52 protein-coding genes (1 of these 52 only partly in view) are annotated in these 57,333 nt (G+C 59.5%); 13 read left to right on the forward strand and 39 right to left on the reverse strand.

What is annotated here, in order from left to right:
* Positions 1–153 precede the first annotated feature (153 nt).
* Positions 154–1,611, reverse strand: coding sequence for an NADP-dependent phosphogluconate dehydrogenase (gndA, locus tag HMPREF2822_RS02360; RefSeq protein WP_070520417.1), 1,458 nt, complete (start codon positions 1,609–1,611; stop codon positions 154–156).
* Positions 1,612–1,654: 43 nt separating this feature from the next.
* Here gndA and HMPREF2822_RS02365 point away from each other — a divergent pair, with 43 nt between their 5' ends.
* A complete protein-coding gene (locus HMPREF2822_RS02365; RefSeq protein ID WP_070520420.1) occupies positions 1,655–2,101 on the forward strand; it encodes a PaaI family thioesterase in 447 nt (148 codons plus the stop codon).
* A gap of 4 nt (positions 2,102–2,105) precedes the next feature.
* Here HMPREF2822_RS02365 and corA read toward each other — a convergent pair whose 3' ends face one another.
* The gene (corA, locus tag HMPREF2822_RS02370; RefSeq protein ID WP_070520423.1) at positions 2,106–3,179 is read right to left on the reverse strand and encodes a magnesium/cobalt transporter CorA; all 1,074 of its coding nucleotides are present in this window, start codon (positions 3,177–3,179) and stop codon (positions 2,106–2,108) included.
* A gap of 83 nt (positions 3,180–3,262) precedes the next feature.
* Here corA and HMPREF2822_RS02375 point away from each other — a divergent pair, with 83 nt between their 5' ends.
* On the forward strand, positions 3,263–3,865 hold the full coding sequence (locus HMPREF2822_RS02375) for a class I SAM-dependent methyltransferase (protein WP_070520425.1): 603 nt from the start codon (positions 3,263–3,265) through the stop codon (positions 3,863–3,865).
* Here HMPREF2822_RS02375 and thiD read toward each other — a convergent pair.
* Both thiD and HMPREF2822_RS02385 read right to left on the reverse strand, forming a co-directional pair.
* Positions 3,862–4,698, reverse strand: coding sequence for a bifunctional hydroxymethylpyrimidine kinase/phosphomethylpyrimidine kinase (gene thiD, locus HMPREF2822_RS02380; RefSeq protein ID WP_070520428.1), 837 nt, complete (start codon positions 4,696–4,698; stop codon positions 3,862–3,864). The two genes, HMPREF2822_RS02375 and thiD, sit on opposite strands and share 4 nt — an antisense overlap.
* A gap of 99 nt (positions 4,699–4,797) precedes the next feature.
* Complete coding sequence (locus HMPREF2822_RS02385) at positions 4,798–6,141, reverse strand: NAD(P)/FAD-dependent oxidoreductase (RefSeq protein ID WP_070520431.1); 1,344 nt, start codon at positions 6,139–6,141, stop codon at positions 4,798–4,800.
* A gap of 186 nt (positions 6,142–6,327) precedes the next feature.
* Between HMPREF2822_RS02385 and HMPREF2822_RS02390 the strand changes: the two genes are divergently transcribed.
* The 6 genes from HMPREF2822_RS02390 (at position 6,328) to HMPREF2822_RS02415 (ending at position 13,129) form a co-directional block, all read left to right on the forward strand.
* On the forward strand, positions 6,328–7,620 hold the full coding sequence (locus HMPREF2822_RS02390; RefSeq protein ID WP_070520434.1) for an SAM-dependent methyltransferase: 1,293 nt from the start codon (positions 6,328–6,330) through the stop codon (positions 7,618–7,620).
* Between the two features lie 60 nt (positions 7,621–7,680).
* Positions 7,681–8,400, forward strand: a complete 720-nt coding sequence (locus HMPREF2822_RS02395; RefSeq protein ID WP_070520437.1) for a glycerophosphodiester phosphodiesterase — start codon at positions 7,681–7,683, stop codon at positions 8,398–8,400.
* A 238-nt stretch (positions 8,401–8,638) separates the two neighbouring features.
* Positions 8,639–9,613: a carbohydrate ABC transporter permease gene (locus HMPREF2822_RS02400; protein WP_070520440.1), complete on the forward strand. Its 975-nt coding sequence runs from the start codon at positions 8,639–8,641 to the stop codon at positions 9,611–9,613.
* Complete coding sequence (locus tag HMPREF2822_RS02405) at positions 9,614–10,585, forward strand: carbohydrate ABC transporter permease (protein ID WP_070520443.1); 972 nt, start codon at positions 9,614–9,616, stop codon at positions 10,583–10,585.
* Between the two features lie 76 nt (positions 10,586–10,661).
* Positions 10,662–11,972 (forward strand): ABC transporter substrate-binding protein, encoded by a 1,311-nt coding sequence (locus HMPREF2822_RS02410; protein WP_070520445.1) that lies wholly within the window; start codon positions 10,662–10,664, stop codon positions 11,970–11,972.
* 26 nt (positions 11,973–11,998) lie between these two features.
* A complete protein-coding gene (locus tag HMPREF2822_RS02415) occupies positions 11,999–13,129 on the forward strand; it encodes an ABC transporter ATP-binding protein (RefSeq protein ID WP_070520449.1) in 1,131 nt (376 codons plus the stop codon).
* 68 nt (positions 13,130–13,197) lie between these two features.
* On the opposite strand, the gene HMPREF2822_RS02420 is transcribed toward HMPREF2822_RS02415, so the two are convergent.
* On the reverse strand, positions 13,198–16,119 hold the full coding sequence (locus HMPREF2822_RS02420; protein ID WP_070520452.1) for an FAD-binding and (Fe-S)-binding domain-containing protein: 2,922 nt from the start codon (positions 16,117–16,119) through the stop codon (positions 13,198–13,200).
* 109 nt (positions 16,120–16,228) lie between these two features.
* On the opposite strand from HMPREF2822_RS02420, the gene HMPREF2822_RS02425 reads away from it, so the two are divergent.
* Positions 16,229–17,206 carry a bile acid:sodium symporter family protein gene (locus HMPREF2822_RS02425; RefSeq protein ID WP_070520455.1) on the forward strand — a complete coding sequence of 326 codons (978 nt, stop codon included), beginning with the start codon at positions 16,229–16,231 and terminating at the stop codon, positions 17,204–17,206.
* Positions 17,207–17,544: 338 nt separating this feature from the next.
* Here HMPREF2822_RS02425 and HMPREF2822_RS02430 read toward each other — a convergent pair whose 3' ends face one another.
* The 4 genes from HMPREF2822_RS02430 to HMPREF2822_RS12880 form a co-directional block, all read right to left on the reverse strand.
* Positions 17,545–18,915, reverse strand: coding sequence for an MFS transporter (locus HMPREF2822_RS02430; RefSeq protein WP_070520459.1), 1,371 nt, complete (start codon positions 18,913–18,915; stop codon positions 17,545–17,547).
* Positions 18,916–19,500: 585 nt separating this feature from the next.
* Positions 19,501–19,665 (reverse strand): hypothetical protein, encoded by a 165-nt coding sequence (locus HMPREF2822_RS13455; protein ID WP_167595735.1) that lies wholly within the window; start codon positions 19,663–19,665, stop codon positions 19,501–19,503.
* A gap of 12 nt (positions 19,666–19,677) precedes the next feature.
* Complete coding sequence (locus HMPREF2822_RS02435; RefSeq protein WP_070520462.1) at positions 19,678–20,379, reverse strand: YceI family protein; 702 nt, start codon at positions 20,377–20,379, stop codon at positions 19,678–19,680.
* Positions 20,380–20,382: 3 nt separating this feature from the next.
* The gene (locus HMPREF2822_RS12880; RefSeq protein WP_083304474.1) at positions 20,383–20,742 is read right to left on the reverse strand and encodes a hypothetical protein; all 360 of its coding nucleotides are present in this window, start codon (positions 20,740–20,742) and stop codon (positions 20,383–20,385) included.
* 135 nt (positions 20,743–20,877) lie between these two features.
* On the opposite strand from HMPREF2822_RS12880, the gene HMPREF2822_RS02440 reads away from it, so the two are divergent.
* Entirely contained in the window at positions 20,878–21,261 is a 384-nt protein-coding gene (locus tag HMPREF2822_RS02440; protein ID WP_010186588.1) for an RNA polymerase-binding protein RbpA, read from the forward strand.
* Positions 21,262–21,364: 103 nt separating this feature from the next.
* On the opposite strand, the gene musI is transcribed toward HMPREF2822_RS02440, so the two are convergent.
* The 9 genes from musI to HMPREF2822_RS02485 all read right to left on the reverse strand — a co-directional run bounded on the left by musI (position 21,365) and on the right by HMPREF2822_RS02485 (position 31,322).
* Entirely contained in the window at positions 21,365–22,006 is a 642-nt protein-coding gene (musI, locus tag HMPREF2822_RS02445; RefSeq protein ID WP_070520465.1) for an ABC transport system MusEFGK2I component MusI, read from the reverse strand.
* Positions 22,007–22,032: 26 nt separating this feature from the next.
* Complete coding sequence (locus HMPREF2822_RS02450; protein WP_070520468.1) at positions 22,033–22,947, reverse strand: carbohydrate ABC transporter permease; 915 nt, start codon at positions 22,945–22,947, stop codon at positions 22,033–22,035.
* A gap of 3 nt (positions 22,948–22,950) precedes the next feature.
* A complete protein-coding gene (locus tag HMPREF2822_RS02455; protein ID WP_070520471.1) occupies positions 22,951–23,796 on the reverse strand; it encodes a carbohydrate ABC transporter permease in 846 nt (281 codons plus the stop codon).
* A 172-nt stretch (positions 23,797–23,968) separates the two neighbouring features.
* Positions 23,969–25,300, reverse strand: a complete 1,332-nt coding sequence (locus HMPREF2822_RS02460) for an ABC transporter substrate-binding protein (RefSeq protein WP_070520595.1) — start codon at positions 25,298–25,300, stop codon at positions 23,969–23,971.
* Positions 25,301–25,665: 365 nt separating this feature from the next.
* Positions 25,666–26,910: a DUF4032 domain-containing protein gene (locus HMPREF2822_RS02465; RefSeq protein ID WP_070520475.1), complete on the reverse strand. Its 1,245-nt coding sequence runs from the start codon at positions 26,908–26,910 to the stop codon at positions 25,666–25,668.
* Between the two features lie 99 nt (positions 26,911–27,009).
* Positions 27,010–28,140, reverse strand: a complete 1,131-nt coding sequence (locus HMPREF2822_RS02470) for an ABC transporter ATP-binding protein (protein ID WP_070520478.1) — start codon at positions 28,138–28,140, stop codon at positions 27,010–27,012.
* 218 nt (positions 28,141–28,358) lie between these two features.
* Positions 28,359–29,234 carry a polyprenol monophosphomannose synthase gene (locus HMPREF2822_RS02475; RefSeq protein ID WP_070520481.1) on the reverse strand — a complete coding sequence of 292 codons (876 nt, stop codon included), beginning with the start codon at positions 29,232–29,234 and terminating at the stop codon, positions 28,359–28,361.
* Positions 29,235–29,262: 28 nt separating this feature from the next.
* Positions 29,263–30,750 carry an apolipoprotein N-acyltransferase gene (gene lnt / locus HMPREF2822_RS02480; protein WP_070520484.1) on the reverse strand — a complete coding sequence of 496 codons (1,488 nt, stop codon included), beginning with the start codon at positions 30,748–30,750 and terminating at the stop codon, positions 29,263–29,265.
* A complete protein-coding gene (locus tag HMPREF2822_RS02485; protein WP_070520487.1) occupies positions 30,750–31,322 on the reverse strand; it encodes an FxsA family protein in 573 nt (190 codons plus the stop codon). Before HMPREF2822_RS02485 ends, lnt begins: the two co-directional genes overlap by 1 nt.
* Before the next feature lie 70 nt (positions 31,323–31,392).
* On the opposite strand from HMPREF2822_RS02485, the gene HMPREF2822_RS02490 reads away from it, so the two are divergent.
* Positions 31,393–32,232, forward strand: a complete 840-nt coding sequence (locus tag HMPREF2822_RS02490) for a cobalamin biosynthesis protein (protein WP_070520490.1) — start codon at positions 31,393–31,395, stop codon at positions 32,230–32,232.
* On the opposite strand, the gene HMPREF2822_RS02495 is transcribed toward HMPREF2822_RS02490, so the two are convergent.
* Both HMPREF2822_RS02495 and HMPREF2822_RS02500 read right to left on the reverse strand, forming a co-directional pair.
* Positions 32,229–32,975: an SDR family oxidoreductase gene (locus HMPREF2822_RS02495; protein WP_070520492.1), complete on the reverse strand. Its 747-nt coding sequence runs from the start codon at positions 32,973–32,975 to the stop codon at positions 32,229–32,231. The two genes, HMPREF2822_RS02490 and HMPREF2822_RS02495, sit on opposite strands and share 4 nt — an antisense overlap.
* Positions 32,975–34,099 (reverse strand): M24 family metallopeptidase, encoded by a 1,125-nt coding sequence (locus HMPREF2822_RS02500; RefSeq protein WP_070520494.1) that lies wholly within the window; start codon positions 34,097–34,099, stop codon positions 32,975–32,977. The genes HMPREF2822_RS02495 and HMPREF2822_RS02500 overlap by 1 nt, the downstream gene beginning before the upstream one ends.
* 45 nt (positions 34,100–34,144) lie before the next feature.
* Between HMPREF2822_RS02500 and HMPREF2822_RS02505 the strand changes: the two genes are divergently transcribed.
* Positions 34,145–34,774 (forward strand): serine protease, encoded by a 630-nt coding sequence (locus HMPREF2822_RS02505; protein ID WP_232755548.1) that lies wholly within the window; start codon positions 34,145–34,147, stop codon positions 34,772–34,774.
* Here HMPREF2822_RS02505 and HMPREF2822_RS02510 read toward each other — a convergent pair.
* From HMPREF2822_RS02510 to HMPREF2822_RS02560, 11 genes are all read right to left on the reverse strand, one after another.
* Positions 34,771–37,584, reverse strand: a complete 2,814-nt coding sequence (locus tag HMPREF2822_RS02510) for a DEAD/DEAH box helicase (protein WP_070520497.1) — start codon at positions 37,582–37,584, stop codon at positions 34,771–34,773. The genes HMPREF2822_RS02505 and HMPREF2822_RS02510 overlap by 4 nt on opposite strands.
* 98 nt (positions 37,585–37,682) lie before the next feature.
* On the reverse strand, positions 37,683–38,672 hold the full coding sequence (gene tatC / locus HMPREF2822_RS02515; RefSeq protein WP_070520500.1) for a twin-arginine translocase subunit TatC: 990 nt from the start codon (positions 38,670–38,672) through the stop codon (positions 37,683–37,685).
* A 188-nt stretch (positions 38,673–38,860) separates the two neighbouring features.
* Positions 38,861–39,124, reverse strand: coding sequence for a Sec-independent protein translocase subunit TatA (tatA, locus tag HMPREF2822_RS02520; protein ID WP_070520503.1), 264 nt, complete (start codon positions 39,122–39,124; stop codon positions 38,861–38,863).
* A gap of 83 nt (positions 39,125–39,207) precedes the next feature.
* Positions 39,208–40,173 carry a helix-turn-helix transcriptional regulator gene (locus tag HMPREF2822_RS02525; RefSeq protein WP_070520506.1) on the reverse strand — a complete coding sequence of 322 codons (966 nt, stop codon included), beginning with the start codon at positions 40,171–40,173 and terminating at the stop codon, positions 39,208–39,210.
* The gene (locus HMPREF2822_RS02530; protein WP_070520509.1) at positions 40,166–41,155 is read right to left on the reverse strand and encodes a helix-turn-helix transcriptional regulator; all 990 of its coding nucleotides are present in this window, start codon (positions 41,153–41,155) and stop codon (positions 40,166–40,168) included. Before HMPREF2822_RS02530 ends, HMPREF2822_RS02525 begins: the two co-directional genes overlap by 8 nt.
* A gap of 31 nt (positions 41,156–41,186) precedes the next feature.
* Positions 41,187–42,569, reverse strand: coding sequence for a Pup--protein ligase (gene pafA / locus HMPREF2822_RS02535; RefSeq protein ID WP_070520512.1), 1,383 nt, complete (start codon positions 42,567–42,569; stop codon positions 41,187–41,189).
* Between the two features lie 47 nt (positions 42,570–42,616).
* Positions 42,617–42,808: a ubiquitin-like protein Pup gene (locus HMPREF2822_RS02540; protein ID WP_070520514.1), complete on the reverse strand. Its 192-nt coding sequence runs from the start codon at positions 42,806–42,808 to the stop codon at positions 42,617–42,619.
* Positions 42,809–42,844: 36 nt separating this feature from the next.
* A complete protein-coding gene (gene dop, locus HMPREF2822_RS02545; protein ID WP_070520517.1) occupies positions 42,845–44,389 on the reverse strand; it encodes a depupylase/deamidase Dop in 1,545 nt (514 codons plus the stop codon).
* Entirely contained in the window at positions 44,386–45,960 is a 1,575-nt protein-coding gene (gene arc, locus HMPREF2822_RS02550; protein WP_070520520.1) for a proteasome ATPase, read from the reverse strand. Before arc ends, dop begins: the two co-directional genes overlap by 4 nt.
* Before the next feature lie 44 nt (positions 45,961–46,004).
* Positions 46,005–46,841: a tRNA (adenine-N1)-methyltransferase gene (locus tag HMPREF2822_RS02555; RefSeq protein ID WP_070520523.1), complete on the reverse strand. Its 837-nt coding sequence runs from the start codon at positions 46,839–46,841 to the stop codon at positions 46,005–46,007.
* Between the two features lie 39 nt (positions 46,842–46,880).
* A complete protein-coding gene (locus HMPREF2822_RS02560; protein WP_070520601.1) occupies positions 46,881–48,143 on the reverse strand; it encodes a M18 family aminopeptidase in 1,263 nt (420 codons plus the stop codon).
* A 76-nt stretch (positions 48,144–48,219) separates the two neighbouring features.
* On the opposite strand from HMPREF2822_RS02560, the gene HMPREF2822_RS02565 reads away from it, so the two are divergent.
* Entirely contained in the window at positions 48,220–49,023 is an 804-nt protein-coding gene (locus HMPREF2822_RS02565; protein ID WP_070520526.1) for a RecB family exonuclease, read from the forward strand.
* A gap of 27 nt (positions 49,024–49,050) precedes the next feature.
* Here the strand turns inward: HMPREF2822_RS02565 and HMPREF2822_RS02570 are convergent, their stop codons facing one another.
* From HMPREF2822_RS02570 to mshC, 8 genes are all read right to left on the reverse strand, one after another.
* Entirely contained in the window at positions 49,051–50,718 is a 1,668-nt protein-coding gene (locus HMPREF2822_RS02570; RefSeq protein ID WP_070520529.1) for a formate--tetrahydrofolate ligase, read from the reverse strand.
* A 72-nt stretch (positions 50,719–50,790) separates the two neighbouring features.
* Positions 50,791–52,098 carry an anaerobic C4-dicarboxylate transporter gene (locus HMPREF2822_RS02575; protein ID WP_070520532.1) on the reverse strand — a complete coding sequence of 436 codons (1,308 nt, stop codon included), beginning with the start codon at positions 52,096–52,098 and terminating at the stop codon, positions 50,791–50,793.
* A gap of 309 nt (positions 52,099–52,407) precedes the next feature.
* Positions 52,408–53,940, reverse strand: coding sequence for an aspartate ammonia-lyase (gene aspA / locus HMPREF2822_RS02580; RefSeq protein ID WP_070520535.1), 1,533 nt, complete (start codon positions 53,938–53,940; stop codon positions 52,408–52,410).
* A gap of 91 nt (positions 53,941–54,031) precedes the next feature.
* Positions 54,032–54,877 (reverse strand): ATP phosphoribosyltransferase, encoded by an 846-nt coding sequence (hisG, locus tag HMPREF2822_RS02585; RefSeq protein WP_070520538.1) that lies wholly within the window; start codon positions 54,875–54,877, stop codon positions 54,032–54,034.
* A 58-nt stretch (positions 54,878–54,935) separates the two neighbouring features.
* Positions 54,936–55,199 (reverse strand): phosphoribosyl-ATP diphosphatase, encoded by a 264-nt coding sequence (locus tag HMPREF2822_RS02590; protein ID WP_070520541.1) that lies wholly within the window; start codon positions 55,197–55,199, stop codon positions 54,936–54,938.
* A 103-nt stretch (positions 55,200–55,302) separates the two neighbouring features.
* Positions 55,303–56,028 (reverse strand): HAD family hydrolase, encoded by a 726-nt coding sequence (locus HMPREF2822_RS02595; RefSeq protein WP_070520544.1) that lies wholly within the window; start codon positions 56,026–56,028, stop codon positions 55,303–55,305.
* Complete coding sequence (locus HMPREF2822_RS02600) at positions 56,029–56,412, reverse strand: hypothetical protein (protein WP_070520547.1); 384 nt, start codon at positions 56,410–56,412, stop codon at positions 56,029–56,031.
* Positions 56,413–56,436: 24 nt separating this feature from the next.
* Positions 56,437–57,333 carry the 3' portion of a cysteine--1-D-myo-inosityl 2-amino-2-deoxy-alpha-D-glucopyranoside ligase gene (mshC, locus tag HMPREF2822_RS02605; protein WP_070520550.1) on the reverse strand. The gene runs 348 nt beyond the window's last position, so 897 of the gene's 1,245 nt are visible here — the last part of the coding sequence; the start codon falls outside the window, past its right edge; it ends in the stop codon at positions 56,437–56,439.

Genomic DNA, 57,333 nt, shown 5'->3' on the forward strand with positions numbered 1-57,333 from the left:
ATCCCCGAATTGCGAAGGCGGATGTAGGTTTCAATATCCCCCATGAGCACAGAGACTAAAACAGGACTCTACACCCCGCAACCGGAAGAAGAAAAATTCTGGTCGCGGGTAGCGGAGGGATAAGAAAAGCCCCTCAGGGGAGGGGCTTAGCAGCTACATCTCGGTAAGCGAGCGGTCACCTGACCATTCGATATGGAACGTGCCCTCGCGGTCCACACGCTTGAAGGTGTGGGCGCCGAAGAAATCGCGCTGGCCCTGAATCAGAGCAGCTGGGAGGCGCTCGGCGCGCAAGCTGTCGTAGTAGGACAGGGAAGAGGCAAACACCGGAACCGGCAGGCCCAGCTGCGTTGCAGTAACCACGACGCGACGCCAGGGGTCGATGAGGTTCTCCAGCTCGCCCTTGAAGTACGGGTCCAGAATCAAGGCAGGCAGGTCGGCATTGTTGTCGTAGGCCTCACGGATGCGATCGAGGAACTTCGCGCGAATGATGCATCCACCGCGCCAGATGGTGGCCAAATCGCGTGGGTCCACGTTCCAGCCGAACTCCTCGGAGCCAGCCTTGATCTCATCGAAGCCCTGGGAGTAGGCAATGAGCTTCGCGGCATACAGTGCACGGCGAACGTCTTCGACGAACTCAGCCTTGTCCACATTGAGCTCGGCAATGGTTCCGGAAGGCAGCTGGCCTTCCTGGGCAGCTGCACGTTGAGCAGTGGCAGAAGAGAGCGCACGCGCGAAAACGGATTCCGCAATGCCGGTGATCGGCACGCCCAGCTCGAGACCATTAATGGCGGTCCAGCGGCCGGTGCCCTTCTGACCGGCGGCGTCCACGATGACGTCGACAAGCGGGGCACCTGTCTCCGGATCTTTCTGTGCTAGTACTTCGGCGGTGATCTCAATGAGGTAGGAGTCTAGGTCTCCGGCGTTCCATTCGCGGAAGACTTCGGCGATTTCAGCCGGTTCCATGCCCGCACCATAACGAAGCAACTGGTAAGCCTCACCGATAACCTGCATGTCGGCGTATTCGATGCCGTTATGCACCATCTTGACGAAGTGGCCAGCGCCATCGGGTCCGATGTGGGTCACGCACGGAGTACCGTCGACATTAGCGGCGATGGACTCGAGGATTGGTCCCAAGGTCTCCCAAGACTCAGCTGGGCCACCAGGCATGATGGACGGGCCATTGAGCGCGCCTTCCTCACCACCGGAAATGCCTGCGCCGACGAAGTGACGGCCCTTAGCGGCCACCTCCTTCTCGCGGCGAATGGTGTCCGTGAACAGTGCATTGCCGCCATCGATGATGATGTCACCCTCATCCATGGCTTCGGTGAGTTGCTCGATGACGGCGTCAGTAGCCGCGCCAGCCTTAACCATGATGATCGCCTTACGCGGGCGCTCGAGGGAGGCAACGAAGTCCTCGACGTTCTCGGAGGCAATGAACGCTCCTTCATCGCCGTGCTCGCTGATGAGCGCGCGAGTCTTTTCCGGGCTGCGGTTGTACACCGCGACCGTGTTGCCGTTGCGAGCAAAGTTTCGCGCAAGGTTGGAGCCCATCACAGCAAGCCCCACAACGCCAATCTGAGCGAGATCTGTCTTTTCAGCACTTTGAGTCATGTTCACCATCCTACGTCACCGAATTCCACTAACCTGTTGTGGCATGAACCACTCTGAAATCTTTGAAAAGCTCTTGGCCGTTTCCCAGTCGCGTCCGCTCAACGCGGAAGAACTCGAGTTGATCAACTCCAACCCGCAGGGGCTCGCAGGGCTTATTGGCCTGCGCTACACGCACATTTCTGCAGACGAGGTTCGATCTGAGGTGGAAGTCGTCCCAGATCACCACCAGCCTTGGGGCGTTGCAAATGGGGGTCTGTACTGCACAATTACGGAATCGACTGCATCCGTCGGCAGCCTAATCCTCGCAGGCAAGCCCGTTGTCGGTGTCAACAACAACACGGATTTCCTCAAGCCGGTGGCTTCGGGCACGGTGACCGCCGTTGCTACACCGCTGTACAAGGGGCGCCGCACGCAGCTGTGGGAGGTTAAGATCAGCCAGGGGGATGTGCTCCTCGCCGCGTCCACGCTGCGCACGATGGTGGTGCAGTAGCCTCTTACAACCAGTTGTTGCGGCGGAACCACCACCACATTCCGGCCACGACTAACACCATGAGGCCGATTGCGCCGTAATAGCCCCAAGGAAAATGCAGCTCCGGCATGACATCGAAGTTCATTCCGTAGATACCCGCGACAAGCGTTGGTGCGGCCCACATACCAACCACCGCGGAAATCGTGCGCATGTCGGAGTTTTGCTGCATGCTGATCTTGGCCACGGAGGCGTCGATAAGCGAGGTCAAGCGTTCATCGAACCCCGACACGTGGTCCTGGACCACCAGCTGGTGATCGTTGACGTCCCTGATGTAGGAGCGAATCGCCTTCGGAATGAGGTCCTTGTGGTCAGAGACCATCGAGCGCAAAGCAGGCGAAAGCGGCACGATGGCGTGCTTCATCTCCAGAATCTCGCGCTTGAACATATAGATGCGATCGATGTTCGGCAGCGAATTCGGAGTGAAGATTTCTTCCTCGAGCTCGTCGACCTCGATGGCGATGAGGCGGCAGATCTCCGAATAGCGGTCCACCATCATGTCTAGGATCTTCCACGCTAGGGACACGGGGCCCTGTTCGACGAGGTCCTGCTCATCATCGATCACGTAGGCCAAGTTGGGTAGCTTCGCCGAGTGACGCACCGTGATGATGAATGTGTCACCGATGATCATCTGCATCTCACCAGTGGAAATAATTTGGCGCTTATCGGCTACCTCGTCGTGATCCCGGTAGTTCACCGACCGCGCCACCACGAACAGCTGGTCATCGTAGCGTTCCAGCTTCGGGCGCTGGTGAGCTTGGACGACGTCCTCGACGATGAGCTCGTGGATACGAAACTCAGCCGCCACCTTCGTCATCTGTGATTCGAGCGGCTCGTAGAGGCCTACCCACACGAAGCCGCGTCCGTACTCTTCCACGGTTTGCAGCGCGCTGTGCGGCGAAAACTCGCCGGGAAGAGCCTCGCCATCGACGAACACGCGGCAGTGCTCAATGGCACGTTCGACGGGAACGGAAAAACTCGGAGCACTGTCGTCAGAAGTGTTTTTCTTGCGTGGCTTGAATGGTGACGGTACAGATGGCATCGTGTCTCAGCCTCCTTCGTTTCGTATAGGCGTTTTGTAATGGCGGCTAAAGCTTACACCTGTAAGGGCATATAATCGTTGTCATGCCTACCTGGAAAGAAGTTACTGCAGCGAATCCCGCCCATTCCCATAACTTTGCGCGGAAGTGGAAGACACTTCGGGCCCAGGGCAAGGACATCGATGGGGAAGCCCGGCTTATCGACGCCATGAGTGAACGCCACTCCCGCGTCCTCGACGCCGGCTGCGGTTCCGGGCGCCTCGGCGGTGAGTTGGCAAAGCGCGGCCACACGGTGTTGGGCGTGGACGTCGATCCCATCCTGATCGAGCATGCGGTCAATGATTATCCGGAGGCCCGTTGGGAAGTGGGGGACCTTTCGGAAGAGGAAATCCCGGAGGGTAACTTTGATATCGCTGTGGCTGCGGGCAACGTGATGACCTTCATTGCCATCGAAGGACGTGAGGCCGCTCTGCGCAACGTCTTCAACGCTTTGCGCCCGGGTGGTCGGTTCGTCGTTGGTTTTGGCGAAGGTCGTGGTTGGGGCTTCGATGAATTCCTCGACCTCGCCCGCGCGGTGGGCTACCGAGTCGACTTCATCTTCGCATCCTGGGACATGAAGGTCTTTAAGGAGAACTCCACCTTCATGGTGGCCGTGCTTACCCGCCCCGGCGCAGACCTATTGGGTTAGCGCTGCGCGCCTGCGGCGAGGCGCCGCAGCCGGTGACCATGGTCAACGGGGCCGCGCCCGCGACCGACGTGAAGCGCATCAGCATTCTCTATCGCTTCGTGGAGCCATTCGGTGGCCCATACCAATGCCTCGTCGAGTGTTTCCCCCGCTCCTAAACGTGCTGCGAGCGCGGAGGAGAGCGAGCAGCCGGTGCCGTGCGTGTTCTTCGTGTTAATCCGCGGGCAGGGCACGCGGGTTACCGCGCCGGACGGGCTTACCGTTGCATTATCGGCTTGGGCGCCGTCGAGGTGTCCGCCCTTGACCACGACCCAGGTCCCATTGTCGTGAGCCCACTGAATGGCGATATCGATTGCTTCCTCGAGGATGCGCGGCTGTGCGACGTCCGCGAGGACAGCGAGCTCCGGCAAGTTCGGCGTGACCACGGTGGAGCGGCGGGCGAGTTCGCGCACAGCGCGCTCCGCCTCCCGTTCGAGTAGGCGGTCGCCGCTGGAGGCGACCATGACCGGATCGCAGACTATGGGAACCCCCTCGGGCAGGGTAGAGACGAACTTGCTCACCGTTTCGGTGATGGACACCGAGCCGAGCATGCCGATCTTGAGGGCGTCGATAGTCACGTCCTCCTTCACACTTGTCAGTTGTTCGCGCAGGAATTCCACCGGAGGGGTGTGGATGGCGCGCACCCCTTGCGTGTTTTGCGCGACGAGGGCCGTCACCACTGCCATGCCATAGGCGCCGGCCGCCTCAAAGGATTTGAGGTCAGCGTGAATTCCCGCCCCTCCCGTGGGATCGGTGCCAGCAATGCTGAGGACGCGAGGCAGGGCAGGACGGTTCACGGTTTTCTCCTTTACGCTAGGGACTTCTTCCGTTCTACCGTATGTGGCCAAAGAAAAGGGAGAGAGGATGATTCCTCTCTCCCTTAAAGCGCGTAGAACTTAGTGAAGGTCGCGGTCAATGACGTTGCGAGCGACGCGCTGCTGCTGGGTGATTTCCAGGTTGCCGCGGTCGCGCGAGAAGGCGTTGAGGATCCAGTGCAGCGCCACGAGGGTACGGCTGCGGAAGCCAACGATGTAGAAGATGTGCAGGCCGAGCCAGGAGATCCACGCCGGGAAGCCAGCAAACTCGGTCTTGCCCAGCTTGACGACGGCGTTGAAGCGGGAAATAACGGCCATGGAGCCCTTGTCAAAGTACTCGAACGGCTCGGCTTCGTTCGCGGTGGACTCTTCATCGATCTTGGCTTCGATGAGCTTGCCCACGTGGTTGCCGCCCTGGATGGCCACCTGGGCCACGCCCGGAAGGCGGTTGAGGGAAATCATGTCGCCGACGATGTAGACGTTCTTGTACTCGCCAACCGTGAGGTCCTCGTTAACGGAGACGCGGCCGGCACGGTCGGATTCCACGCCAGCCTGGTCAGCGATGACCTTGCCCAACGGGGAAGCGGCGACACCTGCGGACCAGATCTTGGTCGCGGCCTCGATGGTGACCTCTTCCTCGGTCTTCATGTTCTTGTAGGTGACGGCGTCAGCGGTGACGTCGGTAACCATGGCGTTGAGGCGCACGTCAACACCCAGCTTCTCCAGCGTGCGTTGAGCCTTGCGGCCGAGGCGCTTGCCAAACGGCGGAAGGACCTGCGGAGCGCCGTCCAAGAGGTAAATCTTGGCGGAGGAGGAACCGAAATTGGAGTATTCGCCAGCAAAGGTGCGCTGTGCCAGCTCGGCAATCTGGCCGGTCAGCTCAACGCCGGTCGGGCCAGCGCCCACGATGACGAAGGTCAGCAGCTTCTCGCGCTTTGCAGGATCCTCTTCCAGCTCCGCCTTCTCAAAAGCGGAGATAATGCGGGAGCGGATCTCTAGGGCATCATCCAGCGTCTTCATACCTGGGGCATACTCGGCGAAGTGGTCGTTGCCGAAGTAAGACTGGCCAGCGCCGGCTGCCACAATGAGGGAGTCGTAGCCGTAGGTACGAACAGCGCCATCGAGTTCCGCGGTGACGGTCTGATCCTTGATATTGACGTCGGTGACCTCACCGTTGACAAAGTTAACGTTGTCCTGGTGACGCAAGATCTGACGCGTAGACGGGGCGATTTCGCCGGCGGAAATGACGCCGGTGGCTACCTGGTAGAGCATCGGCTGGAAGAGGTGGTGGTTCTTCTTGTCGATGAGGGTGATCTCAACATCCGCGTCCTTGAGCTTCTTGACGGCGTTGATACCGCCGAAGCCGGCACCGATAACAACGACGTGGTGGCGGCCGTTACTAGGACGGTGGGGAGTTTGCGCCATGGTGTTTGATTACCTTCCTTAAGAAAGCTAGATTATTTTACCCGAGTTAGTCTAAACCCTTCTAGCGGTACATGCATACTTTATGGGTTATTAACTGGCTTTTTAGGCCGCGCCTCCACCCGTGCGGACCCAGTTGGCTTTAGTCTGGGAAGACACGTCCGTGCGATGAGGAAGGCTGACTAGAGCGTGTATCCCCACTTGGCTTCGATCGATGCTGCGGTGTGGCCCGGCGTGGCTACCGTCCCTTCACCGCGCTTGCTGCGTTTGAAGAGCGGACGGGCGGAAGCGGAGTTTGCGCAGGCCTGTTCCAAGGCTGGGGTAGAGCTGGAAGGCGAAGACCCAGATGTAGCCGTGCTTCACGACGCCCTCTTTTCCCGCATCGCCGATTCGGGCTGGCTGGGGCTAGCCGAGTCTTATATGGCAGGCGAGTGGACAACTCCCGATTCTGAGCGCCTTGTCAAAGTCCTCACGCGGCTGGTGGGGGTGGGTTATCGGCCGAAGGCCAAGGAGCTTGCCGTGGAGACATCGAGCCCTGGTGAACTACCCCTTGACGTTGTGAAACTGTACGCAGGTGACTCGTTGAGCCATTCGGGCGGCATTTTTGCAAGTGGCGTACCCACTACGGTGCGCGAGGCGGTGCGTAGCTATAGCGCGCGTGCGGGCAGAAAAGAACCCAAAGAGCACTTCGTCGATGTAACCACGGTGACCGAGCCGGCATCAACGGACCGCGAGGACTTGGGCGACGCACAGCGTCGCGCTGCGCAGTGGCTTCTCGACGCCACCCGCACCGGCGCCGGAACCCACCTCCTGGTCTACCCAGCCACTGGGCTGCAAGTAGCGGTTCAGGCGGTGGCCCGGCGCGCCACGGTGGACGTGCTTACGGGCGACACGGAGCAGAAGGCGCTTTTCGACGAGCAACTGCTTCTCGAAGGCGCCGCTGATTCGGTTCACGTGCAGGGCATAGAGACGGCCTTGCCCAACCCAAAGAAGTGGCGCGGGCGGTATGACGCGATAGTGAGCGTCGAAAAGCTGGAGACGCTTTCGCCGCCGGAACGCCGCCGATATGTCGAGATGCTGGACCGCTCGCTGGTCAGTGGCGGGCGTCTGGCTTTAGCTTCGCTTTTTGCCACGGATGCGATGACTCCGGCGGCTCGTTCGGCGATTCAGGTTCTGCGTGCCTATATCTGGCCTGGCTTGGAATACCCGTTGTTGGAAGAAACCCATAGGCTCTTCGATAAGCGTTCCAACCTGCGAATCATCGCGCAAACCCACACCGGAAGCCACTACCTCGAAACGCTTCGCTACCAGCGCAGCTTTTTCGATGGCCGCCACCGCGAAGCCGGGGCAGCCGGGTTCGATCAGGTCTTTCGACGCCTGTGGACCTTCCAATTTGCCCTGCGCGAGGCGGTGCTCAGCCTGGGCATGCTGGATGCCGTGCACGTGGTGGCGACCCACCGCCACCGCGGCGGCCGGCGTTAGCGGTCTACACTGGGGCGGCGCCAACGTCACAATTCACTTTGCCGCCCGGAGGATAAGAGTATGTCAGAGCGCCCAGGAATTATCGCGCACCGAGGTTATAACGGCTGGTACCCCGAAAACACATTCCGGTCCTTCGAAGAAGCCCTCAAACTCGACGTGGCTGGTGTGGAGTGCGACGTCAACCTAACCAAAGACGGAGAAGTCGTAGTTATCCACGATCAGACGGTGGACAGGACGTCGGATGGCGCCGGCGCTGTTGGCGACATGACCCTAGAGGAGCTGCGCACACTCAATTTCGGTACCCACGGGGATCCGCAACGCATCATGCTTCTCGACGAACTCGTGGACCTCGTCATGTCTTACCCCGGAAAGCAGCTGCTCATAGAGACGAAGCATCCGTCTCCTTTTGGTGCACGCCTTGAGGAATCGGTAGCGGAAGTCCTACGCGGCCGACAGCTCGATGCCGACCCACGGTTTAGCCTGATCTCCTTCAACCCCGAAGCAATTGCTCGGTTTCGACACTTCTTGCCGTCCTTGCGGTCATTCCTTCTCCTTGAACCTGATGAGGGAGTCCCGGAAATGCTCGAGGGTGCAACGGGATTTGGGCCTTCGATTCACCAAGCGCGGAGGGACGCCGACTTCTTTGTCGGTGTTGATGCCCCGTCCTACGTGTGGACGGTGAACCTGCCAAAGGACATGGAGTGGTGCCGCGAAAACGGAGTATCGCTCATGGCAACCGACCTGCCAGAGCTGGCAATCGACGTGCTTTCGCGCAGTTAGCCAGCGTTAGGCTACATCCTCATCTGATCCGTCATGGACCGAAATGGTCTATCTAAAGAGATGGCGGAGTTCTCTCATTAACGCAACGTGATGTGAGGTCTTCCATTGTGTTGCTTGTGATGTTCCCCACGCGCAGCATGGGTTTTCGAGTGCTCGGCTCCGGAAATTTTCCTGCTGTTTATCAAGTCAATACTTTCAATAAACTTTTTGTTTACTGCCTTGGTCTAGTTTCTTCTGCATGGCAATTTCCACCCCGGCAAGCGGGCTAACGGCTGCGATCCCTGCAGTCACTGAGAAGCCGGTCGTCTCCGAGGACTTCGCGCGTCATCCACGCAAACGGAAGCTCGATTGGAAACAGATCGGTCTTGCGGCATTGCTCGTTGGCCCGAACCTTCTCCTTCTCGTTCTTTTCACTTATCGGCCGTTGGTCGATAACATTCGCATCTCTTTCTTTAACTGGAATATTTCATCGCCGACCATGACCTTTGTCGGTCTTCAGAACTACATCGACTGGTTCCAAGCACCGGATACCGGACGCGTGGTGTTCAACACTGTCGTTTTTACTTTCTTCGCGGTGGCCGGTTCGATGGTTTTGGGACTGGCTCTGGCATTGCTGCTGGACCAAAAGCTTTTTGGTCGCGCTGCGGTGCGTTCGATAGTCTTCGCTCCCTACGTCATCGCAGGTGCGGCGATTGGCGTGGCCTTCCAGTTTGTCTTTGATCCCAACTACGGCCTCATCCAATACTTCTTGGGGATCATCGGGGTCGATGTGCCGAACTTTTACCAACAACAGAACTGGGCGCTGTTCATGATTACGGTGACCTATATTTGGAAAAACGTAGGCTACGTCTTCGTTATCTATCTGGCTGCCTTGCAAGGACGGCGCCGTGATCTTGACGAAGCATCGGAGATTGACGGTACCCCGGCCGCGCGACACTTCTTCCGTGTGGTCCTGCCGCAGCTTCGCGGCACCACCTTCTTCTTGTTGATTACCGTGCTGCTCAATTCCTTCCAGGTCTTCGACATCATCAATGCGATGACCGGTGGTGGACCGTTCGGCTACGGAACTTCCACGATGGTTTTCCAGGTGTACCAGGAAACCTTCATCAACAACCGCGCCGGCTATGGCGCAGCCGTAGCCACCATCATGTTCCTCGTAGTGCTTGTCATTACGGTGCTGCAGATTAAGTTGCAGGAAAGGATGGATAAGTAAATGTCCGAAAGCAACGCAATTCCGGCTTCCGTCCAGGTAGGTCTCCCGCAAGCCAAAGGCGAACTGCCACCCGTTCCTGGCTCCCAATCCCTCGCAGCGCCGGTCATTACTGATGCCCAGCGAAAACGCAAAGGCGAGCCAATTGATCACAGTCATCCAGCGACGAAGGTCATCGGCTACATCGCCTTGGTACTGACAGTGCTGATGATTATGGTGCCGCTGTACTTTATTTTCATCACCAGCTTCAAGTCTTTCCAGGACGTGTACTCGGATCCAATTTCCTTCTGGCCTAATCCGCTCGAGGCGGAGAACTATTCCTACGTCTGGCAGACCTCTGGCTTCTCGAGCTACCTGAAAAACTCCGTCATCATCACTCTGATCCTGACGGTGGTAGAGGTAGTCCTCGGCGTTCTGACTGCCTATGCCTTCGCATTCATTCGTTTCCCCGGCCGAAACCTACTGTTCCTGCTTATCATCGCCTCGCTGATGGTTCCCAACCAGATCACCATTATTTCGAACTACTCGCTGGTTGCGTCATGGGGTTGGAGAGATACCTACGCTGGCGTCATCATCCCACTGGCGGGCGTGGCGTTCGGTGCCTTCCTCATGCGCAATCACTTCCAGTCATTGCCCCCGGAAATTCTCGAGGCCGCTCGCATGGACGGAGCAGGTTTCTTTACCACCTTGTTCCGAGTGGTCCTGCCAATGTCGTGGCCAACGCTGTCTGCGTTTGTCCTCATTACCGTGGTCAATGAATGGAACCAATACTTGTGGCCCTTCCTGATTACGGATACACCGGCTGCCGCCACGCTGCCGGTGGGCCTGACCCGCTTGCAGGATGCGGAAGGCGTTACAAACTGGGCGCCGGTGATGGCCGGCACCGTGCTGACAACTCTGCCCATGATCATTATCTTCCTCATTCTTCAGAAGCCGATGATCAAGGGCCTGACTGCGGGCGCAGTCAAGGGTTAGTCTGACCGCCTGCTATCTCAACGCCCAACTCACTCAAGTCCCCCATATTCTTCACTTTTCAAGGAGAACCTCCACCATGTCTCGTAAGACCTCTACTCGCATCGCTGCCGTTTGTGCAGCACTGCTGACCACCGTGTCTCTGACCGCCTGCGCAGGTGGCTCGACCACTGCAGGAAGCGGCTCCAAGGATGGCGGCGATGCCAACACTATTACTTTCTGGTCCAATCACCCGGGATCCTCGCGCGACTTAGAGCAAGAGCTCATTGATGAGTTTGAGAAGGAAAACCCGGATCTCAAGGTTGAGCTGGTCACCGCGGGATCCAACTATGAGGAAGTTGCGCAGCGCTTCAATGCTGCCCTCGCAGGCGGCGATCTGCCTGACGTCCTCGTTGCCTCCGACGTCACCTGGTTCAACTTCGCACTGAATGAGGCCACCACGCCGCTCGATGACCTCTGGGAGATGAACGACATTGACTCGGAGAGCTACGTCGATACCCTGCGTGAAGACTACAAGTACAAGGACAAGCACTACGGCGTGCCGTACTCCCGATCCACGAACCTGATGTACTGGAACACCGATGACCTCAAGGCAGCGGGGCTTCCTACCGATCGTGGCCCGAAGGACTGGGAAGAGTTCGACGAGTGGGCTACCAAGATCAAGGACAAGCTCAACAAGCCGGCTGTTACTGTTCCGGATGGCTCCAGCTATTTCGACTGGTACTTCCAGGGCATGATTTGGGCCTTCGGTGGTTCTTACTCTGATGAGTGGGAACCGAACTTTACCTCGAAGGAGTCCATCGAGGCAGGTAAGTTCCTGCAGGAGCAAGTCAAGGCTGGGCATATCGAAATCTCCACTGACCCGACCGTCGCATTCGGCTCCGGCAAGGCCTCCGGTCTGTTGGAGTCCACCGGTTCCTTGGGTGGCCTGAAGGAGACGGCAACGATTCCGTTCATCACCACCTACCTGCCGGGCCCTGGTCCTTCGGCAGCGACTGGCGGTGCCGGACTGGCCGTGCCGGCTGGCATTTCTGACGAGCGCAAGGCTAACGCGGTTAAGTTCATTGACTTCCTGACTAATACCGAGAACACCATCAAGTTCTCCCAGAAGACGGGTTACATGCCGGTGCGCAAGGACGCCTTGGACGATCCGGAAGAGAAGAAGTTCTTGGAGGAGAACCCGAACGCGCAGACCGCTATCGAGCAGCTCAACGAGAACACCAAGCCGCAGGACTATGCTCGCGTCTTCGTACCAGGCGGCGGCCAGCGTATCGGTGGTGTTCTCGATCGCATCACCGTAGGCAATGAGGACGTGGAGTCCGCATTCGGTGACCTGCAGAAGGAGACCCAGAGCGTTATCGACCGCGACATCACCCCGAAGCTCAAGTAACACTTCGGATAGTTTGAAAGGACACCATGGCTACAGTTGAATTCCGTCAAGCTTCCAGGATTTATGATCCGAAGAAGCCTCCGGCGGTTAGCCGCATAAACCTAGATATCAAGGACGGCGAGTTCCTAGTACTCGTCGGGCCTTCGGGCTGCGGCAAATCTACGACATTGCGCATGCTCGCTGGCCTTGAGCCAATCGACGAAGGGCAGATCTTCATCGACGGGGCTGACGTTACTGAAGCCCGCTCGCGGGATCGCGATGTAGCCATGGTGTTCCAATCCTATGCGCTGTACCCCAACATGACAGCGCGCCAGAACATGGCCTTTGCCTTGCAGAACGCCAAGGTGGATAAGGCAACCATCGAAAAGCGCGTGAATAATGCCGCGAAGATGTTGGAACTGGAAGACCTCATTGATCGCAAGCCTTCCGCGATGTCGGGCGGCCAGCGCCAGCGCGTGGCGATGGGACGCGCCATAGTTCGCCAGCCCAAGGTCTTTCTCATGGATGAGCCGCTGTCCAACTTGGATGCGAAGCTGCGCGTATCGACGCGTGCGCAAATCTTGCAGCTGCAGCGCGAGCTCAATACCACCACGGTCTACGTCACGCACGACCAGACTGAGGCAATGACCATGGGGGACCGCGTGTGCGTTCTCAAACAAGGCATCATTCAGCAGGTCGACGCGCCGAACACGTTGTATGAGAATCCGGGTAACTCGTTCGTGGCGACGTTTATCGGTTCGCCGGCTATGACTCTCATCGACAACGTCCCCTTCGTCGACGGTCGCGTTGTCGGCGGCAAGGAACATGCTTTGGACTACTACATGCCGCCGGAGCAGGCCGCGAAGGTGGCATCGGATCGCGTCATCGTCGGCGTGCGCCCAGAGAACTGGGAAATCGTTGGCGTGAACCAACCCGGTGAGCAATATGGGCTACCAGTTCGGGTCGACATTGTGGAGCACCTTGGCTCCGAGTTGTACGTCTACGGCGGCCGGGAGGAATCGGCGGACGACGTCATCGCAGTCCGCGGTGACCGGATCACTGTGAAGGTGCCGCGCGGCATTGCCGTGCACCAGGGAGACACGATTTACCTGCGCCCGATGAAGGGCGGCTGCGTCTTCTTCGCCCCAGACACCGAAATCAATTACGACTATCTCTAAGCTGCTTCCGCCACGACTGACGTGCCGGTGGCGGGGCTCCCACGAGGGGTGCCGCCACCGGCATGGTGCTATGGAGTGACGACCGGACGGGAAGCCCTCTCCAACAGCACTGCAATCGAGTCATAGGTCTTGCCCGCAATCATCTCTAGACCCATCTCGCAGGTGCGGTTATCGGAGACGTACGCGTCGAAGTGCTCGGCGTCGAGAGAAGCGCGCTCCTCGCGGGTAGCGGACTCAACAAGCTCCGGGTGAAGCATGACGCGGTCGCCGGCGGAGCCACAGCACATCGCGCCCTCAGGGATCTTGGCGTCACCGCAGAGGTTGGCCAAGTCAAGGAGGTCCTGGCTAATCCCCATGTGGTCTGTCGAGCACGTCGGGTGGACGGCGATGCTGCCCATGCTCTTCACGATTGGCAGGTGTGGTGCAATTTCATCACGCAGCCACTCCACGACATCGAGGATCTTTAAGTCCTCCCAGAGCTCGCGGTCAGCGGGGGAGAGCACCTCGGGAACCGAATCGAGTAACCCGTGGGTGCAGCTGGCAGCATCGACCACGATGGGCAGGCGGCCGTGTTCCGACCAGTGCCAGAGGTCGCGAACGATCTTTTGAGCTTGATATTCAAATCCCTCTTTGTAGCCCTTGGAGGACCATGGGGTGCCGCAGCAATCGCCCGCGACATCTTCGGGGATCCACACTGGCTGGCCAGCCCGGCGACCAAGCTCCACGATGGCGCGCGGCAGGTCTACGGAATCCTTGGCTGCCCCTGCTGGGTGGCCGAAGATGCGGTTAATACAGGCTGGGAAGTAGAGTGCGCCTGCGGCCTCGCGCGGCGTTTCCGGAAGACGCGATGCGGCCTTCGGTAGTGGGCCGGGGACGGTCGGCAGCAAGTCAGGTGCTACGACAGAGCGCGCCATGTTGGCGCCCAGCTCCAGAGGCTTGTGGGGGACCTTGTTGGCGGAGATGATGCCAGCGCGGGCGAGCTTTTCCACCAGCTCCCAGCGCTGTGCCGTCGAGAGCGCCACTTTCTCGCGAACAGGGGTTGCCTGCTGAGAACGTAGCTGCTTCATGACCGCACCGGTATCGATGCTGATCGGGCAGGGGATAGAGCACGTGCCGTCGGCCGCGCACATGTCGACGGCGTCGTACTGGTACTCCGCCTGCAGCTGCGCCAGGACTTCTGAGCCTTCTTTCTGTCGGGCCATCTCGCGGCGCAAGACGATGCGCTGGCGTGGGGTCACCGTGGCGTGGCGGGAGGGGCAGACAGGCTCGCAGAAGCCGCACTCCACGCAGGGGTTGATCTCACTTTCGACCTTGGGGAAGGACTTGAAGTTGCGCAGGTGAATGGTCTGGTCGCGCGTGAGTTTTACGTTCGGTGCGAGGATGCCCTTGGGATCGATCATGTTCTTGACTTCCCAGAAGAGCTCGAAGGCTTCCGTGCCCCACTCGTGCTCGAGGAAGGGTGCCATGTTGACGCCAGTGCCGTGCTCGGCCTTCATCGAGCCCTGGTACTTATCAATGACCAGCTCGGCGAGGTCATCCAAGAACGCGGCATAGGACTCGCGCTCTTCCTCGACATCAAAACGCGGGGTGAAGAAGAAGTGTAGGTTGCCAAAGGCTGCGTGGCCCATGACAGATTCCGGGTAGCCATACTTGGCCTGCAGATCGAGCAGATCCGCCGCTGCCTCGCCGACCTGGGAGGGCGGGAAACATACGTCCTCGGTGATATAGGCCGTGCCATTCGGGCGATCCGCACCCAACAGGCCGTACAGGCCATTGCGTAGCTCCCAGGCGCCGCGCATTCCTTCTGCGGTGGTGAGGAATTCGAGGGGGCGCAGTAGTGGGGCGTCGGCAAGCACGGTGCGCAGGCGATCCATGGCCTTGTTCAGGTCTGCCTCGTCGCTGCCGCCGACCTCCACGAGGAGTGCTGCGGCGTCATCGTCGAGGTTGCGCCAGGACTCCGGGGCGTGGGAGTAGTGCTCGGCCGAGCGACGCATGACCGGGGCGACGAGAAGTTCGCAGGCTTCCGCGCCGGTTTCCATGATGGGGTGCACGTAATTGGCTGCGTCGCGGAGATTGGGCAGCTCGACCCACGTCGTGGCCTTCACGCGGGGTAGCTTCACCGTGCGGATGATGGATTCCGTGATCGCGCCGAAAATGCCCTCGGAGCCGATGAGCAGGCGCTTGAGGATGTGCACGGGCTCGTCTTCGTCAAGGAAGGCATCGATGCGCAGGCCGTTGGTGTTGCGGATGGAGAACTTGGTGCGCAGGAACTCTACCATTTCGGTGTTGGCGCGTAACTTATCGCGGAAGGCCAGCAGCTCGGCGTGGAGCTTCGGCTCCTGCTTGCGGAAGGCCTCATCGCCGCGCGAGGTATCGACGATGGTGCCGGATGGCAGGACGAAGATGAGCTCTTCGATGCTGTGGTAGCTGTCGCGTTCCAAGGAGCAACGCATGCCGCCGGAGTTATCCGCCAGCACGCCACCGATAGTGCATACGGACGTGGAACCCGGGTCAGGCCCCAGCATGAAGCCGTGGCGGGAGAGTACTGCTTGGGCATCGCCCAAAATGACGCCGGGGCGCGACCACAACGTGCGGCCTTCCTCGCGCACTTCCATGCCACCGAAGTGGGTCTTGACATCGACGAGGATGTCGTCGCCCATAGCTTGGCCGTTGAGCGAGGTTCCTGCAGCGCGGAAGGTCATGTGGCGATCGTGGCTATCGCAATACTTCATCAAGGCAGACAGGTCCGCCGCGTTGCGTGGAGAGACCACGATGTTGGGGATGGAGCGGTAGGGGCCGGCATCGGAGGAGAAGCGCACGAGGTCGCTGAGACGTCCATGCACGTTTTCTGCGCCGACGATGGCTTCCATGTCCGCGAGGAGTTCGGCGGGGGAGCCGTTCTTGAAGCGTGCGGGGACGGCGTCGGCCTGGCTTGTGGTGCCGGCTGGACGTGAGAAACGAGAGGAATCGGGGCTTAGTAGCTTGGACATGTTTCTAATCTATCGCTTGATAGTAAATATGGGTCAAACCGGGTACGTGAGGTTCATCATATGAGATACTCAATTCATCTAGTGAGACACCTTCTGGAAAGGAAACACCGTGACGAACCCACGCACAGAGGGGGAGACCGGCGAGAAATTCGCCGTGTATATCTTCCCCATCGTCATCATTGCCTGCGCTTTTGTTGCTTTCATGAGCCCCAACACCTTTGAACCGATAGGGCAGTACACCTCGCAATTGCTGATGGTCATCATGTTCTCGATGGGTCTGACCTTGACCATTCCGGACCTGGCGCTCGTGGCGAAGCGTCCGTTGCCCATCTTCTTGGGTGTTATCTGCCAATTTGCCATCATGCCGACCAGCGCCGTACTCGTGGCAAAACTGCTGGGGCTTTCCGACGCCGCCACCGTCGGCCTCATCCTCCTCGGCTCTGTCCCCGGCGGTACCGCATCCAACGTCATGGCTTACCTAGCCAAGGGTGATGTGGCACTGTCAGTGGCGATGACCTCGGTATCGACCCTCGTCTCACCGATTATGACGCCTTTGCTCATGCTGTGGCTGGCGGGGGAGACCGCTGAGGTCGACGGCGCCGGCATGATGTGGTCGCTGGTTCAGACAGTGCTCATTCCTGTAGGACTCGGGCTTCTCTTGCGCGTTATCGCCAGCAAGGCAGTGGACAAGGTCCTGCCGGCGTTTCCGTGGGTAGCTATTGCCGGCATCGGAGGCGTGGTCATGGCTGTGGTTTCACAATCGCAGGACAAGCTCGTCACCGTTGGCCTGGTCGTCTTCGCAGGTGTGGCCATTCAGAACCTCATCGGCTTCCTTTTTGGCTATTACTCGGCGAAGCTTGCCCGTCAACGCGAGGCGGCGGCGCGTACTACGGCAATCGAAGTGGCAACGCAGAACTCCGGATTGGCTTCGGCCTTGGCGCTGCAGTTCTTTACCCCGGAGGCGGCGCTGCCGGGTGTCGTGGCCGCGGTGTGGGCCAATGTCACCGGAGCGATTTTCGCCGCCATCGTGCGCCGCAAGCCCATTGTGAACGAACTCCAGACCGAGCGAGCAACTGTTGCTGCGTAGTTAGCAGGCGCCTCTGTCACAAAGCAGCATCTCATGGGCGGCTAGCAACTACTGTGCTAGCCGCCCTTTCCATTTGTCCAGACCTGAAAGTGCAGGAACGCTGGTCGTCGCCAAGCACTGCCCGGATGCTTAGCGACGGCCACCTGCAGGTATGCACTTTCTAGTCTGCGCTTTTGGAAGCAGCGGCAGAGTGCTCCCACGATTGGATCCCCCAATCGGTGTCTTTCGGGACGGCGCTGCCGGGGCCAAGCCGCCGACGGAACCGAAACCAAAATCTCCCCGACCTTTGGTGTGAAACACCAGAAGAAGTCGGGGAGAAGTATGTGTCTTAAGACCGGCTAAACCTGCGAGAGGTCATGGTCCTTCAGCTCCTGCATCATGATGATTGCGATGAGAGAGATGAAGCAGACGATGATGAGATAGTATCCAACAAAATTCACGTTATAGGAGCTGACCAGCCACGTTGCGATGAAAGGTGCTACTGCAGCACCGAGGATGGATGAGACGTTGTACGCGATGCCGGAACCGGTGTAGCGCACGTTGGTGGGGAAGAGCTCTGGAAGGACAGCGGACATAGGGCCGAAGATGAGTCCCATGATGAACATGCCGACGACGAGGAATCCGAGGACCGAGTTTCGGTCAGCGTTGTCGATGCCGAGGAAGAAGGGGAAGCTAAAGCCGAAGGCAATCATGATGAGTGAGGTTACGGTCAAGATTGGCTTGCGCCCGTACTTATCCGAAAGCATCGAAGATACGGGGATGCCGATCATGAACATGAAGATGGAGATTAGCTGAATCTCGAGGAATTCCAGGTAAGGGATTCCCAGGCCCAGCTCCTTGGTCTTATCACCAATGCCGTAGGAGAGAATCCAGGTGGTGACCAGGTAGAACAACGTGTAGCAGGAGACCATGACGAAGGTGCCGATGATCATTGGCTTCCAGGCGATGCGGAATGCTTCAGCCATAGGTGTTTTGACCTTCTTGCCTTCGTCAACGGCCTGCCGGAAGACAGGAGTTTCTTCCAAGCGCAGGCGGACATAGAGGCCGATGAGAACCATGACCGCAGACGCGAGGAAGGGGAGGCGCCAGCCCCATTCCATGAAGGTGCCGGTGGTGTCACCGCGTGAGTAATCCATGGTGGCAACCAAGGTTAGGAAAAAGCCGTTAGCTAAGAAGAAGCCGAAAGGTGCGCCAAATTGTGGCCACATGGCAGCAGAAGCGCGCTTACCTTCCTCAGCGGTTTCGGAGGCCAACAGTGCTGCGCCGGACCATTCGCCACCCAAGCCTAAGCCTTGGCAGAAACGCATCAGAGCCAGCAAGGCCGGGGCGATGATACCTGCGGTCTGGTACGTGGGCAGGATACCGATGATGAAGGTGGCGATGCCCATTGTCAGGAGCGCACCGACGAGCGTGGCTTTGCGGCCGACGCGATCGCCGAAGTGTCCGAAGAGCAATGACCCCAGCGGCCTCGCGATGAAGGCCAAGCCGAAGGTGGCGAAGGACTGGAGCAGGGCGACGGTGGGATCCTCGGTCTTCGGGAAAAAGAGAAAAGGAAAGACGGCTACGGCTGCCGTGGCATAAATATAGAAGTCGTAGAACTCGATGGTCGTGCCAATGGTCGAAGCCACGGCAATACGAACACGATCACGTTTGGTGAGTTGCTGTGTTGTGCCCGCTGGCTTTGGCAGCGTGGTGTTGACGGCGGTCATGTGAGAGGCGCCCTCCTTGAAAATTTCAATAGCTTGATTGGTTATGGAGGAAACACTACCGTCTCACCGGGTGAAATGAAAGTCTCATTGAGTGAAAAAGTTAAAGCGAGTGACTAGCGGTTGAAAGCTGGGGAGCGGAAGCGTGGTTAGAATGACATAATGTACATTATCGGACAATAAGATATTGAATGGGCGGAGTGAGATCTTTCAACGTGCACTGTTCGGGTCTACGCCCATGCCTTGACTGTGCGGCGACAACTCGCCTGCGGGTTACCAGGGCGCCACCCTGGGCAATATTAAGCACACTTGGCGGCCGTCTGGCGACTGGTGTTGGTTTCCGAGTTGCTGGTCGTCTCCGTGCTGCTGGTTCCACGCTATGAAGCTTTTAACGGCCGGGTGGTCGCTTTGCGCACCGCGCTTTGATGTGAGGTCGTGACCGTTTGTGCGCGGGGGCGCCGCTATTGGCGGCCGCTCACCTTGATCTGTGCCTCCCTGGTGGCAGTTGGCCGGACCTCTTCTATTGCCCATATATAGTCACTGTTACGTAATTGGGCTGTGTTTCCGTGCCTGCGGCGAGTGCCAGTTTTAGCGCTGACGGTAGGCGATCACCAGCTGCACCGCTGTGAGAGTTACGAGCACCACCGAAAAGGCAGCAAGGAGCTTCATCTCCTGCAACCAAATAAAGATGCCGAACCCTGCAAGCACGATGAGCCGGATCCACAGGACTGGAATGAGATGGCGAGAGTTCATAAGCAACCGTGGCTATTTCTTCTCAAAGGTGACGCGGACGTTGATCTCGCCGGTTTCGGAGATTCGCGCGGCGATCATCTCGGGAGTTTCAATGCCAAAATCGAGGCGGTTGATCGGGATATCGCCGCCTAAGATAATGGTGTCACCATCGCGGACCACCTGGAAGTCCTGGGTCACGCTCTTGGTCTGTCCATGGATGGTGAGATCGCCGCTAAGCGGGACGGTGGCCAGTGAGCCGTCGTCAGGCACGGCGGAAACGTCAGCGGGTTCGGTCAACGTAAAGGTGGATTCTGGGTACTTTGTGACCTCAAAGAGCTTCGTCTTCATGTTCTGATCGCGCACCTTTTTGTCCGTGGTTAAGGAAGTCATGTCCACGGCGATGCGCGCTTCTTCAACGATGCCGTCCTGAATGGTCGCCTGGCCGGTGACATGCTTGGTTGAGCCGGATGTTGTGCGCTTATCCGCTGGGAGGATTTCGTCGATAGTAAAACCTGCCGAGGTGTGGTTAAATGCCGATCCTTGCGCCACGTGCCATTCGCCATCGACGTCTGTGGTAGCGGCCTGGACCTTATCCGCGTTGATGGGCTCGGTGTGGACGCCCCGGCCCATAATCAGAGAGAACGCCAGCGGCCCTAGCGCCAGCGCTGTGGAGGCCACGATCAGGATCACGAAGATGCTGACAATCAGTTTGCGGTTGCCTAGTAAAGATTTCATGTGCTATCTCAATTCCTCAAGCTTGCGGGCCAGTGTGACCAGTTCGGCACACAGTTCTTCCATTTCTTCCGCGCTGGCGCTTTCCGACGCCGCTGTAGCAACATCCTCAGCGCAACACCGCAGCTCAAAAAGGCCGTCGCGGAGGCGATCAGCCTTCTCTGGAGTTAGGATGACGGCATCCGCAGGAATGGGCGTTCCAACCACGTTGTGGCGCTGCTCGTAGGCTCGCTGCTTGCAGGATGGCGAGCAGAACTTGCGTGGCCTACCCCGGCCGCCCTGCGCGATTTCCTTGCCACACCACTGGCAGGTTGCCGGGCTGCGCCTTGGCGGCGTGTCGGGCTGCGGATCCTGTGTACCAATCACCTCAATCACCTTAGCCCATTAACCCGAGGGTGGGAACAAAGGCAAGGGGCCATTCGTTATAATGATAGATCTTTGGGTGATATAGGTCGACCCTGATCCCTTTCCTACCTCAACACTTGAAAAGGATGATGTTGCATGGCAGATCGCGTACTCCGTGGCAGCCGCATGGGCGCAGTGAGCTACGAAACCGACCGCGACCACGACTTGGCCCCGCGCCAGATGGTGAAGTACCGCACCGAAGACGGCGACATCTACGAGGTGCCCTTCGCTGACGATGCGGAGATTCCCGAGGAGTGGATGTGCAAGAACGGTAAGCTCGGCACTCTGGTTGAGGGCGAAGGCGTAGAGTCCAAGCCCGTGAAGCCGCCGCGGACCCACTGGGACATGCTGCGTGAGCGTCGCTCCATTGAGGAGCTGGATGAACTCTTGACGGAGCGCATTGAGAATCTGCGTTCGCGACGTCGCGCGGCGGCACGCCTCCTCAAGGAGCAGAAGGCGCAGGAAGAAGGAGAGGCCTAGCAGCCTTTGCGCGCCGCATAGAATTCTCAAGGGTAGTGAATCCACGAAGAAGTGGATACCACTACCCTATTTTTCGTTTTGGGGCCGGCTTGCCCGCAGCGCCTTATGCGGCGCTGCCATCGGGTGAATCGGAATTGAGTTCGGGCCATTGTAGCGCCAACTCAGCGAGATAGACTGCGAGGGCCGGACCGAGCACAACGAGAAAGAACAGGTAGCCTCCCCACTGCGCAGGGAAAAAGAGTGGGTACAGTACCAGCAGTGCCCAAGGGCACACTGCTAAAAGCGTACGCGGAAGGTGCGCTACCGCCTTCATCATGGCCGTTGTGCACCGTTGACTAAACCTCAACCCTGGCGCATCGAGGTGGAAGAACCACACACTAATGCAGCTTATGACAATGAGGCCTGAGACCAGCGCAGCGCGAAGCACTACGCCCATCGTCCCGAGCTCAGCCTTTGCGATAATGGCGAATTCATAGGCGGCCAAGGCGCCTACGGCGAGGTAAATGAGCCACCATGTAGTGTTTACCCCGGGACGCGTCAAAAGGCCCCGAACGAAGGCCGAGCCGCGGCGGGAACCTTCTTCGCGAACCATCTGACCAGTCACCGCGTGAGCGGTGCGTAGGGACATTCCCCCAGTGAATACGGGAAAGCACGTGATAACCAGGAGAACGTTAACGATGACGAGGTCAGCGAAGAGGCTCAGAGCAGCATAGAACTTCGATTCGGGGCCCAGCATGCGGTTCATGGTTTTCTAACCTACCGCACTGCGGATTAGCCCTTGACAGCGCCGGCAGCAACACCTTCGATGATGTGCTTCTGCGTGGAGAAGTAGAAGATGACGATAGGAATAATGGCCAGAACCAGCATCGCCATCATGGCGCCCATATCGCGGTTACCGTTGGAGCCAACGAAGGACTGGATGACTACCGGGATGGTCTTGTAGCGGGTGGAAAGGCCGATGACCAGGTACGGCAGCAGGTAGTCGTTCCATACCCACATGGCATTGAGAATGGCCACGGTAATGGCAGTCGGCTTAAGCATAGGCCACACCACGCGGAAGTAGTTCTGGAGCGGGCCGCAGCCGTCGATCATCGCGGCTTCCTCGACGTCCAAGGGGATGGACTTCACGAATCCGGCAAACATGAACACCGATAGACCGGAACCGAAACCGAGGTAGAGCACCACGATGCCGATCGGGTTGTTGAGGTGAAGCATGTCTGCAATCTTGACCGTCGGGAACATGACCATCTGGAAGGGGATAATCATGGACACCACGAAGAGGTAGTACAGAAGGTTCGTCCACCAGGTCTTAACGCGCGTGATGTAGTAGGCGGTCATCGCGGAGAAAAACACGATGACAATCACGGAGAGAATCGTAATGACGAAGGACCACAAGGTCGCTTCAAGGAAGCCCTGCTTGGTCAAGCCCACCATGAAGTTCTCGAAACCGACCCAGGTTTCACCGATGGGTAGGGAGAAAGGATCGGATGAGATAGCGAACTTGGACTTAAAGGAGTTGATGAAGATGAAGAGAATCGGGCCAAGGAACACGATGGTAAAGAACACCAGGATGGCGTAGACAATGAACTTGGCGCCGCCGGACATCCTGGTCTGGTTGTCCGTGGGAAGCTGGTGTTCCTTCTTCTTCGGGGCCGGTGCGGCCTGCGCTGAAGTACTGGTAGTCATGACTTAAGCCTCGATTTCCTTGGAGCGGGTCGCGCGCAACTGGAAGTACGCGATGACGACCACGACGACGACGAAGATGACGGCCTTGGCCTGCCCCACGCCCTCGACGTTCATACGGTTGAACAGCGTATTGACGATGTTAAGGGCGACCATCTCAGTTTGTCCGCCAGGTGCACCGTTGGTCAGTGCAAGGTTTTGGTCGAAGAGTTTGAAGGAATTCGACAAGGTCAGGAAGAGACAAATGGTGATTGACGGCATGACCATCGGAATGGTGACGTGGCGCAGCATTTCCCACTTGTTGACACCATCGAGCTCAGCGGCCTCGAGAAGCTCCGGCGGGACGTTTTGTAGACCGGCGATGTAGATAATCATCATGTAGCCGATCAGCTGCCAGTTCAGCAGCATGATGAGGCCGGCGTAACCGAATTTCCAGTCCGCGCTAATAGTCGTGGAATAGTGCGAAAGCACGGCGTTGATCATGGTCTGCCAGGTATAGCCCAGGACGATGCCGCCGATGAGGTTCGGCATGAAAAAGACCGTGCGGAAGAAATTTGTTCCGCGAAGCTTGCGGGTCAGCATCCACGCCAAGAGGAAGGCGAAGACGTTGACGGTGATCACGGAGACGATGACCACGAGGACGGTGAAACCGAAGGCTGAGATGAATCCTTCGCGTTGGGAGAAAGCTTTGACGTAGTTGTCGATGCCAACCCACTTGGCGTTAGTGATGGTGGTGAATTTCGTAAAGGAGAGGAAGAAACCCACGATAAACGGCACCAAGAAGGCAATCATGAATGCCAGAAGGGTGGGCAAGACAAAGACTGGGAAGTATTTCTTCAGCGTTGCTTGCATGGTGGTGAAACCTTAAATTCAGGTGGTGCCACGCGTTTCCCAAAGGATGGCGGCGAGGAGAGGGGGGCTGAGGGCGTGGAACAAACTGACGAGTACGTGCCATGCCTCTCACCTACTCCCCTCCCCGCCCTCCGTTTGGGAAGGCGGATGGCGAGGGGATGGGACTAAAGGTTTAGCCCCAGTTGGATTCCTTTTCAGCAGCCCAGTTGTCCTTGAACTGCTTGACGACGTCATCCCACTTCAGGGTGCCGGAGGCATACTGAGACAGGGCTTGGCCGAAGTCATCCTTGAACTGCTGTGACGGGAAGTACTGGAAGTTCCACGGGTAGGTGGTGAGGTCTTCGTTGTCGATAGCTTCCGCGACCTGCTTTGCCAGCGGGTCATTCGGAGTGTCTTCTGCGGAGTAGTTCTTGAACGGGGCAATGAAGCCAAGGTCCTTAACCACGTGCTCCTTGCCGGCATCGGAGGTGAAGAGCCAGTCCACGAAGTCCTTGGTAGCCTTCTGGTCTGCCTCGGAAGCCTCCGAGTTCACACCCAAGTAGTTTTCGGTACCGACGTTGATGCCGTGCTTCTCCTCATCCGGCAGGCCCATGTACATCGGCAGGAACTTGATCTTGTCTTCCTTGACTACGTTGCCGGAGGTCTCGGAAATCTGGGACCATGCCCAGTTACCGTTTTGGACCATGGCGGCCTTGCCCTGAGCGAACTCAGCCATGGAGTCAGAGACCGTCTTAGACGGGGCAAGAGACTTCTCGACGGTGGAGTTGTCCAGGTAGAGATCGAAGAGGTTCTTGTACTCCTTGTTATAGGAGAAGTCGATTTCGTTGGTGTCCTCGACGCCCTTGTCTTGGTACTCCTGCCAAATCGGAGCGTTGGCCAGGTGTGTCTGCCAGCGCCAGTCCTCGCCGGAGGTCAGTGAGGTGGAGGCAAAGGCGCCCTCAATGCCGAGCTCGTCCTTCTTCGCCTGCATGTCCTCGGCGACTTCCTTGAGCTTCTGGTAGCTCTTGATCTCATCGGTGGACTTGATCTTTGCCCCGGAGGTGGCGATGTACTTGTCGAAGATCTCGTCGTTGTAGATGATGCCGAAGCCCTCGACAGCGAACGGGACGCCGCGTACCTCTCCATCTTCAGTGGTCAGTGGCGGGATGTCATCGGTGAGCTGCTTAGCTACCTCGGTATCCGACATGTCTGCCATGTAGTCTTGCCAGGTGATGAAACCAGCCGGGCCGTTGACCTGGAAGAGGGTCGGTGCTTCATCTTTGCCGATCTCAGCCTTGAGGGTCTGCTCATAGGAGCCGGAGGCTGCGGTGACGACCTTGACCTTGACGCCGGTCTCTTCGGTGTAAGCCTTTGCGATCTCCTGGTAAGCGGCATCCTGTTCTGGCTTGAAGTTCAGGAAGTAGACATCGCCTTCGTCGTCAGTAGAGCCTGAGCAGGCGACGAGACTTGCGGCGGCCAGCATGGAAGCCATGCTGATGGATGCGATGCGAGTAAGACGCTTCATGTGGTCCTCATCTTTCTTGATGAAAAGCGGGATGTTGAGCCGTAGATAGACAACCGGCTCGTATGCGGTTATGTCTGGGCGATCCTCCATGACAAAGGCTCTTGCCCAGTGCTACCAGTTGGTCCATAGCTGGTCACTATCCGACTATGAACTGGTTAGCCTGTCTCCTACCTTAGTGAGGTATTCCACACGATCAAAAGAAATCGGGCCTAAAACGCCCGATTGTGACTATATCCATATTCGGGCATGAGATCGCTCCCCATTTAAGGGGCAATCGGGCCTAAAACATACAAAACGATATAAGAAACGGCTGAGAGCGGCTCGATAGACTTGAGCTATTGAGCGGTGTTGGGGCACACGGGCGGTTATGACAAGTCGTCATTCGGTGCCGGCGTCTGAAGCAGCCGAGCCTCGTCGCGGCGGGCGGGCAATACGGAAGAGAGATAGGACGCCGTGGCTTCCGGGAGGGTTACGGCTTCTCCCCTCTCTTGGGCGAGGAACCAGCGGTGGTCAACGATCTCGTGGAAGATCTGTGCCGGTTCCAGCTTGTGGAGCATCTCGACGGGAACCGCAGCAATGGTCGGTTCATACTCGTGTGTCATCCACAAGTGCGCCGCCTGGGTCAGCCCAACATGAGGGCCGCACTCGATGGCCTGATAGGCCTGGATAGAGCCCAATAGGCGTTGCGCTTGGTGCTCCTCGACGCTCAGCCCTGTCAAGCTCAACAACTCCGAACGATAGTGGCCGGGATCGACTACCACAGGGCGAATGCGCACGACCTGTTTCGACTCGTCCTTGGTGACCTTGAGCTCCCCCACGTCGAAACCCAGCTGGTTAAGGCGGTCGATCCTCTCGGAAACGCGCCAGTACTCGCTGGCATCTACGGATTCTTCGGCGGTCAGCTCTGTCCACAATTCAAGGTAGGAACTCTCGACCAAGCTTCCGAGGGCGATAACATCGATATCTTGATCTAGGCATTCACCTGCCTGCAAGTCCATGAGCTCACCGATGATGTTGACGCGGGCGATGTCGACGTCGTAAAGCCTGCGTGACTCGGAGAGATTGGGCTGGAACTCCCCTGTTTCGGCGTCGACAAGATAGGCCGAATAAGTCTCGGCATCACGCCGGAAAAGGGTATTCGACAGCGATACATCACCCCAGTAGAAATTCAGCAAGTGCATCCGCACCAAAAGCACCGACAAGGCACGGATGAGCTTCTCCGCTTCGACGACTGTCAGGTGCCGCGAGAAGATCTCGCGGTACGGAAGAGAAAACTCTAGGTGTTCAGTCACCAGAGCTGCGGTGAGCTCTCCGTAGCTTTCTACAGCCGGCTGGCGTCCCGTGATGACTGCAACGGGACGCACGCTGGGAGCGCCGAGGCGCTGCAGCTCACGCAGCATCTTGTACTCGTGGTGAGCGGTACGCGCACCAATCTCCTTGACTGCGACGATGCCGCGATTGATCCCCACGAAACGCACGATATGCCGGGAAATGCCCCTGGGCAGTGCGGCGATGAGATCATCGGGCCACTGTTCCAGGGGCGTATCCCAAGGCAACGCCAGCAATGCCGACGCGTACGTCGAAGAGGTGATGCTCATGGACTCTTTCATGTCGAGTCACTCCACCTTCTTTGCTGATTTTGGCCTAGAGCTTTGCCACAGCCGTGCTGACGTTCGCGACATGTTCCGCGGGTCAGCCGGCATATGGGCTTAAGGGAGGCGCTTGCCAGTCGACGCCGAGAAGTTGTGCTGGCCGCCTTCCACGATGCGTGCGTGGAAAATGCTGCCCGGGGCAGGCGCAGTGTTCGGAGCTGCACGAACGACGATCTGGCCCGACTCGGGAACGTCTTCGCTCGAGGAGCCGAGATCACCTTCGCCCACCAATTTTCCGTAGAGGAAGGAGTCGGAACCAAGCTCTTCCACGAAGTCAAGCTTGATCGGGATGGAGAGATCGGTGGACTCGCCCTCGGGGATGATTTCGAGGGCCTCTGGGCGGAAGCCGATGGTGATGCGACCGTTATCCTCCGGCGTCATCGCAGCGACAGTTTCCGGGGAAAGCTTGATACGAGCATGGCCGGAGGTTGCGTTACCGTCCTTGACAGAGAAGGTGCCCAGGTTCATTGCCGGGGAGCCGATAAAGCCGGCGACGAAGACGTTGGCGGGGCGGTCGTAGAGCTCGCGGGGTGCGCCAACCTGCTGAAGGTAACCGTCCTTCAGTACAGCGATGCGGTCACCCATGGTCAAGGCCTCAGTCTGGTCGTGGGTGACGTAGACGGTGGTAACCCCAAGCTTGCGCTGCAGGGCTGCGATCTGGGTACGGGTCTGCACGCGCAGCTTGGCATCGAGGTTGGACAGCGGCTCATCCATGAGGAAGACCTGCGGGTTACGCACGATTGCGCGGCCCATGGCAACACGCTGACGCTGACCGCCGGACAGGGCCTTCGGCTTGCGCTCAAGGAATTCGGTAAGACCCAGGGTGGCGGCGGCTTCGTCGACACGCTTGTTAATTTCGTCCTGGGACTTGCCGGCGATTTTCAGGGCGAAGCCCATGTTCTCGCGCACGGTCATGTGCGGGTAGAGAGCATAGTTCTGGAAGACCATGGCGATATCTCGGTCACGCGGGGCAACGTGGGTGACGTCTTTGTCGCCGATGTAGATGGCACCGTCGGTGACGTTTTCCAAGCCGGCCAGCATGCGCAGCGTCGTGGACTTACCGCAGCCGGAGGGGCCGACGAGGACGAGGAATTCGCCATCGGCGATTTCCAGGTTGAACTTCTTGACGGTGGGTTCCTTAGCGCCTGGGTAGGTCAGGGACGCATCTTTGAACGTTACGGTTGCCATAGCATACTCTCCTCCATCGGCAGGTACGTGCCGAACGATCCGTAGTGTGAGAATGAAGTGAAGCAAGTCACTGTGCACCAGATAAAGTGCCACCTACGACATTAGCACTGGTGGTGGTTATTACCGCAAAAGCCCGAAAACCATGACAGGTTTTCGGGCTTGTTTGCCTTATGCGAGGCTCGAAAGGTCAGCGTGCCTTTCCTTGGAGAGACTGGATTTTAACGGCTGAGCATTCCTTTAACCAGGCTGGATACCTCGGACACAAAGTCAGACACGGCATTCTTAGCCGTGGCGGCCTTGGAACCAAGCTCCATATCCTTCACTGTGCGGGAAGTGATCTTGGATACTTCCGAGGTGAAGTCGCTGACCTGCTCGGAGCGGTGAGCGACTCCCCACTTGGTCACCTCGAGCAGGGAATCCTTGACGAAGGAGCCGTCCAGCTTGGATTCGCCCAGCTCGCGCTCGGTGAAGGTAATCGGAACCTCGCGGACATCGAAGCCATCCTTGATGGCGCGGAAGGCAACATCTACCTGGAAGATGTAGCCGGCGTTGGATAGTTCCTCAAAGTCGAGGTGCTCTAGCAGTTCGCGACGGAAGGCGCGGTATCCAGCGGTCATGTCGTTGATGCCAGCGCCCAGCGCCACCGAAATGTACTTGTTGCCCAATCGGGACAGTAGCTCGCGGTTGGCCGGCCAGTTCACAGTCTCTCCACCCGGCACATAGCGAGAACCGATCACCAAGTCAGCACCCTTGTCGATCTCCTCGAGCAAGAGATGCAGCTGCTCCGGGGCGTGGGAGCCGTCCGCGTCCATCTCGCAGAGCACCTGGTAGTCCTTCTCCAGGCCCCACTCGAAGCCGGCGATGTAGGCGCCGAGGAGGCCGCCCTTGCCCTCGCGGTGAAGGACGTGCAGGTGAGAATCCTCGGCGGCCAGCTTGTCCGCGGCCTCTCCGGTGCCGTCCGGGGAGTTATCGTCCACGATCAGGATGTGAACCTCCGGGGTGGCCTTGCGCACGCGGCCGGTAATCAGCGGCAGGTTCTCAATCTCGTTGTAGGTGGGGATGATGACCAGAGTAGATTCGCGGGTCGAGCTCACTAGTTCCTTGCTCCTTTTGGTTTCTGCTTTAAGGCGCGCTGCGCCGTCCGGACAAGCGGGTGGAATAGATCGCGTACAGCGCGCAGACCGTTCCAATAATAGTCATGAGCCACTGCAGGAGCGAACCATAACGCACCGCAAATGTACGCCCCTCTCGGAGCGGAAGCTCTTCTTCGAGATAAGCCGGTTCAAAGATGCCGCTGTCCTGGCTCACGGAACCATCTGGGTGCACGATGGCCGAGACCCCTGACGTGGCCGCCACAACGACGGCGCGATCTGCTTCCATGGCGCGCAGACGGCTCATGGCCAACTGCTGGTAGGTCATATCGGAATCACTGAACGTGGCGTTATTTGTTGGCGTCGTGAGAATCTGCGCCCCGTTGTTAATCGCGGTTCGAAAGGCCTGGTCAAAGCTCACCTCGTAGCAGGTGGCAACGCCGACCGCAGTTCCGGCCATGGTCACCATTCCTGGCCCGTCACCGGGTTTCATGTCGCCTGCGAGATCCACCAAATCGGTAATCCGCGCAAAGAAGTCACGCATCGGCATCGTTTCGCCAAAAGGCTGCAGGTACTTCTTGTAGTGATGCTCCCCCACCGATCCATCCGGGTTGAATACCTGCATGGTGTTGCGCGCACCGACCTCATCGCGCGTTAACGTGCCGACGAGGATGGGGGCGTCGATGTCGTGGGCGGCGGCGTCGATAAGCGCCCGTGCGTCGTCGTTGGCAAAAGGATTGATATCGGAGGAGTTCTCCGGCCAGATGACGATGTCAGGCCGTGCACCATCCTTGGCTGCCTGTTCGGTGACGCGGACGTGGTTATCCAGCACCGCGCGGCGCTGCGCGGCGAAGTCGAGGCCAAGCCGCGGAACGTTTCCCTGGACAGCGGCTACCGTCACAGTACCCGTGGTATGGCTAGGGCGATTCACGCCCTGCGCAGCTACAAGTCCGGCAAGCAACGGCACCGCTAAGAGGGCACAGGCCAACCGTGGCGCGCGCGCAAGCCCCACCAGACCCGCGCCCATGCAGACGACCGCACAAGTAATGAGCGCGGGACCACCCCACGGGGCGAGGTTGGCCAACGGTCCTTCGATCTGACCCCATGCCAGGCGCACCCAGGCAAAGCCTCCAAAAGGTACGGAGGAGCGCAGCATTTCCACCGCCACGTAGAAAAAGGGAAAGAGCGCGAACCCATAGCGCAAGCGCAGCAGTGCTGCCCCACCGACGCCGAGGAGGATGCTGTACAGCGAGAGGAAGATAGCGAGCGCAATATAAGGCATGTTGCCCACGAGCTCACCAATCCACGGCAGCGTGAAGAGGTACAAGACAGCGCTATGGACTATGGCGATGAGTACTGCCCATCCTAGATGCAGGGGCTTTCTCCACGGCGCCAGCGCTGCCACCAGCATGGCCATCCCAATGATCCCCGCGGCCCACCAGCCGCGTGGTTCCACCGAAAGATACGTGACCGCGCCCGACAGAGCGGCAAGAACAAGCCGCGCGAATATGGGGAGCACTACTTGCTTCCGTCCTCGAAGTCCTCGGGCTTAACGTGTTGAGTCCACGAGCGGATTTCTTCTTCATCCAAGACTTCGTGCGATTGGCCTGACTGATCCATCCCGCTGTCGGCTGTATTGCCACCAACAGTGCCGAAGGAACCATAGGAATCGCGGTGCTGCGACATGGGCGAGGCCTCGTACACGCGCACGCCCATGTCCTCAATCTTTTTGAACATCGATGCGGCAAGGAGCGTGCGGATTATGGAGCGCGTGGGCGCAAAGATGAGCAGAGCGCCAAAAACAGTGGAGACGAACCCAGGCAGCGAAAGCAGGATGCCGCCCACCATGGTCAGACCAACATTGCCGGCCGTTTTGCCTGGGGTGGGATCCTCCATCACATAGACGCCGTCTTCGGTCTGCCGGATGCGGCTGGCCATCATGCGGCGCACTTCCCAGCTGGCAATCGTCATCCCGAACAGCATGGTTAACGCCAAAGCAAGCAGCGCCCACAGCACACCGATCCACTCGGCGACTGCCCAAAACGCCAGGGTTTCGAGGAGGATGTACGCGATGAACAGAAGAAACGGCATGCAGCCCACCATACTTGCTGGACCTGCCGGTTCGCTGGCGACCCTCCCGTAACGATTAAACTTGCGCACCATGTCCCTCACTGAGTCGAAGCATCCTGAATCCGAGACCATGCGCTTCCACCCCGCCGGCGGCGTCGTCACGCCCGAGCAGTGGTTAGCACTGGGCCAGGCCGCCCGTGAACATGGCGATGGCTATGTGTACCTAGAGCAGCACAGTGTTATCAGTGTGCGCGGCGTGAGTAACGAGCAGGCGCTTGGCGACGTCCCCCTCCCCACCGCCGCTGCCCACGTCTTGGCCTCTCCCCTCTCTCTTCAGGCGCGCCGGGTAGCGCAGCGCGTTGCTGATGCCTTATCTGAAGAGGAAGGAACCTCCCCGGCTATCACCCGCGCTGCGGTCTTCGGCGTCGATGGTGGAGCTGGCGATCTCCTCGCACACGGCGTGGCGGCGGGACTCCAACTATCCGGCGGCAGTGCAGGGCAGGTCGAGGAAGCCGACTCCGCACGCCTCATCCGTGAGGGGGCAGCAACTGGACCGGCGCTGGGATTATGCGACGCGATTTCGCAGCTCGTGGACTACGTGGACGAGGTCTCCGCTGAGAATCCAGAGGCCATTGACCGGTTGTCCTCGGCTACACCTGCCGGACTCGCGCAATCGGATGTGCCCATTGGTTGGTTAACCGAACACACTGCGCCCGGCCGCGTCGATCTCGGCGCGGGCCTCCAAGATGGCGTGTTGCCCGCAGAGTACGCAGGGCTCATTGCTCAGCTGGGAGCAGCGATCACCGTTACTCCGTGGCAGGGCTTGGTCATCCACGATTTGGCGGAGGGCGATGCGGACGTCGTGCTCCGCGTCCTTGCTCCGCGCGGCTTCATCTTTGATGCCAATTCCCCCGCGCTCGGACATCGCTAGCGCGGCATGTGCCGCCAGATGGGGCGCGGGACAAGCTTCATGACCCAGGCCAACAGCTGAAGCGTCCGTGGGATCCACAGCGTGCGGGACACCGGCCGCGAACCCGACGAGGATTCGACGGCCTTGACCACAGCTTGTGCGACTACGTCAGGTGTCACCGACAGGGGCGCGGGTTTCATCCCTTGTGTCATGGACCCGATAACGAAACCGGGGCGCGCGGTGATCAGCGCTAGGTCGCTGCCCTGCAGGCGATCCGCCAGACCTTGGCAGAAGGCATCGAGGCCAGCCTTGGTTGAGCCATAGACATAGTTGGCCCGCCGTGCACGCCAGCCCGCAATGGAGGAAAAGGCCACGATATGGCCTCTTTTCATGACGTCGGCCAGCACGGTGAGCATAGATACCTGCGCGGCATAATCAACCAGAGCGATGTCGAAGGCATGGGCTTCGTCGTGCTCAGCTTGCTCCTGGTCACCCAAGATTCCGAAGGCGACAACCGCCGTCGTGATGTCCTCACCCGCGAGCGCTGCAGCTTGCTCGATAACTGCGCGGTGGGAGGACACATCCGCGGCATCGAAGGAAAGCGTGTGAACGGACGTTGCTCCGTTGCGCAGAAGCTCTGAGGTGAGCTCATCCATGCCGTGCTCACCCCGCGCGGCAAGTACTACCGGGCGGCCTGCGCACAACCGGCGTGCAAGCTCGCCGCCAATATCGCTGCGCCCACCAAGAATCAATAGCGCGCCCATTAACGCAACCCCCTCGGAGCTTGGTTCAAAGACTCGTAGCCGGACTCGGTGGTCACCACGATGTCCTCGAGACGCATGCCCCATTTTCCGGGTACATAGATACCAGGTTCGATCGAGAAGGCCATGGACTCTGCAAGCTCCAGCTCGTTTCCTTCCATGATGAAGGGCTCCTCGTGCGTCGACAAGCCGATGCCATGTCCGGTGCGGTGCGTGAAGTACTCACCCCAGCCGGCGCTTTCGATCACACTGCGTGTCGCACGGTCGATCTCCTGGGCAGTCGCCCCGGGCCGTGCAGCAGCTCGCCCGGCAGCTTGGGCCTCTTCCAACACCGCATAGGCTTCCTGGAAATCAGCAGGCGCCGCAGAAGGATCTGCGCCTACCACGTAGGTGCGTGTGCAATCAGAGTGATAGCCGGAGGGCAACGTGCCCCCGATATCCACCACCACGGGATCACCAGCGCTGAGTTCGCGCTCCCCGTAGTCATAGTGCGGGTTCGCACCATTCGGGCCGGAACCAACGATGATGAAGTCCACCTCTTTGTGCTCGCGCAAGATAAGCTCGCGCAAATCTGCCGCTACGTCGGCCTCAGTGCGGCCAGGCTGCAGGAGACGTGGCACCTCTGCATGGACGGCATCGATAGCCACTGCCGCAGCGCGCAGCTCCGCGACTTCATCTGGGTCCTTGCGGCTAAAGAGCCCAGCCAGCGCCTCGGTAGCAAGCACATACTCCACATGTGGAGCATCCGTCGAAGTGAGCGAAGACGGCTCGACTTGGCGTCGAATCGTGGACTGGAAACGCAATACGTGGTCCGCAGTTAGCGAAGAGCCCACAGCCACGGTGGTGGGATGCGTACCGTCTAAGGCCAGTGCATAAGGGTCCTGCCCGTCACTCCATCCCACTAGCTGGGCAGCAACGCCTTGAAGCGATTCAATGTCGGTGCTGGGTGCGACGATGATCGGTTTGGCCTCGGGACGGATGACCAGGCACGTCAACCGCTCATGGGAAGAGACCCAGGAACCCGTAAGATAAGCGAACTCTGCGCCGGTACCCACGAGCAATACATCGATACCCTTGGCAGCGGCAATCGCGCGGGCGCGGTCCAAGCGGGAAGCATAATCAGTCATGGCAGTTAGCCTACCGCTCGCCTTCGTCCAGTTAAGCTGGGCGCCGTGAATTCCTATCCCGCAGCCGTCAAGATCCGTACCCGCGGTAGCTATTGCTCGGGTGTGCTCATCGATGCATCCTTAAACCCCCGCTCCCAGCAGCGAACCCGGCTAGTTCTGACCTGTGCGCACTTCTTTCGCGATGGCGTGGGCGGTGGTGAACACTACAAAGTCAGTGGCGGGTTCAACCGGCGGATCACCGCCGTGCGCACGATTGACGGGACCGATATAGCTGTGTGCCTGCTTGATATACCAGCACCGCCCCGGGACCTTCCGGGGCTCGCTAAAAGCACACCGCATTTTCGCGCGCCAGTCAACACCTGGGGATATGGCGGAAAGTCCCGTCGCGCACAGAAGCGAACGGGGTTGTTTCTACTGCCCTTCTTTCGCACGTGGTCCATCGACTTCCACACCACTGTCTCCCCCGCCGGATTTGTCTTCAACACGATTCCGGCAGTCAAGGGTGACTCGGGTGGGCCAGCGCTTGTCGACGCCGCCATCATCGGCACACAAGCCCTCATCCTCAACCCATTGGGGAGAAACCTGAAGCTAGCCACGGTGGCGCTGGTCGCGCCCCACCGCAAGGCCATCGCGGCGGCAGCCTCCGCGATGCTGGACTTGGTCGAAGGAAATTAAGCGCCGATGGCGACAACGCCTCGTTGAATCGCGTCAATGGCGCGCCGGGCATTGCGGCGAATCTCTTCTTCGTAGCCTGTCTTGGCTACCTGCTGGAGCAGGTCGATGACCTGGCGGCACCAACGGACGAAGTCGCCTGGAGTCAGCTCTGCGCCGGACTCGTTGGCAGCGGCCATGCAATAGGCCAAGGGTGCGCCCGCCGTCCACTGGTGGATCGCCAGCGCGAAGGCGGGCTCCGGTTCACGGGTCTGTGGCAGATTATGGCGCTTCTCATCGCTGACAAGCTCCGTGTAGATGCGCCACGTTGCGTTCATGGCGTCCGCCATGTCGTCGCTAGCCGCACCTGGTTCGCCGCGGGTGGCCTTGCGGTTTTCGAAGACACACAGGGAGGCAACGCCGGCCAGCTCTGCCGGGTCAAGGTCATTCCAGATACCCCGCTTGAGGCATTGTGCCACCAGTAGGTCGGATTCGGAATGGATCTTGGCCAAGCGCTCGCCTTCGTCCGTGATGACCGGCTCGCGGTCCTCGCCATAGCCTTCAAACTCCACGTAATCCATTTCCGCCAGCAGGTCCACGATGCGCTCGAAAGTGCGGCCGAGGGTATCCGTGGCGCGCTCCACCTTGGCTTCCAACTTGTGGAGCTCGCGCTCGCGTCGGGCGAGCTTTTGGGCCACACCGGCCAGCTGCTCGCGGTCGGTCGCCGGCCAATTGTGCACCGGGTGCTCGCGGAGGGCATCGCGCAGCTGCGCGATCTTCTTGTTGGGACGATTGCGCGGCTCAGTGCGCATCTTCTTAGGCCGCTTGTAGTAGTCGCGCTTGAAGGCATCCTGAACATACTTGGTATGCCGACGCGGATTCTTCTGCGCCGCACGCGGCAGCTTCATGTGGCCGACCACAATTGGCGGATTATCTATACCGGCTGCATCGATGCGGCCTGACCACCCGGTCTCCGTGGTGACCCAGGGGCGTGGATCGGCGGTCTGGTTTGCTGGGGTGATGACAACTGCCAGGGTTGGTCGCTTCTTCGTTGCGATAGCGATGACCTCACCCACCTGCAAGCGGGCAAGGACCGCCGCGACCTCCTTGCTCCTCTCTTCTTTCTTGGAGGCACGCGCTGACTTTTCCTCCTCAGTCAGTGCGCGGCGCAGCCTCATATAGTCCATGAGGATCTCCGCCGGGTCTTCACCATCAATTGTCGGTGGTGCCAAGTTATCTACGGCCTGATCCAACTGTGCCCGAAGCTCACGGACCCGGTGCTCAGCGCGCTCAATCTCGCGCGTTTCTTCCACGACGGAACCATCCGCCTGGAACTGCGCAAAGGACTTCTCCAGCAGGCGCAGAGAGTCATCGAAGCCGAGCATGCCCAGCAGGTTGATGGCCATGTTGTAGCCGGGTTCGAAGGTAGAGATGAGCGGATAAGTGCGGGTCGATGCGAGGCCCGCCACCGCGGTGGGATCCATGGCGGGTGCCCACTGCACGACGGCATTGCCCAAGGTATCGATGCCACGCCTGCCCGCGCGGCCGGTGAGCTGCGTGTACTGACCCGGTGTCAGGTCCACGTGTGCCTCGCCGTTAAACTTCACGAGCTTCTCAAGGACCACCGTGCGCGCCGGCATATTGATTCCTAGGGCAAGGGTTTCGGTGGCAAAGACCGCACGAACCAGACCTTTGACGAAGAGCTCCTCCACGATGTGCCTAAAAGCTGGCAGCATACCCGCATGGTGGGCGGCGAAGCCACGCGAAAGCGCCTCGCGCCAGCGCTTGAAATCAAGAACCTTGAGGTCTTCTTCCGGAATGCCTTCCACGCCCTTATCGACGATGGCCTTAATCTCAGCTGTCTCCTCTTGGGAGGTCAACACCATGCGGGAGCGCAGGCACTGATACAAAGCGCCATCGCAGCCCGCTCGGGAAAAGATGAAGGTAATCGCCGGCAGCATCTCCATTGACTGCAGTTCTTTGAGTACCTCTGGACGACCCAGCGGCCGGTAGCGGTCCTGCGCGCGGGGTGCGCCGCTGCGCCGATCTTTGTTTCGGTCGTTGCGTCCTCCGCCTTTGTGTCGGGCACGTGCACGGAAGCTCGCGCGGTTTTGTGCATAGTCTGCGCGGCCGTTATCGCTGTCTCCTGCTTCTAGGCGCTGGATACGGCGCGCCAACTCAGCATTGACCTGGCCGCCTGAATCAGGCTCGAAGAGTGGGTAGATCTTGCGTCCCACCATCATCCACTGGTCCAGCGGGACGGGGCGCTTATCGGTAACGATGACCTTGGTATCTCCGCGCACGGTGGTTAGCCACCGGCCGAACTCCTCGGAGTTGGACACCGTTGCCGACAAACCGATGATGGAAACATGTTCCTCGAGGTTGAGGATGACCTCTTCCCATACCGCGCCGCGCGAGGCATCCGCCAAGAAGTGGATCTCATCCATCACCACGTGGGTCAAGCGATCCAATGCGCCTGAGCCCGCATAAATCATGTTGCGCAAAACCTCAGTGGTCATCACGAGGATGTCCGCGGAAGAATTGATGGAGACATCACCCGTCAGCAGCCCCACGGCATCCTCGCCGTGTGCCTCAACCAGGTCGTGGTACTTCTGGTTACTCAGCGCCTTGATAGGGGTGGTGTAGAAACAGCGGGTCCCCTGGCGCAGCGCCAGGGACACGGCGAACTCACCAACGACCGTTTTGCCCGCGCCGGTGGGAGCACAGACCAAGACTCCGTGGCCCGCTTCAACTGCTTGGCATCCTTCGATCTGGAAGTCATCCAGTGAGTACGGCAGGGCTTGAGTGAACTCGTCCAGATGCGTCAGTGTCATAAGTCCCCAGGGTACCTGTCAGGTACCGCGAACTAGCGCGACGGTCCCCGGCGCCAAGCGGGAACGTTTGAACAAGGTACCTAAGAAGGCTGACAATCCTACAGAACGTCGTCGAAGAAGCCGCTCTGCGGGGGCTGAGTGTTCCTCTGTTGAGGCTGCGGTGTCGGAGCTTCACCCGTCGAGGTCGGGGGAACAGGCCTGGAAGATACCGGCCGCGAAGACGCAGAAACGCTCGTTGATGCAGACACCGGAGTTGGTGCACCTATGGCACCCGGACCTTCGTCCAAGGACGAGGCTGTTTCATCATCCAGATCCATCCAGTCTGGGCGCTGGCGCTTCTGGCGTTTGTCGTTGATGCGGCAGAACTGGAAGGCCAATTCCACGAGGAGTACGAGGGCACCGGCCAAGACCAACATCGAAAAAGGTTCTTGGCCGGGTGTCACCACCGCAGCGAAGATCATGATGGCGACAATGATGATGCGGCGCTTGTCCTTGACGTCATCGTATTCCAGGACACCTATCACATTGAGGCATACCACGAGTAGTGGGATCTCAAAGCTCACGCCGAAGATGAGGAGCAACGTCAGCAGGAAGTAGAAATAGCGCTCACCGGTTAGTGCCGCGGTCTGGTACTCCGAGCCCATGCCCATGAGGAACTCCAAACCCACGGAAAGGATGAAGTAGGCAAGAAGCGCGCCAAGCACGAAGAGAACTACCGCCGTGGAGACAAAAAAGAAGGTGAAACGGCGCTCGTTCTTATGCAGACCGGGCACAATGAATGCCCATATTTGATGGAGCCACACCGGTGAGGACATTACTGCGCCAGCCAACGCGCCCACTTTGAGGCGCAGCAGCAGCATTTCGAAGGGGCTGGTGGCGAGCAAGCGGCATTCGCCATCCGCGGTGAAAGAGATGCGCTTTTCCTCAGGCAGCGAGCAATAGGGCCCACGCAAGATCTCGCCTAGCGGCGCCATATTAAACGGAGCGTTTTGATACCAAATGAATCCGATGATGGTGCCTACCACGAGAGCAAGCAAGGAAATCACGATGCGCCGACGCAGTTCTTGGAGATGTTGGACTAGGGTCATCTCCCCCGTAGGATTCTTGGGCTTGCGGCGCAGCTTTGAGGTCCACTTTTGCTTGCGTGCGCTAGACGCGGGATTCGGCGGTGTACTCGCGGTACTCAATGCAATGCCTCCCTAGAAAGCCCACAGCGGCACACACTCCCTTGGAGTTCCAAGTCCCTTGAGCGTGGTGTGCCTACCGAGAAAGATGATTAGTTCTGATTTCCATCAACCGGCTTGGATGCGCGCGGCTGCATTTCCGGGCTGTTCCAGAAGTCCTCATCGTTCTTCTTCGATGCAGCAATTTGGGCCTGCTGCTCGGGAGTGTTGTTCTCCTCCTTCATCTCCTTGACTTCGGACTTAAAAATGCGCATGGAGCGGCCCATCGAACGAGCTAGCTCCGGCAGCTTCTTGGCGCCGAACAACAGCACGATAACGAGAACGACAAGGCCGATTTCCAAAGGTCCCACGGTCATTGAGGGTGCCCCTTCTTTCTAGGTTGATGAAGCGTACGCTTCCATGCAGCGCAGCGCTGCACGGGGCGCACACAGGAGAGCTCTTAGTCTGGCAGTTGAGTATAACGCTCCAACGCCCGTTTTCTATGTTCCGAAATGGCGTCGACGAGCTTCTGCGGCCCCACGACCCGCAATCGGTCGGCTTGACCGAGAGCGAAACGGCTAAACCATGCTTCAGATCCGACGGGCATCGTCGCAGCTATCCGCCCATTTTCTAGTGTTTTGCCGAGAGTGATGTCGTAGTGTTCTGCTAGCCAGGTGAATTCTTGGTTAATCTCCAGCTGCGCAACGAGAGTGTGATCTAGGCCAAAGGGGGAATCGGGGTTGAAGTCCAGCTTGCGCAGGTGCGGGGTTGCGGTTGCGTCAAGCACCTCAACATCGCTCATGCGGTCCAAGCGGAACGTGCGGTGCTCCCCTACCGATTCGTCCCAGGCCACCAAATAGGGTTCTCCATCCACGATGAAGATTCGTGCTGGGTGCACGGTGCGCTCGCTGGTGCGGTTGGAGGACATGCTCCAATAGGTGAAACGGACCTGCCGGCGCTTGTCGACGGCCCCCGCCAGCGCCGCTTGCACCTGAGATTCCTCCGGATCCGTTGTGGCCAGGGAATCGTAGATGGCGGCGGTCTTTTCATCCATGATCTCGCGCAGCTTCGCGGCGGCGGAATGGACTGCGGAGACGTCGACAAGCCCCGGCATTGCCTCAAGGGACTCGAGCGTCAGCAACAACGCGCCGGCCTCCGTTGGGGTCAAGCGCAGGGCCTGGGTCAGGCCCTGGTCGTTGTAGATCTCGATGCCATCGCGGTAGCTGAAGCTTAAGTCGATGAGGTCCTCAGTATTGCGGCCCACCCCGGAGCAGAAGAGCCTATCGACGGCATCCTTAAGCTCAGCGGGGGTCATTCCCAAATCCTCGGCCGCCTCCATCGGGGTCAACCCTGGGTGGTTGCGCAGGTATGGGATGAGGTTGAGGGAGCGAACAAGAGACTGCAGTTTGCGTGGCTGATCAGCCATGGTGTGATTCCTCCCCACTCAAGAGCGCGACGATGTCTGAACGAACTTCTGTCGGTTCAATCACCACGACATCTGGTGCATATCCCGCGGCGGTGCGCACTAGCCAATCGCGGCGCACGCCCGTCAGCGCAAGGAGGCCATCCGCGCGTCTGCGTCCGGCATCGACAAGCTCCGCGGCCTGGCCATCTGGTACCTCAAGGAGGGCATCGACGGTGTCTCCCCGGTCAAGCGCTTCCACGACGAGATCTTGCAGCGGCGCGGTGGGCTCGAGGTGGGTGGCCGCAGCGCGCGAGCGCCTGACGTTGTCCACGCGGGTAGCGCGGAAAGTACGAGGTGCCTCGCGGTCCACATCCCACCCGACGAGGTAAACGCGATCACGGTGGTTGACTAGGCCCCAGGGATCCATGTGGCGGCGAACCGGCTTGGCTGAGGGCGTGGCGTAGTAATCAAAGGAAATGCGCAGCCCCGCGCGCACGGCGGTAATCACCCCGGTGACGAGCTCTGGGCTCAGCCTGGTCATGTCGTTGACGGCGGTGTAGACGGGCGCACCGCGCAAGTCGCGGGAGGCTCCCGAGGCTGCGAGTTTGGTCCACGCGGACAAGCTGAAATCACTCAAGCCCCCCGGGGTGCCAATCCCTCCGGCAACGCCCAACACCATGGCTTCCTCGGGTGTGAAGTCCACGGGAGGCAGCTGGTAGCTCTCAGGATCAAGGCGATACAGCGAGCCTTCCACACCACTGCTGTGCACCACCGGCACTCCGGCGCGTTGCAGCGTCACAATGTCGCGGGAAAGCTGCTTCTGAAAGGCCTCGTCGCTGCGGGATTGATAACCCTCGACGTTGGTGCGAATCCAGGCAGCGCTGCGGTCGGGAACGCCGCCTTGGTGCGCTGCGCCGTGGAGGGCAAAGGCGAGGTTGGTGAGCCTTTCGATGGCTCGATCTCGGACTGGTGTCCGAGCCGCAGTGCGATCTGCTGACGGCATGATGGCAGGTTCCTTGTTGAGGTTCGGGGCCTTAAGCACCTTGGTGCGAACGCATGTAGTCTAACAACCCGTCTAAGCGCGGGTCCTCGGATACGAAGGGGTCGGAGAACTCTTCGGTCATGGGTTCTGGGCGGTTGACTTTCATCCGCGTCCAATCCACCGTCACAGCGGCATTGAGCTCGCGGGCAACGGCGAGGAACTCGCCGCGCAGCTTGGCACGGGTGGTCTGCGGTGCGGTATCGACGGCGGCATTGATTGCTGCATCATCGATCCACTGTTCCACCATGCCGCGCTGCTCCAGCACGCTGTAGAGACCGCGCCCAGGGCGAATGTCGTGGTAGGTCAGGTCAATCTGGGCCAGCTTGGGGTGCGCCCAATCTCCGCCCAGGCGCTCGCGGTAGCGGTTCAGCAGGCCGCGCTTAATCACCCAATCGATCTCGCGGTCGACCGCGGAAAAGTCTTGTGTGTCAATGGCCTGGAGGGTGCGCTTCCAGAGATCGACGACGCGTGCGAGCTCAGCCGTTGGTGTCCCGGTGTCCTCGCGGTGCTCCAGCCAACGCTCTGCGGCGGCACACAGTTCTTGCTGGATTGCGAGCGCGGTGGTGTTGCCGCCTCCCTCGAGCGGAAGCTCGGTGCGGCCGGTGGAATCGAGCGCGATGGTGCGGATGTGCTGAATTGGATCAAGCACCGAAAGCTCCGGTACCTCAAAGCCAGCCTCTAGCATCTCCAGCATGAGCAGCGTGGAGCCTACTTTGAGCGCCATCGTGGGCTCCGCCATGTTGGAGTCGCCGACGATAACGTGCATGCGGCGGAAACGCTTCGAATCACCATGCGGTTCATCGCGGGTGTTGATGATGGGGCGTGAGCGAGTCGTCGCAGAGGACACGCCCTCCCACACTTGGTCGGCGCGCTGTGAAAGCACGAAACGCGCAGGCTCGTCGCCCTTGGCAGGTTTAATCATCCCGGCGCCGCAAATGAGCTGGCGGGTGATCATGAACGGCAGGAGGGCCTTGCCGAGGTCTTTGAGCACCACGTGGCGGCCAATGAGGTAGTTCTCGTGGCAGCCGTAGGAATTGCCCGCAGAATCGACGTTATTCTTGAACAAGTAGACGGCGCGCTTCTCCCCCTCCGCAGCCAAGGCTTCCTCCGCCTGTACGGCCATGCGGTTGACCATGGCATCGCCAGCGCGCTCGTACGCGATGAGCTGGCTCAGGCTATCGCATTCAGCGGTGGCGACCTCCGGGTGGGAGCCGACATCGAGGTAGAGGCGCGAGGCGTTGGGGCTAAAGATGTTCGAGGAGGAGTACTTCGACACGATGGGCCGGAAAAGCACGCGAGCTATCTCATCCGGGGACATGACTCGCTGGCCATGGGAAGCACTCGCCGTGATTCCGTACTCGGTTTCGATGCCCATGATCCGCCGTGCGTATACAGGGGCGCTACCGGAGCGCTGTTCCACCTTTATTCGCCGCCCTTTTGGACGTAGGAGCGCACGAACTCCTCGGCATTGGATTCCAGGAGCCCATCGATCTCATCGAGGAGATCATCGGTTCCGGCGCTGTTGATGCTGACTTGTCCAGCGTCGAACTCTTGTGAGTCTCCTCCCTCACCGTTGCCGCCGCCGGCATTGATCTGAGACTGCTGTCCGCTCATTGTCAGAGCTCCTTTCGCGAGTGGAGGTTTGCTGCGCTAATACAGTGTAGGGTACTCGATTCGCACCCCGAGCTGGCGCAAACCGTCGACGAAATCGGCGGCGCTGTCTGCAGATTCCAGCAAGGTTCCCACTTCGTCCTGTCCGAGCCGCGTGGTGTCATCGAGCGCCACGCAGGCGGCTCCCGAGTTGGCGCCCTCGGCTTCACCAATTCGGAAGGTTAGTGACTGCCACGATGCGGCCAGGACGTCTTCGCCGAACATGCGGGTGGCGTGTCCGCGCAGATAAGCGCGGGTATCCGTGGGCGGGGTGTCGCCGGCCGCAGCAATCTCCTCCTCACTGACCAAGGTGCGCATCTGGCCCTTGCGCACGAGCGCGTGGTAGAGGGACTTGGCCGGGTCAATATCGGTGTACTGCAGATCGATGAGCGCCAGCTTCGGGTCATCTGCAGCCACGCCACGGTCGAGGTATCCCTTAATCAAGCGGTACTTGGCTACCCAATCCAGCAGATGGGCCGCCTTCAACGGGTTGTCCGCCAAGAGCGACACGACCTCGTCCCAGGCGGCAAGAACCTTCTCATCTGACTCTGAGGTCGCAGTGACCCGCTCCCGGTAGACGGCGAGGATCTCGAGGGCGGTGAGGCGGCGGCCGTCGTGAAGCTCCAGCTGATGAGTCAGGGTGAGGTCGCGGCTAACTCGCTGGACCTCTGCCACGGGGTCCTTCAGGCGCAGGTCACTAAAGTCAACGCCCTCCTCAATGGCGTCCAACACCAGTGACGTCATACCCAGCTTGAGCAGCGTCGAGGTATGGGCCATCGTGGCATCACCGATGATGACGTGCAGGCGGCCAAAGTCCTCTGCCACCGCATGCGGTTCATCACGGGTGTTAATGATGCCGCGGTTGAGCGTGGTCTCCAGGGAAATCTCCTGCTCGATATAGTCCGCGCGCTGCGAGATCTGGAAGCCTGGTTCCTCACCATCAGCGCCCAGGCCCATGCGGCCAGCACCGGTGACCACTTGACGGGTGACGAAGAACGGGATCAGACCTTGGGCGATGTCGTCGAAATCAGTCTCCCGGGAGTACTGGTAGTTTTCGTGGCTGCCATAGGAAGCTCCCTTGCCGTCCACGTTGTTCTTGTAAAACTTCAGCGGCGGGCAGGGATCGTGCGTGGCCAGTACTGACGTGCCCTGGGCAGTCAGAGATGCTACGGCATCTGCAGCGCGGCGCAGGATGAGGTCGCCGGCGGCGTCATAAAGCATCGCATCCCAGGCATTGGTGCACTCCGGAGAGGAATACTCAGGGTGGGCGTGATCGACGTAGAAGCGGGCTCCGTTGGCCGTGACCACGTTGGCCACGCCCAGCGCGTTTGGGTCCACCACGGGCACGGTGTGGTAGCGCTTGAGATCGAAGCCGCGGCTATCGCGCAGCGGGTGCTCCTCCCGAAAGTCCCAGCGGGAGCGCGCACCGGTATGCAGGGCGGCATAGGCCACTACCGCGTGCGTGGACGTCACGATTGGTGACAACGCCGGGTTCGACGGCGTGGAGATTCCGTACTCGGTTTCGGTTCCTAGGACACGGCTCAAGGTTTTACTCCCATCAATTCGACCCCGGTGACATGCGCGCCGGCGGAGGTCCCGGCGACGATCTTGGCCCACTCCTCCGGGTTGGCGGATGTCGGTACGTATTCCGATTCAGCCTGCTCGGCAGCAATGGCCTGGTGCAGGTGCGCGGCGGTGATGCCTGCGGGTTGTTTACCCTCCGCAGCGTTGGTTTCGTCCAAAGCCTCCTTGATAGCCAACTTCTTTGCGCGGGAGACGATGTTGGCGATCATCGCGCCGGAGACGAAGTCCCGGTAGTGCAGCACGCGAGGATCCGCGTTGGAGAAGTGCAGCGTGACGAAGGGGCGCTCCGCGTAGAGATCCTCCACTGCGGTATCGATGAGCTGGGAAAGCTCGCCCTCGTGCGGGACTGATTCCGGGAAGTGGCGCGCAAAGATTTCCCGCGCGCCCTGCTTGGTGGGCCGGTTGACGCGGATCTTGATGTCGAGGCGCCCCGGGCGCATGATGGCGGGGTCGATGAGCTCCTCGCGGTTGGTGGCACCGATGACGATGACATTGCTGAGCTTCTCGACGCCATCCAATTCCGTCAGCAGCTGCGGGACGACGGTGGTTTCCATATCGGAGGACACACCGGAGCCGCGCGTGCGGAAGATGGATTCCATCTCATCGAAGAAGATGATGACCGGCCGCTGGCTACCATCAGCAGTGGGCTCGGAGGCAAGCTCGCGGGCGCGTTCAAAGATGAGGCGGATACGGCGCTCAGTCTCACCCACGAACTTGTTGAGCAGTTCTGGGCCCTTCACGTTGAGGAAGTAGCTGGGGGCAGTAGCGCCCAGGGACGCCGACAGAGAATGCGCGACCGCCTTGGCGATGAGCGTCTTGCCACAGCCAGGTGGGCCATAGAGCAGCACGCCCTTCGGCGGCTGGAGATCGTATTGGCGGTAGAGCTCTGGGTGGAGGAAAGGCAACTCGACCGAATCGCGGATGAGCGAAATCTGCTCGTCCAAACCACCGATGTCCTCGTAGGATACGTCCGGGACTTCCTCCAGCGTGAGCTGCGCTACTTCAGTCTTGTGCACGCGCTCGGTGGCCACGCCTGATTTCGGCTCGACCAGGAGGGTATCGCCGGCACGGACGGTATCGCGCAGCATCGTGCCGAGCAGCACCACCTGCTCTTCGCCCGCGGAATTGATAACCACCGCGCGGTCGGTGCCTAGGCGCTCCTGGAGCGTCGCCAGCGCGCCGGTATTCACCGGGGCACAGCCCTCCACCACCACGAATCCTTCGCCCAAGCGGACCTGCTGCCCGACTTCTAACGAGCCTGGCTCCAGGTTCGGAGAAATCTTCACCCGCATGGCGCGGCCATTGGTGTATACCTCAGCATCGCGGCGCGAATCGTGTGCGCGCCCGGAATAGCCAAGAAAGACGCCGTACGTGGAGGCAGGCTCTGCAAGAGCGTCCACCTCCGCGAGCATCTGCTGAAGCTTCGTGCGCGCATCCTTCAACAGGGCAGCAAGCTTGGCATTGCGCTCAGCCAGTTGCTCTATCTGGCGGCGGTGCTGGCCAAGTTCCTGGGAATGAGTGGCATCGTTCATAGAATCCACCCTAGCGCGCGGTGCGCCACGTTAAGCCTCGGGGCTTATTTTCGGGCGCGGCGCTGCGGGCGGGGCGGGGTGACGCCGTCGGCAAGCCGACGCGTCCAGATCAGGAACGCGGTGTGCGCGTTCATGCGGTGCTCCGGGCGGGTGGCCAAGCCCTCCACCTTCCATTCACGCACGAGGGACTCCCAGGCGCGCGGCTCCGTAAAGCACTTCAGCTCGCGGATTCCCTCCATCACCTTCATCAGCTGCGGCACGGTGGCCACATAAGTCATGAAGACGCCGCCCGGGATGAGGATATCGCGCACCTTCTCGAGGTGCTCCCAGGGTTCGAGCATGTCCAAGATGACGCGATCCACGGGGCCGCCGAGCTCCTCGACGGTCACATCGGCCAAATCGCCAAGCCGCGGGCTCCACCACTCGGGCTGCTCACCGAAGTATTCGGCGACGTTGTTCACGGCGTATTCCAAGTGATCATCGCGCACCTCATAGGAGAAAACGTGGCCTTCTGGCCCCACGGCGCGCAAGAGGGTCATTGAGAGTGCTCCGGAACCGGCGCCGGCTTCCAGCACGCGCGCACCCATGAAGATATCGCCCTCGACCAGGATCTGCGCGGAGTCCTTGGGGTAAATCACCGCAGCACCGCGCGGCATCGACAAGACGTGATCCACCATGAGGTGGCGGAACAAGAGGAAGGAGCTGCCCAGCGTCGAATCGATGACGGAGCCCTCATCCATGCCGACGATGTCATCGTGGTTGATGATGCCCTTGTGCGAATGGAACTGGCCTCCCTCCTCGAGGACGATGGTGTAATGACGCCGCTTGGCATCCGTGAGCTGCACGCGGTCGCCGTAGCGGAAGGGGCCAGAATAAGCCATAGCGTGAAAAACCTTTCACAAAGTTAGGGGCAAGAAGGATTAACCAACCAAGTATGCCTCAAGGGCGTCACCAAGCCATAGTTGGTCGCGCTCGCCTACCAGCTCACGGATCGAGTGCATCGAGAGCATCGGCACTCCCACATCAACGGTGGGGATGCCCAGACGGGTGGCAGAAATCGGCCCGATGGTGGAGCCACACGGGACATCGTTATTTCCCACGAAGCGCTGGACCGGAACACCCGCACGGCGGCAGGCAGATTCCCACAGGGCCACGGTATTAGCGTCGGAAGCATAGCGCTGGTTGCCGTTAATCTTGGTCACCGGGCCTTGGCCGATGATCGGGTGATGCGTGGGATCGTGCTTTTCGGCGTAGTTGGGGTGCACGGAGTGCGCGGCGTCGGCCGAGACACAGCTGGAGCGCGCAAACATCTGGAAACGCTGCTCCTCGTTCGCGCCGAGGGCACGGGCGGTGCGGGTCAGGATATCCCCCAGGATCGGGCCACCTGCGCCGTAGCGCGAAGAGGAGCCCACCTCTTCGTGATCAAAGGCCGCCATGACGAGGACGTCCTTGTGCTCGATGGAGTCGGCGTTCTTTGCAGCAGCGAGCAGGGCACGCAGCGAAGCATGAACGGAAGAAAGGTTGTCCATGCGCCCGGCAGCGATGAGCTTTTCGCCGGCGCCAAAGACCTCACCGCGCTGGGCATCCGCGGTAATCAGGTTGAAGGAAGCGATATCCTCTGGGTCTACGCCAAGCTGCTTGCCGACGACCCCCATCACCGACGTCTCCGGAGTACCCACGGAGAGCACCGGCTGCATGTGGCGCTGGCGATCCGGCTTGAACTCATCTTTGCGGTAGAGGTGGATCGCCAAGGAAGGCAAGCGCAGCAAGGGGCCGGTATTGATCAAGTGGCGGCTGCCATCCTTCGTGATGACCTGGCCGCCGACGGTGAGCTCGCGGTCGAACCAGCTGTGGAGAAGCACCCCGCCATAGACCTCGACGGCTACCTGCTGCCACCCTGCGGAATCGAAGTCCGGGGTGGGCTTGAGCGCCAGGCCGGGCGAATCGGTGTGGGAGCCGATAATGCGGAAGCCGGAATCCGGGCCGGCGCCTTCGGGGACATACCATGCCATGACCGCACCACCCCGGACCATGACGTGGCCGCCTGGTGCAGCTGACCATTCGGCAGACTCATCTTGGCGGCTAAAGCCGGCGGCGACGAGCGTGCGCGCCACCTCTTCAGCCGCGTGATAGGACGAGGGGCTCGCGGCGATGAAATCAAGAAACTCTTGCGTAGTGCTCATGCCATCTAGCTTGCCACGGACGGTCGGGAGATGCGGGAAGGTTCGCGGTGGGCTATGCGCTAGGCTGAGAAACACTATGCCGAAACGACTAGCCCTCTCTCCTTCCCGTGCCTCCGACTACAAACAATGCCCGCTGCTCTATCGCTTCCGGGCTATTGACAAGTTGCCCGAGCCCAAGACGAAGGCCCAGGTGAAGGGAACGCTGGTCCACGCAGTCCTAGAAAAGATGCACCAGCTGCCCCGCGAGCAACGTGAGTACCCAGCCGCGGTGAAGATGATTAAGCCCGAATGGGCGGTGATGCTGGACAAAGACCCCGAGCTGCGTGAATTGGTGCCGGAGCCCGAAGAGCTGGACTTCTTCGTCGAGGCGCGCGAACTGGTCAAGGGCTACTTCCAGATGGAAAACCCCCAAGGCTTCGACGCCCACAAGTGCGAGATGTACGTCGATACCGTCTTGCCGAACGGTGTTCCTGTCCGTGGGTTCATCGACCGCGTCGACGTTGCCCCCACCGGCGAGGTACGCGTGGTGGACTATAAGACGGGAAAGAAGCCGCTCCCCCGCTATTCCCAGGACGCGCAGTTCCAGATGAACTTCTACGCGCTGGTGTACTGGCGGCTGCTCGGCACCATCCCCACGCAGTTGCGGCTGATGTACCTCAAGGTCCTGGATTCGATGTTCCTCACGCCGGGGCCGGAGGAGCTCGAGTACTTCGAGCGCGACCTGGGTGAGCTCTGGGCCAAGATCGAAGGCGATGGCAAGTCCGGTGACTTCAGGCCCAAGACCTCGAAGCTCTGTGGCTGGTGTTCTTTCCAACACCTATGCCCCGCCTTCGGCGGCACGCCACCCGAGTACCCCGGGTGGCCGGACCGGGCCTCGTAGACGGCGCCCCGAAGAGCGCGCCGCGGCTTAGAACAGGCCAGAGATGGAACCATCCGCAGCAACATCGATGTTGTTGGCCGCGGGCTTCTTCGGTAGACCCGGCATGGTCATGACGTCGCCGGTCAGCGCCACGATGAAGCCAGCGCCTGTGCGGGGCTGCAGCTCGCGGACATGAAGGACGTGGCCTTCCGGGGCGCCGAGCTGGCTCGGATCATCCGAGAAGGAATATTGAGTCTTCGAGATCACGACTGGGAACTCCTCCCAACCGTTGTCCTTGATGTACTTCAAATCCTTCAGCGCCTTAGACGAGTACTCCACCCGCTCGGCGCGGTAGATTTCCCTAGCAATGGTGTCGATGGAGGCCTCGATGCCCTCAGCGGGATCATAGAGCTGGTGGGAGTTACCCTCGGAAAGACTCTCCAGAAGGCGCTCAGCCAGCGCTGTTGCTCCCGCTCCGCCCTTGGCCCACACTTCTGCTTCTTCGAGCGCGACGTCGAAATCGGCGGCCCACTGGCGCATGAACTCGCGCTCGGCCTCGGTATCGCTCCAGAAGAGGTTGAGAGCGACCACTGGCTTGAGGCCAAATTTGCGCACGTTCTCAACGTGGCGCTCGAGGTTCACCACGCCCTTCTTTAGCGCCTCCAGGTTTTCGGTAGTGAGTTCCTCGCGGGGCTGTCCGCCGTTGTACTTCTGGGAGCGGATAGTCGCAACAACGACGGCACCGGCGACGTCAAGATCACCGAAGCGGGACTTGACGTCCATGAATTTCTCGCCGCCGAGATCCGCGCCGAAGCCTGCCTCCGTGAGGACAATGTCACCGAAGCGCATCGCAGTCTGGGTTGCCAGCAGCGTGTTGCAGCCGTGAGCGATATTGGCGAAGGGGCCGCCATGGACGAAGGCAGGGGTGCCGCCCAGGGTCTGGACCAGGTTAGGGTTCAGGGCATCACGCATGAGCGCTGTTAGTGCGCCTTCTGCGCCCAATTCGCGGGCGGTTACTGGCTTTTGGTCGTAGGTGTAGCCCACAGTGATGTCACCGAGACGCTTCTTTAGGTCTGCCAAGTCGGTTGCGAGGCCGAGGATGGCCATGATTTCCGACGCCGCCGTAATGGTGAACCCAGTCTCCCCCGGCACGCCGTGGGCGGGGCCACCGAGCCCGGTAACAACGTGGCGCAGGGCACGGTCATTGACGTCAACGCAGCGCTGCCAGGTAATGCGGCGCGGATCGATGTTGAGCGCATTGCCCTGGTGGATGTGGTTATCGATGATGGCGGCCAAGGTGTTGGTGGCCGCGGCGATAGCGTGGAAGTCACCGGTGAAGTGGAGATTGATGTCCTCCATTGGGACAACCTGAGAGTAGCCGCCACCCGCGGCGCCTCCCTTGATGCCCATGACAGGGCCCTGGGAAGGCTCGCGAAGGGCGACGATAGCCTTCTTGCCCAGCTGCGTGAGGGCGTCGGTCAAGCCGATAAGAACAGTAGATTTACCCTCGCCAGCTGGCGTCGGTGAGACGCCGGTGACGAGGACCAACTTGCCATCTGCGGGAGTATCCCCAACTCGAGTGATATCCACTTTGGCTTTGCTTTGCCCATAAGGAATAAGAGCCGTCTCCGGAATGCCTGCGCGTGCAGCAATATCCGTAATCGGTTCGAGCTGGTGAGCTTGAGCAATATCAACATCAGAAGGTTGCGTAGTCATGCTCTCCAGCTTAGCGCGCTAAAGAAGCGCGCTAAGCAACATCAAATTATTTCTAAATGATGCTAGGTGATGCTAGATAAGGACTGCGCCAAAGGCGTAGCACAGGAGGACCGACAAGACGATGCTCACAGTGCCTGGAATGATGAACGGGTGGTTGAAGACAGCCTTGCCAATGCGAGTCGAGCCAGTGTCATCCATTTCGACGGCCGCCAACAAGGTCGGGTACGTCGGCAGGATGAACAGCGCGGACACTGCTGGGAAGGCAGCCACTGCGGTAAGCGGGTTGACGCCGAGGGCCAGGGCTGCCGGCATGAGAGCCTTAGTGGTTGCGGCCTGCGAGTACAGGAGCGCCGCAGCGAAGAAGAGCACGATGGCCAGCAGCCACGGGGCGGACTCAATGATGGACCCGGAGATGGCCTGGATGTCCTCCATGTAGTGGTTGATCAGCGTGGTACCCAACCATGCGACACCGAGCACGCAGATACAGGCGGACATACCCGACTTGAAGACAGGCGTGTTGAGAACGTCGCCGGCGGGGACCTTGGTGACCATGACGATGAGTGTTGCGGCGGTGAGCATCACTGTCATGATGGCCTCGTTACGCGGCAGCGTCGGTTCCTCGATAAGACCCACCTGGGATGAGGTAAGGGTGGCCCACAGCATCACGATGACGATGGCGACTAGGAAGATGATGACCGAGGTCTTTGCACCTTGTGCCGGAGCGTAGTTCTGGGAACCCTGCGGCAGCTTCACCAAGCCCTGGGCCTTGCGCTCTTGGTAAACGGGGTCATCTTCGAGTTCTGCGCCCGAGCGGTTTGCTACCCAAGCGGCAGGGAAAATGGAGAGGAACGTAGCCGGAATAAGGACCGCGAGGATCTGCAAATAGCCCACGCCCATCGGCTCCAGCAGCGAAGCCAACAGAACAACGGCTGCGGAAATAGGTGAGGCACAGATTGCCATCTGCGAGGCTACGACGGAAATCGAAAGCGGGCGGGAAGGACGGACCTTGCCTTCCTTCGCTACCTCAACGATAACCGGGAGCGTGGAGAACGCCGTGTGGCCGGTGCCTGCCAGAACGGTCATCAACCACGTAACGATAGGTGCGTAGAACGTGATCCTCTTTGGGTTCTTGCGAAGAAACTTTTCGGCAAGGTAGACCAGATAGTCCATACCGCCAGCACGCTGCATGGCAGCAATGGCGGCGATCACGGTCATGATGATGCCAATGACATCAAAGGGGATGTCTTCACGCGTTACGGGGACACCGGTGAGGCCGAGTAGTAGAACGCCCAAGCCGCCGGCCATACCAATACCGATCGAACCAATTCGGGCACCGAGATAAATCGCCGCAAGGACGATAATGATGTGCACAACAACCATTATGTAACTCCAATATGTGCAGGTGAACTGCAGTATGGGTGGTAATTCGCGCTGTGGTCAGTACACGACCTGGGCGCGACAACTGACAGTTCTAATTCTGCCCTATTTATGTGGCTTTGGCGAGAATCCAGGCCCGATTGTGTCCGTTTACACACCGATGCCAACCACTGCACCCCCATCGGGGTATCCAGGGTGTCGGCAGCATCAGTCGGATTGAAAACAGCCAAACGCCCGTACCACCTTCAGCGAGGCAGTACGGGCGTGGACGAAACAGCAGAGCGTATTTACAACACTGGTGCTGACGAAGGTTTATTCATCGATGTAGAGCTGACCGCGGAACTCCGGGTGCATGAGGTTCTCAACGGACAGAACCTTGTTGAGGGTCTCCTCATCGAGCAGGCCCTTCTCCAGAACGAGCTCCTTGACGCCCTTGCCGGTCTTGAGGGACTCCTTAGCAATCATGTCACCGTTGTGGTGACCAATGAACGGGTTCAGGTAGGTGACGATACCGATGGAGTTCTCAACGTACGCGCGGCAAACATCAGCGTTAGCCGTGATGTCCACGACGCACTTCTCACGCAGGGTGTCGACGGCGTTGCCCATGATGCGGATGGACTGGAACAGTGCCTCACCGATAACCGGTTCCATGACGTTGAGCTGCAGCTGACCAGCCTCGGCAGCCATGGTGACTACGTGGTCATTACCGAAGATCTTGAAGCAGACCTGGTTGACAACCTCCGGGATAACCGGGTTGACCTTACCCGGCATGATGGAGGAACCGGCCTGACGCGGTGGCAGGTTGATCTCTGCCAGGCCGGCGCGCGGGCCAGAGGCCAGCAGGCGCAGGTCGTTACAGATCTTGGCCAGCTTCATCGCTGCGCGCTTAATGGTGGAGTGCAGAAGCACGTAGGCGCCACAGTCGGAGGTTGCTTCAATGAGGTCGCGGGCGGTCTTGATCTCAAGGCCCGTCACCTCAGACAGTGCTGCGGTGACCTGGTGGCGGTAGCCAGCCGGGGTGTTCACGCCGGTACCGATGGCGGTTGCGCCGAGGTTGATCTCCAGCAGGCGCTTCTGGGCGTCACGCAGGATGGCCTGCTCTTCGGCCAAGTTGTGAGCGAAGGCCTTGAATTCATCACCCAGGGTCATCGGCACTGCGTCCTGCAGCTGGGTGCGGCCCATCTTCAGGATGTCAACGAACTCATTGCCCTTGGCGTGGAATGCAGCCTGCAGCGCGTCGATACGCTCAATGAGGTCCTCCATCGCGTAGTAGATGCCGAGACGGAAGCCGGTCGGGTACGCGTCGTTGGTGGACTGGGACATGTTGACATCATCGTTCGGGTTGATGATGTCGTAGGCACCCTTTTCCTCACCGAGGTGCTCGAGCGCCAGGTTGGCCACAACCTCGTTGGTGTTCATGTTGAGCGAGGTGCCAGCGCCACCCTGGAAGACATCCAGCGGGAACTGGTCCATGCAGCGGCCTTCTTCCAGAATCTGGTCACAAGCCCAGATAATTGCTTCTGCCTTCTTCTTCGGAAGAACGTGCAGGCGGCGGTTGGCCATAGCGGTGGCCTTCTTGACCTGGACCATGCCGCGGATGAAGTCCGGGATGGTGTTGATGGTCACGTAGGAAATCTGGAAGTTTTCGATAGCGCGGAGCGTGTGAACGCCGTAGTACGCATCGTTCGGAACTTCCAGGGAGCCGAGAAGGTCAGTCTCAGTACGCGTCTTCTTGCTAGAGGCGGACTTCGAAGACTTGTTGGTGGCCTTTTCTTCGACCTGGGACTTTACATCCTTGGTCTCTTTGGCCTCTGCTTGTGCATCCTTCTTAGTTGTCTTTGCCATCGGGGCTGACTCCTTGCATAAAAATCGAAGAACGATGATGGTCAGTCCCCATCGTAGCTAGGAGCCCGAATAAAATGTTTGGAATCTCCCCCTAAAAGCGGGCAATCCGAAGATCCGAGGCAAGAATTGCCTCTGCCCCGAGCTCTTCGAGGCTGTCCATAACTTGGTTGGCCAGTTTGCGGGGAACCATGACGCGCACGGCAACCCACCCTTCACGGGCCAAGGGAGAGATGGTCGGTCCTGTAAGCCCAGGGGTCACTGCCTCGACGTCTGGCAGCTTTTCTTCTGCCACGTTGTAGTCGAGCATGACGTAGTGGCGCGCATTGAGGATTCCTCGAATGCGGCTAAGCACAACGTTTTCATCAGCGGTGACGTCTTCTCCCTCACGCTTTATCACCACGGCCTCCGAGGAGACGATGGGGTCGCCGAAGGGTTCAAGCCCCTGCTGGCGGAGGGTGGCTCCTGTGGAGACAACGTCGGCAATGACGTCCGCGACTCCAAGGTGAATCGAAATCTCTACTGCACCGTCAAGGCGGATAACCTCTGCATCGATTCCATTGGCAGCGAGGTGATCGCGCACCACGTTGGGATAGGACGTGGCGATGCGCTTGCCTTGCAGCTTGGCGACGTCCCACTGCTCCCCTGCTGGTGCGGCGTAACGGAAGGTCGAGCCGCCAAAATTGAGTGCTAGAACTTCATTGAATTTCGCGCGGGAATCGAGCGCTAAGTCTCGACCAGTAATTCCCAGATCCAAGACGCCTTGTGCCACGTAGATAGCGATATCCTTTGGGCGCAGAAAGAAGAACTCGACTCCGTTCTCCTCGTCCACGACGTTGAGCGATTTACTGTGTCCGCGGCCCTTGTAGCCGGCTTCCTTGAGGATTTCAAGGGCTGCCTCGGACAGCGATCCCTTGTTGGGGACGGCGATTTTGATCATCAGTGTGTGGTGCTTTCTACGCTGAATACGGTGAATGGTGGGACGGCTTTATGGCCGATTAAAGGTAGGTGTAAATGTCTTCGAGCTTCAGGCCACGCTTATGGGCCATAACCTGGAGCCAATACAGCAGCTGTGACATCTCCTCAGCGAGCTCTTCATCAGACTGGTATTCCGCGGCGATCCACACTTCGCCAGCCTCTTCGATGATCTTCTTGCCCAGATGGTGGATGCCTTTGTCAAAAGACTCCACGGTGCCGGAGCCCTCAGGGCGTTCGGCGATCTTCTGGGACAGTTCCTCAAATAGGCTCTCAAAATTCTTCACGGTGGTTTATTCTTCCACACCGCTGCATAAAATTCTGCTAGTCGGCCGAAATTCTCAGTTACGCAAAGCCGGCTGACATGATGCGCAACTGAAATCGGTACGTCTAGTCGGCGCGCAACCGGCTAAACCACTCGTGAACATTGGCCGCCGTCGCCCCCTTCAGATGACGGTGAGCAGAGCCCCGGAGGTCAGTAATTTCGGTGGCTTGCTCGGGCACCGCGACGTGGTCTCCCTCCGGCAGTCCGATGACGGTGCACCCGGCGTCGACAGCCGCGCGCATACCTGCCGCAGAGTCTTCAAATACAAGGCAGTCCCGTGGATCGGCACCCACTCGACGCGCCGCCTCGATATACATATCGGGGGCAGGTTTGCCTTGGGGTACTTCGTCACCGCAAATCGTGTCGACGAAGTACTCGCGGCCTAAGGCCGCAATCGCGGAATCAGCCACATATCGTTCCGTGTTTGTGGTCACGATCATCGGCATTCCCAGGCCCTTGAGTTCGTCGAGCAGCTCGGGAATCCCCGGGAAAATCTCCAGGTGTTGGGCAAAAAGGGACCTGACGTAATCGAACATGAGCGCACGATAGCGTTCGTTATCTCCTGGCTGAAGCGTAACGCCTGCTTTGTGCGCACAGATGCTGAGTGTGTCTTCGAAGGTAGCGCCAACCGTGGCCAAGCGCTCCGTGGGTGTTAAGCGGCGCCCCAGTGTTTCAGAGAGATAAAAAGTGGCCTCTTCCCACAGGGGCTCGGAGTTGGTCAGTGTGCCGTCCATATCCCAAAAGATTGCTGCTGGACGGGTAGTGAAAGCGGAAGTTGCGTGGTCAGTCACTTAGAAGTCCAGCTCCGGAAGCTGCGCGAGTGCCTCATCGTCCGCACCGGTTGCCGCAGAGGCGGAGTGAATAAGCTCCGTGAGCTCTTCCTTCTCCTCCGGTTCCAGCACTGCATCTGCGTTTTCTTGGTTGAAGGCCGCGAGCTTGTCCACGGTGGGGCGTACCGCGGCGCTCAGGAGTGACCCTTCAGGGTCATCCGGCAGCTTATCCATATCGTCAAGGAAGGACTCCAAGATAGTGCGAAGGCGTGGGAGTACCGCGGCATCAAACGGGGCCTCCCAGAACTCCTTTTCTTCTTCCTTGAGGTAATCCCCGGTAGCGAAGGACTGTAGGTTGGACATGAACTCATCAACGGTGGGCTGGAATTCTGCACGAATCGTCATGAGCTAAATCATGCCTGAAGTTACCTAGAGGCGCACGCCCAGCAAGGAATTAACTGCGGTGCGCAGCAAATCGGATGCCTCTTCTGTTGCTTCCCCGGATTCTGGAGCCTTCTTCGCCCATTCATCGAGAACCGCAATGGCGCGCGGAGTATCGAGATCATCAGCCAACGCCAACCGCAGGTGCTGAATGACCTCCTTGACCTCCTCCACAGTGCCCGGATGGCTTAAAGCTTCGCGCCATCGCTGGAGTCGCTCCTGCGCAGTGCGCAAAACGTCATCTGACCAGTCGCGGTCGGCACGGTAGTGGCCGGCGAAGACACCCAGGCGTATCGCTGAGGGATCGACGCCCGCCTCCACGAGCTTGTGGACGAACACGAGGTTGCCCAAAGACTTGGACATCTTGGTTCCGTCCAAGCCGATCATGCCGGTGTGTACATAGGACTGCGCCATGCGCTCCACGCCGAGCGCTGCTTCTGCGTGCGCTGCGGAGAATTCGTGGTGCGGGAACTTCAGGTCCGAACCGCCGCCTTGAATATCGAAGCTGGAGCCAAGCCGGTTGGTTGCGATGGCGGAGCACTCAATGTGCCATCCAGGGCGGCCCGGCCCAAAAGGCGAATCCCAGGCCGGTTCGCCTTCACGGTGCGCGCGCCAAATCAGAGCGTCAAGAGGATCGCGCTTGCCGGGGCGATCAGGGTCGCCACCGCGCTCGGCAAAGAAGGTCTCCATTTGCTCGCGGGAGTAATTCGACTCGTAGCCGAAGTTCTTCGTGGCCTCGATGGATGCGTAGACGTCCGGATAGTCGGGGTCATCGACGACGTAGGCCGCACCTGCGTCGAGAAGCGCCTGCACCATCTCCGTAATCTCGTCGATGGCTTCCATCGCCCCAACGAAGTGCTGCGGAGGAAACACGGAGAGCAGCTC

The sequence above is a fragment of the Corynebacterium sp. HMSC062E11 genome (genome assembly GCF_001811845.1).
GTDB classification, from domain to species: Bacteria; Actinomycetota; Actinomycetes; order Mycobacteriales; family Mycobacteriaceae; genus Corynebacterium; species Corynebacterium hesseae.

Excerpts from the sequence above, each read along its gene's own strand:
- gndA (WP_070520417.1), bottom strand. The coding sequence starts at position 1,611 with ATGACTCAAAGTGCTGAAAAGACAGATCTCGCTCAGATTGGCGTTGTG.
- HMPREF2822_RS02365 (WP_070520420.1), top strand. The coding sequence starts at position 1,655 with ATGAACCACTCTGAAATCTTTGAAAAGCTCTTGGCCGTTTCCCAGTCG.
- corA (WP_070520423.1), bottom strand. The coding sequence starts at position 3,179 with ATGCCATCTGTACCGTCACCATTCAAGCCACGCAAGAAAAACACTTCT.
- HMPREF2822_RS02375 (WP_070520425.1), top strand. The coding sequence starts at position 3,263 with ATGCCTACCTGGAAAGAAGTTACTGCAGCGAATCCCGCCCATTCCCAT.
- HMPREF2822_RS02385 (WP_070520431.1), bottom strand. The coding sequence starts at position 6,141 with ATGGCGCAAACTCCCCACCGTCCTAGTAACGGCCGCCACCACGTCGTT.
- HMPREF2822_RS02395 (WP_070520437.1), top strand. The coding sequence starts at position 7,681 with ATGTCAGAGCGCCCAGGAATTATCGCGCACCGAGGTTATAACGGCTGG.
- HMPREF2822_RS02400 (WP_070520440.1), top strand. The coding sequence starts at position 8,639 with ATGGCAATTTCCACCCCGGCAAGCGGGCTAACGGCTGCGATCCCTGCA.
- HMPREF2822_RS02405 (WP_070520443.1), top strand. The coding sequence starts at position 9,614 with ATGTCCGAAAGCAACGCAATTCCGGCTTCCGTCCAGGTAGGTCTCCCG.
- HMPREF2822_RS02410 (WP_070520445.1), top strand. The coding sequence starts at position 10,662 with ATGTCTCGTAAGACCTCTACTCGCATCGCTGCCGTTTGTGCAGCACTG.
- HMPREF2822_RS02415 (WP_070520449.1), top strand. The coding sequence starts at position 11,999 with ATGGCTACAGTTGAATTCCGTCAAGCTTCCAGGATTTATGATCCGAAG.
- HMPREF2822_RS02420 (WP_070520452.1), bottom strand. The coding sequence starts at position 16,119 with ATGTCCAAGCTACTAAGCCCCGATTCCTCTCGTTTCTCACGTCCAGCC.
- HMPREF2822_RS02430 (WP_070520459.1), bottom strand. The coding sequence starts at position 18,915 with ATGACCGCCGTCAACACCACGCTGCCAAAGCCAGCGGGCACAACACAG.
- HMPREF2822_RS13455 (WP_167595735.1), bottom strand. The coding sequence starts at position 19,665 with ATGAACTCTCGCCATCTCATTCCAGTCCTGTGGATCCGGCTCATCGTG.
- HMPREF2822_RS02435 (WP_070520462.1), bottom strand. The coding sequence starts at position 20,379 with ATGAAATCTTTACTAGGCAACCGCAAACTGATTGTCAGCATCTTCGTG.
- HMPREF2822_RS02440 (WP_010186588.1), top strand. The coding sequence starts at position 20,878 with ATGGCAGATCGCGTACTCCGTGGCAGCCGCATGGGCGCAGTGAGCTAC.
- musI (WP_070520465.1), bottom strand. The coding sequence starts at position 22,006 with ATGAACCGCATGCTGGGCCCCGAATCGAAGTTCTATGCTGCTCTGAGC.
- HMPREF2822_RS02450 (WP_070520468.1), bottom strand. The coding sequence starts at position 22,947 with ATGACTACCAGTACTTCAGCGCAGGCCGCACCGGCCCCGAAGAAGAAG.
- HMPREF2822_RS02455 (WP_070520471.1), bottom strand. The coding sequence starts at position 23,796 with ATGCAAGCAACGCTGAAGAAATACTTCCCAGTCTTTGTCTTGCCCACC.
- HMPREF2822_RS02460 (WP_070520595.1), bottom strand. The coding sequence starts at position 25,300 with ATGAAGCGTCTTACTCGCATCGCATCCATCAGCATGGCTTCCATGCTG.
- HMPREF2822_RS02465 (WP_070520475.1), bottom strand. The coding sequence starts at position 26,910 with ATGAAAGAGTCCATGAGCATCACCTCTTCGACGTACGCGTCGGCATTG.
- HMPREF2822_RS02470 (WP_070520478.1), bottom strand. The coding sequence starts at position 28,140 with ATGGCAACCGTAACGTTCAAAGATGCGTCCCTGACCTACCCAGGCGCT.
- HMPREF2822_RS02485 (WP_070520487.1), bottom strand. The coding sequence starts at position 31,322 with ATGCCGTTTCTTCTGTTCATCGCGTACATCCTCCTCGAAACCCTGGCG.
- HMPREF2822_RS02490 (WP_070520490.1), top strand. The coding sequence starts at position 31,393 with ATGTCCCTCACTGAGTCGAAGCATCCTGAATCCGAGACCATGCGCTTC.
- HMPREF2822_RS02495 (WP_070520492.1), bottom strand. The coding sequence starts at position 32,975 with ATGGGCGCGCTATTGATTCTTGGTGGGCGCAGCGATATTGGCGGCGAG.
- HMPREF2822_RS02500 (WP_070520494.1), bottom strand. The coding sequence starts at position 34,099 with ATGACTGATTATGCTTCCCGCTTGGACCGCGCCCGCGCGATTGCCGCT.
- HMPREF2822_RS02510 (WP_070520497.1), bottom strand. The coding sequence starts at position 37,584 with ATGACACTGACGCATCTGGACGAGTTCACTCAAGCCCTGCCGTACTCA.
- tatC (WP_070520500.1), bottom strand. The coding sequence starts at position 38,672 with ATGACCCTAGTCCAACATCTCCAAGAACTGCGTCGGCGCATCGTGATT.
- tatA (WP_070520503.1), bottom strand. The coding sequence starts at position 39,124 with ATGACCGTGGGACCTTTGGAAATCGGCCTTGTCGTTCTCGTTATCGTG.
- HMPREF2822_RS02525 (WP_070520506.1), bottom strand. The coding sequence starts at position 40,173 with ATGGCTGATCAGCCACGCAAACTGCAGTCTCTTGTTCGCTCCCTCAAC.
- HMPREF2822_RS02530 (WP_070520509.1), bottom strand. The coding sequence starts at position 41,155 with ATGCCGTCAGCAGATCGCACTGCGGCTCGGACACCAGTCCGAGATCGA.
- pafA (WP_070520512.1), bottom strand. The coding sequence starts at position 42,569 with ATGGGCATCGAAACCGAGTACGGAATCACGGCGAGTGCTTCCCATGGC.
- HMPREF2822_RS02540 (WP_070520514.1), bottom strand. The coding sequence starts at position 42,808 with ATGAGCGGACAGCAGTCTCAGATCAATGCCGGCGGCGGCAACGGTGAG.
- arc (WP_070520520.1), bottom strand. The coding sequence starts at position 45,960 with ATGAACGATGCCACTCATTCCCAGGAACTTGGCCAGCACCGCCGCCAG.
- HMPREF2822_RS02555 (WP_070520523.1), bottom strand. The coding sequence starts at position 46,841 with ATGGCTTATTCTGGCCCCTTCCGCTACGGCGACCGCGTGCAGCTCACG.
- HMPREF2822_RS02560 (WP_070520601.1), bottom strand. The coding sequence starts at position 48,143 with ATGAGCACTACGCAAGAGTTTCTTGATTTCATCGCCGCGAGCCCCTCG.
- HMPREF2822_RS02565 (WP_070520526.1), top strand. The coding sequence starts at position 48,220 with ATGCCGAAACGACTAGCCCTCTCTCCTTCCCGTGCCTCCGACTACAAA.
- HMPREF2822_RS02570 (WP_070520529.1), bottom strand. The coding sequence starts at position 50,718 with ATGACTACGCAACCTTCTGATGTTGATATTGCTCAAGCTCACCAGCTC.
- HMPREF2822_RS02575 (WP_070520532.1), bottom strand. The coding sequence starts at position 52,098 with ATGGTTGTTGTGCACATCATTATCGTCCTTGCGGCGATTTATCTCGGT.
- aspA (WP_070520535.1), bottom strand. The coding sequence starts at position 53,940 with ATGGCAAAGACAACTAAGAAGGATGCACAAGCAGAGGCCAAAGAGACC.
- hisG (WP_070520538.1), bottom strand. The coding sequence starts at position 54,877 with ATGATCAAAATCGCCGTCCCCAACAAGGGATCGCTGTCCGAGGCAGCC.
- HMPREF2822_RS02600 (WP_070520547.1), bottom strand. The coding sequence starts at position 56,412 with ATGACGATTCGTGCAGAATTCCAGCCCACCGTTGATGAGTTCATGTCC.